This is a genomic window from Vibrio sp. 10N.237.312.B06 (assembly GCF_041464685.1).
GTDB lineage: Bacteria > Pseudomonadota > Gammaproteobacteria > Enterobacterales > Vibrionaceae > Vibrio > Vibrio tasmaniensis_A.
In genome coordinates this window covers 57,672-115,342 of the sequence record NZ_JBFSPI010000003.1, presented here as the reverse complement: position 1 = coordinate 115,342, position 57,671 = coordinate 57,672, and the positions used below count along the sequence as shown (strand labels likewise).

49 protein-coding genes and 3 pseudogenes (2 of these 52 cut by a window edge) are annotated in these 57,671 nt (G+C 44.1%); 21 read left to right on the top strand and 31 right to left on the bottom strand.

Annotated features, from left to right (window positions below; all coding sequences use genetic code 11):
* The 3 genes from AB6C75_RS01635 to AB6C75_RS01625 form a co-directional block, all read left to right on the top strand.
* Window positions 1–342, top strand: partial view of a homocysteine S-methyltransferase family protein gene (locus AB6C75_RS01635; RefSeq protein WP_372106566.1) — the 3' portion only. The gene continues 558 nt to the left of window position 1, outside the view; the window shows 342 of its 900 coding nt (coding positions 559–900); its start codon lies beyond the left edge, outside the window; the stop codon is at window positions 340–342.
* 113 nt (window positions 343–455) lie between these two features.
* Window positions 456–1,466 carry a Gfo/Idh/MocA family protein gene (locus AB6C75_RS01630; RefSeq protein WP_372106564.1) on the top strand — a complete coding sequence of 337 codons (1,011 nt, stop codon included), beginning with the start codon at window positions 456–458 and terminating at the stop codon, window positions 1,464–1,466.
* Window positions 1,467–1,476: 10 nt separating this feature from the next.
* Window positions 1,477–2,985: an SgrR family transcriptional regulator gene (locus AB6C75_RS01625; protein ID WP_372106563.1), complete on the top strand. Its 1,509-nt coding sequence runs from the start codon at window positions 1,477–1,479 to the stop codon at window positions 2,983–2,985.
* Here the strand turns inward: AB6C75_RS01625 and AB6C75_RS01620 are convergent, their stop codons facing one another.
* On the bottom strand, window positions 2,986–4,437 hold the full coding sequence (locus AB6C75_RS01620; protein WP_372106561.1) for a glutathione synthase: 1,452 nt from the start codon (window positions 4,435–4,437) through the stop codon (window positions 2,986–2,988).
* A 136-nt stretch (window positions 4,438–4,573) separates the two neighbouring features.
* Window positions 4,574–5,509, bottom strand: coding sequence for a LysR substrate-binding domain-containing protein (locus AB6C75_RS01615; RefSeq protein WP_102556068.1), 936 nt, complete (start codon window positions 5,507–5,509; stop codon window positions 4,574–4,576).
* A 120-nt stretch (window positions 5,510–5,629) separates the two neighbouring features.
* Between AB6C75_RS01615 and add the strand changes: the two genes are divergently transcribed.
* Together add and AB6C75_RS01605 are read left to right on the top strand one after the other, a co-directional pair.
* Window positions 5,630–6,628 carry an adenosine deaminase gene (add, locus tag AB6C75_RS01610; RefSeq protein WP_269335235.1) on the top strand — a complete coding sequence of 333 codons (999 nt, stop codon included), beginning with the start codon at window positions 5,630–5,632 and terminating at the stop codon, window positions 6,626–6,628.
* Window positions 6,629–6,761: 133 nt separating this feature from the next.
* A complete protein-coding gene (locus AB6C75_RS01605; protein ID WP_372106559.1) occupies window positions 6,762–7,337 on the top strand; it encodes a sugar O-acetyltransferase in 576 nt (191 codons plus the stop codon).
* Window positions 7,338–7,545: 208 nt separating this feature from the next.
* Here AB6C75_RS01605 and AB6C75_RS01600 read toward each other — a convergent pair whose 3' ends face one another.
* The 15 genes from AB6C75_RS01600 to AB6C75_RS01530 all read right to left on the bottom strand — a co-directional run bounded on the left by AB6C75_RS01600 (window position 7,546) and on the right by AB6C75_RS01530 (window position 23,843).
* Window positions 7,546–8,166, bottom strand: coding sequence for an HAD family hydrolase (locus tag AB6C75_RS01600; protein ID WP_372064842.1), 621 nt, complete (start codon window positions 8,164–8,166; stop codon window positions 7,546–7,548).
* Window positions 8,167–8,395: 229 nt separating this feature from the next.
* Window positions 8,396–9,820, bottom strand: a complete 1,425-nt coding sequence (locus AB6C75_RS01595) for an aspartate kinase (protein WP_372106557.1) — start codon at window positions 9,818–9,820, stop codon at window positions 8,396–8,398.
* Between the two features lie 79 nt (window positions 9,821–9,899).
* Window positions 9,900–10,286 carry an ectoine synthase gene (locus AB6C75_RS01590; protein WP_009845969.1) on the bottom strand — a complete coding sequence of 129 codons (387 nt, stop codon included), beginning with the start codon at window positions 10,284–10,286 and terminating at the stop codon, window positions 9,900–9,902.
* Between the two features lie 13 nt (window positions 10,287–10,299).
* Complete coding sequence (gene ectB, locus AB6C75_RS01585) at window positions 10,300–11,565, bottom strand: diaminobutyrate--2-oxoglutarate transaminase (RefSeq protein WP_009845970.1); 1,266 nt, start codon at window positions 11,563–11,565, stop codon at window positions 10,300–10,302.
* 35 nt (window positions 11,566–11,600) lie between these two features.
* Window positions 11,601–12,134, bottom strand: coding sequence for a diaminobutyrate acetyltransferase (gene ectA / locus AB6C75_RS01580; protein WP_009845971.1), 534 nt, complete (start codon window positions 12,132–12,134; stop codon window positions 11,601–11,603).
* A gap of 469 nt (window positions 12,135–12,603) precedes the next feature.
* Window positions 12,604–12,864, bottom strand: coding sequence for a DUF5062 family protein (locus tag AB6C75_RS01575; protein WP_009845972.1), 261 nt, complete (start codon window positions 12,862–12,864; stop codon window positions 12,604–12,606).
* Window positions 12,865–13,094: 230 nt separating this feature from the next.
* On the bottom strand, window positions 13,095–13,751 hold the full coding sequence (locus AB6C75_RS01570) for a Qnr family pentapeptide repeat protein (protein ID WP_012600074.1): 657 nt from the start codon (window positions 13,749–13,751) through the stop codon (window positions 13,095–13,097).
* A 457-nt stretch (window positions 13,752–14,208) separates the two neighbouring features.
* Window positions 14,209–14,691 carry a MarR family winged helix-turn-helix transcriptional regulator gene (locus AB6C75_RS01565; protein WP_009845974.1) on the bottom strand — a complete coding sequence of 161 codons (483 nt, stop codon included), beginning with the start codon at window positions 14,689–14,691 and terminating at the stop codon, window positions 14,209–14,211.
* A gap of 363 nt (window positions 14,692–15,054) precedes the next feature.
* Window positions 15,055–16,242 (bottom strand): choline ABC transporter ATP-binding protein, encoded by a 1,188-nt coding sequence (gene choV, locus AB6C75_RS01560; RefSeq protein WP_372106554.1) that lies wholly within the window; start codon window positions 16,240–16,242, stop codon window positions 15,055–15,057.
* Window positions 16,243–16,270: 28 nt separating this feature from the next.
* Window positions 16,271–17,113, bottom strand: a complete 843-nt coding sequence (choW, locus tag AB6C75_RS01555) for a choline ABC transporter permease subunit (RefSeq protein WP_372106552.1) — start codon at window positions 17,111–17,113, stop codon at window positions 16,271–16,273.
* 107 nt (window positions 17,114–17,220) lie between these two features.
* Window positions 17,221–18,192: a choline ABC transporter substrate-binding protein gene (locus AB6C75_RS01550; RefSeq protein WP_372101790.1), complete on the bottom strand. Its 972-nt coding sequence runs from the start codon at window positions 18,190–18,192 to the stop codon at window positions 17,221–17,223.
* A 157-nt stretch (window positions 18,193–18,349) separates the two neighbouring features.
* A complete protein-coding gene (betA, locus tag AB6C75_RS01545) occupies window positions 18,350–20,062 on the bottom strand; it encodes a choline dehydrogenase (RefSeq protein WP_017102256.1) in 1,713 nt (570 codons plus the stop codon).
* A 72-nt stretch (window positions 20,063–20,134) separates the two neighbouring features.
* Entirely contained in the window at window positions 20,135–21,595 is a 1,461-nt protein-coding gene (betB, locus tag AB6C75_RS01540; protein WP_372106549.1) for a betaine-aldehyde dehydrogenase, read from the bottom strand.
* Between the two features lie 113 nt (window positions 21,596–21,708).
* Window positions 21,709–22,314, bottom strand: a complete 606-nt coding sequence (betI, locus tag AB6C75_RS01535; RefSeq protein ID WP_372106547.1) for a transcriptional regulator BetI — start codon at window positions 22,312–22,314, stop codon at window positions 21,709–21,711.
* 425 nt (window positions 22,315–22,739) lie between these two features.
* Window positions 22,740–23,843, bottom strand: coding sequence for an alpha/beta hydrolase (locus AB6C75_RS01530; RefSeq protein WP_372106545.1), 1,104 nt, complete (start codon window positions 23,841–23,843; stop codon window positions 22,740–22,742).
* A gap of 281 nt (window positions 23,844–24,124) precedes the next feature.
* On the opposite strand from AB6C75_RS01530, the gene AB6C75_RS01525 reads away from it, so the two are divergent.
* The 3 genes from AB6C75_RS01525 (at window position 24,125) to AB6C75_RS01515 (ending at window position 26,605) form a co-directional block, all read left to right on the top strand.
* A complete protein-coding gene (locus tag AB6C75_RS01525; protein WP_372106543.1) occupies window positions 24,125–24,829 on the top strand; it encodes a response regulator in 705 nt (234 codons plus the stop codon).
* A gap of 36 nt (window positions 24,830–24,865) precedes the next feature.
* Window positions 24,866–26,185 carry an ATP-binding protein gene (locus tag AB6C75_RS01520; RefSeq protein WP_372106541.1) on the top strand — a complete coding sequence of 440 codons (1,320 nt, stop codon included), beginning with the start codon at window positions 24,866–24,868 and terminating at the stop codon, window positions 26,183–26,185.
* A 123-nt stretch (window positions 26,186–26,308) separates the two neighbouring features.
* Complete coding sequence (locus AB6C75_RS01515) at window positions 26,309–26,605, top strand: Bor family protein (protein ID WP_017097222.1); 297 nt, start codon at window positions 26,309–26,311, stop codon at window positions 26,603–26,605.
* 224 nt (window positions 26,606–26,829) lie between these two features.
* Here AB6C75_RS01515 and AB6C75_RS01510 read toward each other — a convergent pair whose 3' ends face one another.
* From AB6C75_RS01510 to AB6C75_RS01485, 6 genes and pseudogenes are all read right to left on the bottom strand, one after another.
* Window positions 26,830–29,280: a family 20 glycosylhydrolase gene (locus AB6C75_RS01510; RefSeq protein WP_372106539.1), complete on the bottom strand. Its 2,451-nt coding sequence runs from the start codon at window positions 29,278–29,280 to the stop codon at window positions 26,830–26,832.
* 108 nt (window positions 29,281–29,388) lie between these two features.
* A complete protein-coding gene (locus tag AB6C75_RS01505) occupies window positions 29,389–30,018 on the bottom strand; it encodes a bifunctional 4-hydroxy-2-oxoglutarate aldolase/2-dehydro-3-deoxy-phosphogluconate aldolase (protein WP_017097220.1) in 630 nt (209 codons plus the stop codon).
* A 19-nt stretch (window positions 30,019–30,037) separates the two neighbouring features.
* Window positions 30,038–31,005 (bottom strand): annotated as a pseudogene (locus AB6C75_RS01500) (sugar kinase).
* Between the two features lie 116 nt (window positions 31,006–31,121).
* On the bottom strand, window positions 31,122–32,636 hold the full coding sequence (locus AB6C75_RS01495; protein WP_065607418.1) for a sodium:solute symporter family protein: 1,515 nt from the start codon (window positions 32,634–32,636) through the stop codon (window positions 31,122–31,124).
* 205 nt (window positions 32,637–32,841) lie between these two features.
* Window positions 32,842–33,234, bottom strand: a complete 393-nt coding sequence (locus tag AB6C75_RS01490; RefSeq protein ID WP_004732497.1) for a RidA family protein — start codon at window positions 33,232–33,234, stop codon at window positions 32,842–32,844.
* Between the two features lie 120 nt (window positions 33,235–33,354).
* The gene (locus tag AB6C75_RS01485; protein ID WP_372106536.1) at window positions 33,355–34,788 is read right to left on the bottom strand and encodes an amidohydrolase family protein; all 1,434 of its coding nucleotides are present in this window, start codon (window positions 34,786–34,788) and stop codon (window positions 33,355–33,357) included.
* Between the two features lie 175 nt (window positions 34,789–34,963).
* Between AB6C75_RS01485 and AB6C75_RS01480 the strand changes: the two genes are divergently transcribed.
* Both AB6C75_RS01480 and AB6C75_RS01475 read left to right on the top strand, forming a co-directional pair.
* A complete protein-coding gene (locus AB6C75_RS01480) occupies window positions 34,964–36,238 on the top strand; it encodes an amino acid deaminase (RefSeq protein ID WP_372106534.1) in 1,275 nt (424 codons plus the stop codon).
* 117 nt (window positions 36,239–36,355) lie between these two features.
* Window positions 36,356–37,219: a MurR/RpiR family transcriptional regulator gene (locus tag AB6C75_RS01475; RefSeq protein ID WP_102276996.1), complete on the top strand. Its 864-nt coding sequence runs from the start codon at window positions 36,356–36,358 to the stop codon at window positions 37,217–37,219.
* Here the strand turns inward: AB6C75_RS01475 and AB6C75_RS01470 are convergent.
* Window positions 37,216–37,482 (bottom strand): annotated as a pseudogene (locus AB6C75_RS01470) (isochorismatase family protein); the annotation flags it as partial. The gene AB6C75_RS01475 and the pseudogene AB6C75_RS01470 sit on opposite strands and share 4 nt — an antisense overlap.
* Before the next feature lie 349 nt (window positions 37,483–37,831).
* Here AB6C75_RS01470 and AB6C75_RS01465 point away from each other — a divergent pair.
* The 7 genes and pseudogenes from AB6C75_RS01465 (at window position 37,832) to AB6C75_RS01435 (ending at window position 43,704) form a co-directional block, all read left to right on the top strand.
* Complete coding sequence (locus AB6C75_RS01465; protein ID WP_371701267.1) at window positions 37,832–38,401, top strand: porin family protein; 570 nt, start codon at window positions 37,832–37,834, stop codon at window positions 38,399–38,401.
* 228 nt (window positions 38,402–38,629) lie between these two features.
* Window positions 38,630–39,199: a porin family protein gene (locus AB6C75_RS01460; protein ID WP_372099059.1), complete on the top strand. Its 570-nt coding sequence runs from the start codon at window positions 38,630–38,632 to the stop codon at window positions 39,197–39,199.
* Between the two features lie 233 nt (window positions 39,200–39,432).
* Window positions 39,433–41,055: a phosphoethanolamine transferase gene (locus tag AB6C75_RS01455; protein ID WP_372106531.1), complete on the top strand. Its 1,623-nt coding sequence runs from the start codon at window positions 39,433–39,435 to the stop codon at window positions 41,053–41,055.
* A 325-nt stretch (window positions 41,056–41,380) separates the two neighbouring features.
* A complete protein-coding gene (locus AB6C75_RS01450) occupies window positions 41,381–42,316 on the top strand; it encodes a CorA family divalent cation transporter (RefSeq protein ID WP_372106529.1) in 936 nt (311 codons plus the stop codon).
* Window positions 42,316–42,861, top strand: coding sequence for a mechanosensitive ion channel family protein (locus AB6C75_RS01445; protein WP_009845990.1), 546 nt, complete (start codon window positions 42,316–42,318; stop codon window positions 42,859–42,861). Before AB6C75_RS01450 ends, AB6C75_RS01445 begins: the two co-directional genes overlap by 1 nt.
* Window positions 42,855–42,938, top strand: a pseudogene (locus tag AB6C75_RS01440) (AraC family transcriptional regulator); the annotation flags it as partial. The gene AB6C75_RS01445 and the pseudogene AB6C75_RS01440, both read left to right, overlap by 7 nt.
* Before the next feature lie 133 nt (window positions 42,939–43,071).
* Entirely contained in the window at window positions 43,072–43,704 is a 633-nt protein-coding gene (locus tag AB6C75_RS01435; RefSeq protein ID WP_009845991.1) for a triacylglycerol lipase, read from the top strand.
* Between the two features lie 165 nt (window positions 43,705–43,869).
* On the opposite strand, the gene AB6C75_RS01430 is transcribed toward AB6C75_RS01435, so the two are convergent.
* The gene (locus AB6C75_RS01430) at window positions 43,870–44,844 is read right to left on the bottom strand and encodes an arginine deiminase-related protein (protein WP_009845992.1); all 975 of its coding nucleotides are present in this window, start codon (window positions 44,842–44,844) and stop codon (window positions 43,870–43,872) included.
* A 566-nt stretch (window positions 44,845–45,410) separates the two neighbouring features.
* Here AB6C75_RS01430 and AB6C75_RS01425 point away from each other — a divergent pair.
* Together AB6C75_RS01425 and AB6C75_RS01420 are read left to right on the top strand one after the other, a co-directional pair.
* Window positions 45,411–47,261 carry an ABC transporter ATP-binding protein gene (locus AB6C75_RS01425; RefSeq protein ID WP_372048161.1) on the top strand — a complete coding sequence of 617 codons (1,851 nt, stop codon included), beginning with the start codon at window positions 45,411–45,413 and terminating at the stop codon, window positions 47,259–47,261.
* Window positions 47,262–47,558: 297 nt separating this feature from the next.
* Window positions 47,559–48,263 (top strand): DUF445 family protein, encoded by a 705-nt coding sequence (locus AB6C75_RS01420; protein ID WP_372106526.1) that lies wholly within the window; start codon window positions 47,559–47,561, stop codon window positions 48,261–48,263.
* A 109-nt stretch (window positions 48,264–48,372) separates the two neighbouring features.
* Here AB6C75_RS01420 and AB6C75_RS01415 read toward each other — a convergent pair whose 3' ends face one another.
* Window positions 48,373–48,861: an Lrp/AsnC family transcriptional regulator gene (locus AB6C75_RS01415; protein WP_009845995.1), complete on the bottom strand. Its 489-nt coding sequence runs from the start codon at window positions 48,859–48,861 to the stop codon at window positions 48,373–48,375.
* Window positions 48,862–49,140: 279 nt separating this feature from the next.
* Between AB6C75_RS01415 and AB6C75_RS01410 the strand changes: the two genes are divergently transcribed.
* Window positions 49,141–49,311 carry a hypothetical protein gene (locus AB6C75_RS01410; RefSeq protein WP_009845996.1) on the top strand — a complete coding sequence of 57 codons (171 nt, stop codon included), beginning with the start codon at window positions 49,141–49,143 and terminating at the stop codon, window positions 49,309–49,311.
* A 62-nt stretch (window positions 49,312–49,373) separates the two neighbouring features.
* On the opposite strand, the gene AB6C75_RS01405 is transcribed toward AB6C75_RS01410, so the two are convergent.
* From AB6C75_RS01405 to AB6C75_RS01385, 5 genes are all read right to left on the bottom strand, one after another.
* Window positions 49,374–49,544 carry a hypothetical protein gene (locus tag AB6C75_RS01405; RefSeq protein WP_017097212.1) on the bottom strand — a complete coding sequence of 57 codons (171 nt, stop codon included), beginning with the start codon at window positions 49,542–49,544 and terminating at the stop codon, window positions 49,374–49,376.
* A 440-nt stretch (window positions 49,545–49,984) separates the two neighbouring features.
* Window positions 49,985–51,475, bottom strand: a complete 1,491-nt coding sequence (putP, locus tag AB6C75_RS01400; protein ID WP_029222791.1) for a sodium/proline symporter PutP — start codon at window positions 51,473–51,475, stop codon at window positions 49,985–49,987.
* Between the two features lie 186 nt (window positions 51,476–51,661).
* The gene (locus tag AB6C75_RS01395) at window positions 51,662–52,366 is read right to left on the bottom strand and encodes a 1-pyrroline-5-carboxylate dehydrogenase (protein WP_372106524.1); all 705 of its coding nucleotides are present in this window, start codon (window positions 52,364–52,366) and stop codon (window positions 51,662–51,664) included.
* Window positions 52,367–52,377: 11 nt separating this feature from the next.
* Window positions 52,378–55,533 (bottom strand): bifunctional proline dehydrogenase/L-glutamate gamma-semialdehyde dehydrogenase PutA, encoded by a 3,156-nt coding sequence (gene putA, locus AB6C75_RS01390; RefSeq protein ID WP_372106522.1) that lies wholly within the window; start codon window positions 55,531–55,533, stop codon window positions 52,378–52,380.
* A 181-nt stretch (window positions 55,534–55,714) separates the two neighbouring features.
* Entirely contained in the window at window positions 55,715–56,539 is an 825-nt protein-coding gene (locus AB6C75_RS01385) for an AraC family transcriptional regulator (RefSeq protein WP_012600035.1), read from the bottom strand.
* 498 nt (window positions 56,540–57,037) lie between these two features.
* Here AB6C75_RS01385 and AB6C75_RS01380 point away from each other — a divergent pair, with 498 nt between their 5' ends.
* A protein-coding gene (locus tag AB6C75_RS01380; protein WP_009846003.1) for a PEGA domain-containing protein crosses the window boundary here: on the top strand, window positions 57,038–57,671 show its 5' portion. It continues 476 nt past the right edge of the window; the window shows 634 of its 1,110 coding nt (coding positions 1–634); the start codon lies at window positions 57,038–57,040; the stop codon falls past the right edge of the window.

The following is a 57,671-nucleotide window of genomic DNA, read 5'->3' as shown; positions in this document are numbered from 1 at the left end:
AACGCGATCAAACTTGCCTGCCAATCAAACGCGACTGGCATAATGTTTAACTGCTCCGTGCCTGAAGTGATGGATCAAGCCATTATCGATGCTAAGAAAGTGATTGGTGAGCTAGGTAGTGATTTAGAAATTGGTGTCTACGCCAATAACTTTGCACCGATCAGTAGCGAACATGAAGCTAATGATATGCTTCAAGAGATACGTGAACTGAATGGCCAAGGTTATTTAGTTTACGCAAAACGCTGGCACGCATTGGGTGCGAATATTGTCGGTGGTTGCTGCGGTATTGGGCCAAAACACATTCAAGCTTTAGCCGATTGGAAACGCTCCACACAGAGCTGATCCAGAGCTTCAACTAGAATAAAATAAATAGAGAACAGGTTGAGAAATCTGTTCTCTATTTGTATGTGGCGTCTCTGAGTACACTGAGACAAAACAACGATTTGGAGCAACTGATGAGCGACACGCAACGCAAAATTAAATGGGGCATCGCAGGGCTAGGCAATATCGCCAATCGATTCGCAACCGCTGTCACAGAACACTGTCTGCATGGTGAACTGTATGCCGTTGCCGCCAGAGATCACTCCCGCGCAGCCACGTTCGCCAACAAGTTTGGTTGCGACAAGGCTTATGGCTCTTATGAAGAGATGGCGAATGACCCAAGTGTTGAAGCGGTTTACATCGCTACGGTTCACCCATACCACCAGCCACTCGCCGAACTGTTTCTAAAGAACAATAAGCACGTATTGGTCGAGAAGCCCGCTTTCACCAATCTTGATGATTGGCTGGAGATGAAAGCTCTCGCAAATCAAAATGGTGTGATGTTGCTAGAAGCAATGAAAACCGTGGTGTTTCCCGCGTATCGTGAGATCCAATCGTTCTTGGTCGACAACAACATTCAAATAGATTCAATCGAAGCTAGCTTTGGTAACCATCACGACTATGAGCCCGATTTGTTTATCTTCAATCCGGATTTGTCAGGCGGAGCAACGCTCGATGTTGGGGTCTATGGGCTTTGGTTCTTCTACGATTTATGTCGAACACTGGGTGTGACCCCTTCAAAACCCCAGGTAAAGATGTCGTGTCTGTATGAGGGGGCAAATGTTGATACCGATGCGTGCTTTACCTTCTCTGGTGATATGAACGGTAAGATATCGGCATCAACAGTGCAAAACCTTCCCCGATCAGCACACTTGAGTGGGCCTGATACTAAGATCACCATTCACGAAAAATGGTGGAATCCAGCCTTTATTGAGATTGAACATCAAGGGCAAAAGTCGACCATCAACTGCCGAGTGACGGGGAATGGGTTCGAATTTGAAATCGACCATTTTTCAGGATTGGTGCTTCAAGATAAAACTGAGTCGGATATCCTAAGCTCAGAGATAACCTCTCGAGTTCTCGATACGATGGAAAAAGCACTGATTGACTCTGGCTATCCACATTTAACTCAACCTCGTCGTTAGGAAAAGAAAATTGGGCAACCTTAAGCGCAAGCTTGAACTGTATGAAAAGATATTTCAGGCTTTTGGGCCTGGAGTATCGTATTGTCAGGTCAACCAACTGGCTACACTGCTGCATGTGAGTGAACGTCATGTTCAGACCTTAATAAAAGCGATGACAGCACAAGGTTGGATTGAGTGGCAAGCCAGCTCAGGCCGAAGTAAGAAAGCACAGCTGACGTGTCTGGTTGAGCCCATAGAGGCGTGTTACCAATATGCACAAACCCAAGCTGACGCAGGCAACATAGAACAGGTGTTTGGCACCTTAAGCTTCAACGGCCGCAATGCTGGCGCTGAGTTACAAGCCTTTCTAAGCAGCACCAATCCGTCGGCGCAGAATATCGCGTATATCCCGTTTCACCGAGAGCTCGAGGCTCTTCACCCTCAACGAGTACTTAGACGCACCGAACGCTTCCTAGTGATGCAAGTTTGCCAACGCCTTACCACCGTTCAGCACGGCAAACTCAGCGGCGATTTAGCTTATCATTGGCAGCCTAATCTAGATGCGACACAGTGGCACTTTCAGATTCGTAATGGTGTTCAGTTTCATAACGGAAGAACACTCGAACCTCAAGACATAGCGCGCAACCTTAATTCACTCTGCCAAAGCAAAATATGGCGTCGCTGTTATCAGCATATTGATGAGGTCTCTGCCTCGGCAGGTAATGTGGTTGTCGTGAAATTGAATCAACCTGATTGGCATTTACCGCGCTTACTTTCCAGAGTTGAAGCCTCCGTATTTGATCCCTCATCACCGACTGATAGGCTGATTGGATCTGGCGCGTTCTCATTAGACATCTTCTCAAGCAAGATGTTGAGATTAAGCCGTAATAGCGCGTATTCACACAGCACGCCGATTCTCAATCGAGTCGAGTTGTGGGTCTATCCAGAATGGGCACAGAGCAAAGCCTGCGCTCAAAATCAGGTGTGCGTGAAACTGCCCGAAAAAACCACCAGCGTGAGTGGCGATGACCATACACCTCAACAGGATTTTGGCTCAACCTTCTTTAAGATTCAAAACCCAGCGTTGTTCAAAACAGATCGTGAGTTCACCGTTGAAGACACCTCTGAATGCCAAACCCTTTTCGAGCAGTTGTCAGTGTCTGGCGCCCACAAAACCAGCGTGGAATATGGTCACTACCTAACTACCAAAGACGTCGCGCTGTGCAGCATTATTGATGAGAATGACACCTTCACTTCGTGGTTAAGCTTCTTCAGTCGCTTCCCGTTTAAGGACTTAGCGCTGCCTGCTGAGATGCTAGAGAAAATCGAACAAGGCTTAGCCTCAATAAGAAACCAGCCCAACGTTAAGTTAGCGATGAATAAACTGTTGGAACTCAAGCATTGGTTGAATGACTCTGGGGTTGTGGTTGAGCTCAAGCAAGAGGCGTTCAACTTAGAGGTTTCAGAAAAGATACACGGCGCGCAAGTGAATGGTTTCGGTTGGTGCGAACTCGATCAGTTGTGGATTAACCATTTGTAACTAATCAATCAACACTAACGAATCTAGAATGCCTTTGCCGCTGTGGATTCCACCTTCGTTTTCGCTGGCGGGTTTGCTGCGGATTAAGTAACCCGCGTAACCTTCCAGTTCGGTCACTGGCTTACCTTGGTAGTAAGCGGTAAATAGGCCGACTTCGCTGACTAAATCTGTCACTAGCGTTTGTTGAGTGTCACGCACCGCAATGGTTGGTACGTCACGTTCGTGTGGATACAAGCGCTGCATCAATGCCCATGCGTCGTACTCTTCTGGCTTAAGTTGGCTCAGTTGTTCGCTAATGTCGTCACCAAAGACACAGTGACCACCGCCCTCACCTTGGTTTTTCAGCACCCACTCTTGCTTATCAGTTTGTGTGTTAAACCAATCAATCGACTCACTGGTGATTGGCTTCATGTCTGCTAAAACACTCTTCACCAATTCGGCTTCTTCTAGCGTTAAACCCCAACGTGCGTATTCTGATGCTGGCATCATGGTCAGCAGCATTTGCATGGTTTTACTGGTCGCTAATTGTTGGCTGATGGTCGCGTTCATTGCGACATGGTGTTGCTCCATAAACACGCGCGTTTGGCTTAGTGTATGACAACAAACCGATTCGTTGAGTTCTGGTGCCCAGTAGTCTGAATACTGATAGCCAGCTCTTAGGTAGACCACATCGACAGCGCCGACATCTTGCAATAACAAACGTTGGTTATCACCCGATGAAAGCTGACAGCTCAGTTGTTCAAAAGTGCGACGAACCGTACGTACACCCTGCTTTTGCAGTTCAATTTCGAGTAGGTGTTGGTCGTAAACATTGTCTTCATTCTTTTGTACTACCATCAAGAATGTTGGCTTATCTGAATCATTAAAGTCAGCTCGCACTTTTCTTGCTGAAGTCGCAATACCATAAGCCAACTGCGTTAAGCCTTGGTTTTCAGCAGGAGTTGCAGACTTATCTTCAAGCCAGCTCTGATAAGTCTCAGGCCATTGATTTTGCATGTAATCATGGAACTCTGTGGCCTTTTGCCCAAACGGAGCCATACCTGCAGCAATGCCATTAAACTCGATCACTTTCGCGCCATGTTGGCGATCGTCCATGAAGTCAGTACGCATTAATAACAACGGTTGGCGAGCAGGATTCAAGCGTTCATCCGCACTGCCATGCGCTTGTTGATGCAACTCCATCAAACGGCCAAAAAACGGATCAGCTTTGGCCATATCACTCAGTGATGACTGCAAGAAATCATGATCTTCGGAAACATTGCTGATTAACTTGGTGATAAGCGGTGTTACCTTCAACAAGTGTTCATACACCTCACGCTCCATAGTCATAGGAGCAATGCTGAAAGGGCAATGCCTAGCGGTATTATCTGACTGGCGAAACGCAACACCGTGCATGATCGCCCACTCACACGCGTCTTCAATAATTTGTTGTGGCAACCGTGGAATTGTCATCTCTCATCTTCCAAATAAAAATAGCACCCAGAATAAGACGAAGCTTAATTCCAAAAGACGAAATAAAACTGGATTATTTATCAAACAACTACGTTTGTCTTATTTTTCAATATCTTGAATAAATTATATATCTCAACTATCGAGTCTGCTCGATGATCAGGTCGCGCAACCATTTGTGGCTAGGTTCTGAATCGAAGTATTTATGCCACAACAGGAACAAGCCTCCCGGCACCAAATCAACCGGGACAGGCTTCATCACCAACTCTCCGCTATCAATGTAATCGCGTACCGAGTTGTATGGGTAACACATAAGTAAATCACTCTGCTTACACAGCTTAATGGCACTGGTGATGTCTGAAACATTAGCGGCTTTGTTGATTTCAAGCTGCTTTGAGTTAAGCACTTCCATCAATAACCAGTCACCCGCTCCACCCGTCACCAACTGTATGTGTCGATACTTCAAGAAAGTGTCGAGGTTCCACTCTTCCAGCAAGGCCGGGTGGTCATTTCGCATCAAACACACCGAGTAATCCAAGCACAGTTCCACGTAATCCAACTCGTCAGGGATACACTGGACATGGGTAGAAGCGCGCTCATCTAGCTCAAAGATACCGATACCAAAATCCACCTCACGTTTCAGTAAGCGCTTGAAGCTGTCGCTGCTCCACGTTGAACTGTTGATGGTGATATGAGGCGCATCTGCAAGTGCTGTCGGCATAAAATGCGGGTAAATCGCCGTGTACGCCGTTTCGACAAGGTCTATAGTAAAGGTACGCTCACTGTCTTTGGGGTCGAAGACTTCGGGAACAGTCAGCTTTTCGATCTGCAGTAGAATTTGGTGGATCTTAGGTGCTAACGCTAGTGCTTTGGGTGTTGGGAATAGACCCTTTGATTCACGCTCAAACAGCGGATCATCAAACAAAGCTCTGAGCTTAGTGAGCTGTTTACTTACCGCAGACTGGCTCAAAAAGAGTCGATCAGCCGCTTTGCTCACACTTCGTTCTTCAATCAGAACGTGCAAGCAAAGCAGCAAATTCATATCGCATTTAAGTAAGCTTTTAACATCTACCATGATATTCCCTAAATTCAGGTTAATGATGATTAATTGTCACTTTAAATCATATCATTGTCTTGGTAAATTTAGCGCATGTGAGTTAAAACACTCAAAGAATAATAGAATTAAGGAATACTCATGGATTTTCTAGCACTACCAAAGATTGATTTACACTGCCACCTAGACGGAAGTGTTCGCCCAGATACGATTATTGACCTAGCAAAACAGTACAATATCGAACTACCTGAAGATCGCGACGCGGTTGTTCAATCTCTAACGGTGCCAGAAGATTGCAAAAACCTAGATGAGTATCTGGCTTGTTTCAGCCTGCCACTGCAAGTAATGCAGACTGAAGAAGCGATTGAACGTATCTCTTTCGAGCTTTACGAAGACGCTGCACTAGAAAACGTTAAGTACCTAGAAGTTCGCTTCGCACCAATCCTGCACGTAAATAAAGGTCTGTCTCTTGATACGATCATTGCAAGTGCAGTAAAAGGCATGAAGCGCGCTGAAGAGAAATACGACATCAAAGGCAACTACATCATGTCTGTACTTCGTATGTTCCCTAAAGATTCTATCAAAGACGTAATCGACGCAGGCCAACCCTACCTAGGTAAAGGTGTTGTGGCGTTTGATATCGCAGGCGGTGAAAAGCCAGGCTTCTGTGCTGAATTCCCTGAATACACGCAATACGCTCTTGAAAAAGGCTACCGCATTACCGTGCATGCTGGCGAGCAATGGCATGGTCAAAACGTTTACGATGCAGTGACAATGCTTGACGCTGAACGCATCGGCCACGGTGTTCACATCCAAGGTAACGAAGACGCATACAACATCGTTAAAGAGAAGCAAGTTGCGCTTGAAACTTGCCCAACAAGTAACGTTCAAACTAAATGTATTCACCAATTCAGCGATCACCCAATTGCTGAATTCAAAAAAGATGGCATCGTTGTAACGATCAACACAGACAACCGCACTGTGTCGAACACAACCATGACCAACGAAGTGAAGCGTGTGTGTGAAACATTCGACCTAACACAAGAAGATTACGCTGAAATCTACAAGTACTCAGTCGACAGCGCTTTCGCTTCAGACGAAGTGAAACAGCACCTAATGGGTTTCGTTGAGCAAATCTAATTTAAGCAATCTTGATTGCTAACTACAAAAACAGGAAGAGAAAGGCTGAGGCTTTTCTCTTTTTTTATGCCTGAAAATCGCTAATCTTGCAGTATTCGTCATTTATACCGAGACTCTCGGAAAGCGGGCAAGCATGAGTAATAAAAACGATAAAACTGAACTAGAAAAAATGCTATCTGGACAAGTGTATGATGGTGCAGATCAAGAAATTGATACCATGCGTGCCAATGCTAGAAAGTCGCTAATGGCTTTCAACAACTACCAAGATCCAGACCAGCAACACACATTGCAAGAGCAGCTATTTGGTAAGGTTGGTAGCAGCAGCTTAATCCAGCCCCCTTTTCATTGTGAGTTTGGCAAAACCATCGAGATTGGCGACGATACCTTCATTAATATGAACGTAGTAATGCTAGATGGTGCGAACATCAAGATCGGTAACAATGTTTTAATTGGACCAAGTGCGCAATTCTATACGCCATCACACTCCCTTGATTATCGTAGCCGCCGTAAATGGGAAACCTTCTGTTTACCAATAACAATCGAAGATGATGTGTGGGTTGGCGGAAACTCAGTCATCAACCAAGGCGTGACAATTGGGGCTCGTTCAGTGATTGCTGCGAACTCTGTGGTCAACAGCGATGTACCGCCAGACTGCTTATACGGTGGTACACCAGCGAAGTTGATTCGACACCTGAATACTGAACAATAAAGCTAAATAGAAGAATAAAACGTATCAGTAGAATAAAGCTACTTAGAACAACGAATACAAAAAGAGGCGATGTTCACATGAAACATCACCTCTTTTTAACCGATTCATTTTCTCTTTTATCAATATTTTCTACTTAGCTTTTCTACCTAGACTATCCGCATAGAGAAACCTGACTAAATATAGATAATTTGAGCACTTCGCTACATGATCACGTCAATTCGACGCCAAAAGCACGTAGTGCGTTCTCGCATTGCACAGCATCACTAAACTGGATACCGGCCATACCTACAGCCTTTGCCCCTTCAACGTTAGAGGGCATATCATCAATGAACACCGTATCTGAAGCATCAAGACCATGCTGGGACAGTAGAGCATGATAAATTTCAGCTTGAGGTTTGAGCATGCCCAACTCTGCCGATACCGTTGCACCATCAAACAGTGGCCAAAACTCGTAGGTGGCTTTTAGGTACTCAACAATCTCAACCACGTTATCGGTTAACGCATACACGGCATAGCCTGCTCGTTTTACTTGCTTGATGAGGTCAATAGAACCGTACAGTAAGATCTGCGTTTGCTTTACGTAGTAGAACAGGCGATCGCACTCTAATGAAGATAAATCTAACTCTTGTTGGTAGCGAAGTTTGGCTTCATTTTCGGTTAAGAACCCTTTGTTCAAATCCAACCAAATCGTACTTTGGAAAATTGAACGCGCTTGGGTTTCCAGATCATCAAGTTCCCCGAAAGTCAGGCGAGTAATTTCTAGCGGTGACCAACGTACAATCACATTGCCGACGTCAAATACCACATTTTTTATTTGATGAGTACTCATACCTTGCTCCTGAATTATTCGCGTGAAATAACAACAACACCGACATTAAATGCCGCACCTTAAAGTTCATAACCTTGTTTTACAAAATAAGGACTGAAATCACAATATGTCATCGAGCAGGTACGAAAAAGGCCATCATAAAAATGGCCTTTACACAGAATTTTTTGCAGCCTCAACCCTACAGATCAAACGTTCAGTTAGTCGATGGGATGGGCTAACCGCTCTATATTTAAGCAGCATTCACTGATGATGTGACCTTTTGCTTTTGTTCAAAAAACTCTTCATGTAATGCACAAATGGCCTCTTGATACTTATCGTCGCTCACAACAAATTGTACATTCACGTTTCTCATCGACGAATGTAACGCAATGGGCGTAACACTATTGCTCATCAAAGCCAATACGCCATTCGCTAGCGTTTTATTGGTGTCAATTTGAGAGCCAATCGCCGAAATGATAGCGACCATACGTCCCGAAATAGATGCTTTCGGATATCGCTTCTCTGCCTTATAAAACACCTTATTTAAACTTTCTGAACTGCCGCCTAGATAATACGTAATAGAGTTAGCATTCATCTCTTTTCCGATAAGGTTAACTCTCGCATCCGCGATAATTTCCATTAGTTCATAACTGACGTTATCAGCCTTACCGACCATCCCCTGATCAAATACATGCAATGCATATACTTTCTGCTTTCCGGCAATAATCTCTATCTGATTGGTGTCTGGGCGGTAATCTGAAGAAATCAGTGTACCTTCATGCTCTGGCTCAAAAGTGTTCTTTATTTGTAGTTCGATTCCACTCTCGCGCAACCCTGCTGCGGCATTAGAATGAATAGCTTCCATACCAAGGTTTGCTAACTGATCGGCAACATCATAATTAGTCGCTCCAATTGGTTTAACTGAGCTAACCCCAACGACTTTTGGATCGGCCGAACTAAAGTGATACTCCTTATGAATAATAGCCAGTGATGCCTTGGTCCTAGTCGCGATACGGCTAAACGTCATCTCACTGTAACCACGATCATAAGTATGCATCAAACCTTCTTTACAATAGGCATAACCCGTCACTATAGGTAGCTCTTCAGCCACATTTATGTCTGAAAAAGCGTCTCTGATGGTATCGTCCAAACTCTGAGGAGTCTTGTTATCCCAACCAGAAAGGTCAACAAAGGTTGAATTAATACCAATATTTTTCAATTTAAGAGCCGTATTGTACGCACTATGTGACTCGCCAATTGAAGAGAGAAACTCGCGGATCTGAGGCAAGTAATGCCTCAATGAAAACTGACCGTATTGACACGTTTCAAGGATATTTGTAATACAGTTCTTCGCTTCTGAAATACGCGACCGGATGAACTTATCAGCACGCGCACGATTCATAGGATCTGCAAAAATATGCTCGTTGATCAACAACATACGGCTTTCAATGTAAGATAACGCTTCTTCCCAAGAATCATCACGCATTGCGATCAATTGATAAACACCTGGCTTGCCTGTTTTTTTGCACTCCAAAAGTGCATCTGTCATCCCGCTATAAGCTGACACAACAAAAATTCGATTGTACGGATTTTTCGGGCGGAGAATAATATTGTCGAGCACAGCATCAAATGCTGTCATGGATGTACCGCCGATTTTTTCTACGGTAAATGTCATAAAAGACCTTAGTTATAGAGAAGCAATAAAGACTAGATAAATGGAAATTGGGGTGAGATTTCACCCCAGAAAAAGTCGGTTAATCAACCAGAGGATAAACGCCGTTTTCATCGTGAACTTCAGCGCCAGTAATTGGCGGATTGAATACACACGCCATAACCATTTCTTTGTTTTTATACGCACGTAAATAGTGTTCATCGTGCTTATCAAGGATATAAAGCGTCCCAGGTTTGATGGGATAAGTCTCACCACCAACCACTTCAATTTCGCCTTCACCACTCATGCAATATACTGATTCTAAATGGTTTTGGTAATGAATATGTGTTTCCGTCGCTTCATAAATTGTCGTGATATGAAATGAAAAACCCATGTTGTCATCTTTCAACAACATGCGAGTACTTTCCCAATTATCCGAAACAATACGTCTTTCGCTATTACGACATTCATCAAGTGTTCTAACAATCATTTTACTGTCCCTATTACGATACTTTCTTGAAATACTTAGTTGCTACAATTTCTACTGAATCTTCGAAGATGGTTAAACCTTGCATCAGTTCCGATTCAGATATCGTCAGTGGGCAAAAGAACTTCACTATTTCATCGTTAGGGCCAGCTGTTTCAATGACCATACCGTTTTCAAAACACGTTTTGGCAATTTCGTCAGCCGTGTTTCCATCTTTACATTCAATGCCAATCATCATTCCACGTCCCTTGCGTTGAACGAATAGCTCTGGGAAACGCTTGATATTGCGTTGAATGACATCATCAACCATGCTTGAGCTACGTTGAATATGATTTTCAAAATCATCATTTGACCAATACATTTCTAACGCTTTCGTAGCGGTAACGAACGCATGGTTATTACCACGGAAGGTGCCGTTGTGTTCTCCCGGCTGCCATTTGTCTAATTCAGGCTTTAATAAAACGACGGCCATCGGTAAGCCATAACCACTTATCGACTTAGACAGAGTGACTATATCTGGCTTGATACCTGAAGGTTCAAAGCTAAAGAACGTACCCGTTCGACCACAACCCGCTTGGATATCATCGACAATGACTAAGATATCGTGAGCTTTACAAATTTTACTCAAACGCTGTAACCACTCATTTGAAGCGACATTCAATCCACCTTCACCTTGAACCGTTTCCAATAAGACGGCTGCTGGCTTATCCATACCGGCAGAATTATCAGCTAACATCGTTTCGAACAATTTTAATCCATCAATGCCAGCGTAACCCTCAAATGGCAAACGCGTAACGTTGTTAAGGTTTGAGCCCGCACCTTGTCTATGATGTTGGTTACCCGTAGCAGCCAGTGCACCTGCAGTACAACCATGAAAACCATTGGTAAACGCTACAATGCTACTTCGGCCTTTCACTTTTTTAGCCAATTTAATCGCGGCTTCAACGGCATTAGTTCCTGTTGGGCCTGTAAATTGAACTTTATAATTGAGATCTCTTGGTTCTAGAATTAAGCGAGTAAGCGCTTCTAAAAATTCAGCTTTGGCTTCTGAATGCATATCTAAACCGTGCGTAATCCCATCCATTTCAATGTAATCAAGCAAGGCTTGCTTAAGTATTGGATTGTTGTGACCGTAATTGAGAGATCCTGCTCCAGCAAGAAAATCGATGTAACGATCACCTTGTTTCGTTTCAAGCCAGCAACCTTTTGATTTACTAAAAGTAACTGGAAAACTATTCGAGTATGAACGTACGTTAGATTCCTGCTTTTTAAAAATATCCATGATAATGCCGTTATTTAATTCCTATAAGTGTTTGATTATTTAAGGAGGATTCGATAGAGGTATTCGGTATCGTGCTGCCCGTTAAAGTGAAGATTTTCATCTAAGAAAGTAGTCACTTTCCCGGTGTTACCGTTTTTTTCGTCCAGCTTTTTGAACAATGCCCAAGACGCTTGGTTTGATTCAGTGATAGTCGTTTCTATCGCTTCAATGCTCTTTAGGCCCTCTCGTTTAAGTAAGGTGTTCAGCATCTTGTAGGCTAAAGCATTGCCTCTAAACTTAGGCGCCACCGCCACTTGCCAAATAAAGAGAACATTGGGCTCACTGGGTTTTTGGTAACTAGAAATAAAGCCAGCAAGGTCACCTTCATGCTCCACTAAAATACAAGTTTTACTAAAGTGAGTAGACTGCAAGAAATTGCAATATGAAGAGTTAGTATCTAATGGAGGGCACTCTGAAATTAATTGATAAATGTTGTTGCCATCCGAAACTTCTGGCTCACGAAAATTCCATTTTTCAATCATCTTTTCTACAACCTCTGGATACAATATCCAAGGCGCTGATGTAATCATACCGAGACATTTCCTTTGAACTCTAATTAAATTCCTTTTAATTATGAGCATTTCCCACACACAAAGATCAACACATTAGTGCTAAAAAACAAATTTTAGCGACACAGATCACACTTAAACAAGTATTGTATGTATTAAATAATACTTTGAGTTCTAATGTATTTATTGGGTCGGTATAAAATTGAGTATCTTGAAGGGAATAGACGAAAGGAAATCGTTAGTGCAATTCATAAAATACAGCGTTCAAGTGCCTGAGTAGGAAGGATAGGAATCAGCAAAAATATCGACGACTCCAATACTGAATAAGGTAAACAGTGACGCTCTAAAAAGAGATGGCTTAGGCTCTAATATTGAAACGCAGATACCTAAAACAAAAAAACCTAGCGTGAGATAGCTAGGTTTTTCAAGTAAACATAAATTGGCTATAAATCAAAAGAAACAAATTCGAATCACTTGAGTTAATCGCGAATTACTTCAGGGGATCATTATCAGGCAGAGCCTTGTGTATCCATAATGCTAAACGCTTCTTAATATTCGCGCCATCAAGCTTACTTTCAGGTAAAGGCGTGATCTGATTAACTCCAACAAGAAACAAGTACACAGCCTTAACTTTTATAGGTTGAGATGAGTGTGGCAAATCAAAGCCTTGTAACTTTGCCATTTTAGAACCGACTTCCAGAGCTTTCTTGAGCAATTTATCTTCATTAATGATCTTCGCGGTTTTCGACATATCATCTCCATCATCTTAATCGAATGAACACTGAGTATATCAAACCGAAAGACTCACAAGATTACTTCGCTCTCAGTTTGAGGAGTCGCTTTGATAAATTGCAGGTTACGGACTCCAAATACGGAAAGCCCAAAGTTATTAGCTTTGAGCTTTTCTTCTAACTGCTGTGGTTGATTACACCGAGTGATACGACAACCGAGTTTTACAGCGTGATATGCAGAATTGGAAAATCAATCAGGCATCACAACAATACCCATGGTTTCAAGCAACTGCTCTTGTTGCCAAGCAACAATCTTAATCCCTGTCGTATCCACTTTGCGAGGGTCTAACCCTTCTAATTCCGCATGACACAAGTTAGCCCCTTGCATACTGAATTGCCCCCATACATCTTCGGAGAACACGCCTCGGCTGAGATCAGACTCTTTCAGTGACGCACCGCCAAGGTAAGTCCCTATCCAGCGGTTTTCAAACAACTCACACTTTTCCAAGCAGGCCTGCTCCAAGTTGGCGTATGACAGGTTACAGCCCGTAATATACGCAGAGCAAAAGTACATCCTATTACTTACTTGATTGGCAAAGTTAGCACGAGTAAAATTCGCTCCTTTTAAGTCGCATTCACGCAGCTCAATCCCATAGCAATTCGCATTACTAAAGTTCGCCATCGCCAACTGGCAATTCTGGAAACTTGCGTCTCGTAAATCGGCAATATCAAAGTGGCATCCCTCAATATCGCCTTGTTCAATAAACTTACAGTTAATAAACGTTGCATCACGTAAGTTCGAACGTCTGAAATCACAACGGATAAACGTACAGGCCGTAAATGTAAGCTCTGATAGATCTTGCTGAGCAAAACTGTGCTGATGATAAGTACTGTTATTGGTGTCCATTTAGCCCCCTAAAGAAATCAAGCTAAGACTACCATTGTGATCTTAAGAAAACATCAAATTAAAAACCAACAAAAACAGCAACTTAAAACACCCTAGTTTGGCCATTTTAAGGCACCAAACGAGCCATTTAAGGTTGTTATTTTCGTTTTATGGCATGCGCTTATCTTGAAAAAAGTTTTGTCGCTTAGAGGTGGGGGAGATTAGAAGTGGGGAGATTAGACACAACGAGAAGATCATCATATGTCAGCATAAACTTGATGCCATAGCCTATATAGATACCTTCGCTTAATACTTAGTCTTTCGAAAACCTTAGCTTATATCTATAGGCTAAAACTAAAAGATGATTTTTATTAGTAAAGTCAGAAAAATTGGGAGGCCAAGATCAAAAAATGGCCGCTTGATGCGACCATTTTATAACTCTTTAAACTTTTTCTTAGCTAGACAATTTAAAACTACGTTAGCTCTTGACTACGTTTGCAATGCCTTCAAGCTGTAGAACTGGGGCTGCGTCGATGTCTTCGGCGTTCATCATTGCAGACACACGTTGCATCGAAGAAAGCAGTAGGCTTTGCTCCCATGCTTCTAAATTTTGGAATTTTTTAACGAAGTTATCTTGTAGCGGTGGTGGCGCATTGTTAAGTAGCTCTTGACCTTTTTCAGTCAGATTTGCGTGTACTTTTCGGCGATCTGACGAGCTGCGAACACGTTGTACATAGCCGTTCAATTCCAAGCGATCGATGATCGTCGTTGTCGTCGCTTGACTCACATTAGTTTGATTAGACAATTCTTTGATCGTCACATTACCCATCTCTTGGATTGCGCGCATTAAAATCAATTGAGGGCCCGTCAAACCATACTCTTTACTCAGCTTTTTCGAGTGTAAATCGATAGCGCGAATAATTTGGCGAATAGCGACCAAGATTTCGTCATGTTTATCCAAGATGCAGACCTTTGTACTAATATACTGTGAGTGACTTTACAGTGTCGTGGCGATGAGATTTTCCAAACTGAACAGCTTAGGATCGCTCGAATTACACTGTAAATTGATAATTTACTTCATTGATTTTTCCGCATTGTACTGATGTTAATACTATTCTCAATCTTTTCTATACCACTAAACTTGCGTGGTACGGCACTTTTGCTTAATGAAGGGGGAATCAAAGCTTCAATGAAGGCAAAAATAATGAGTCAGAGAATACAAACTCAAAGAATAATATATTTTAATAATCATAGAGGTAGAGAGGTTTAACCCTCTCTACCCAATAAAAAACCAGCTCCAATAGCTAAGCTGAAAAACGAAATTTTACGCAGCGGCATTCATCTGAAAGTTACCAGTAAGCGCGTTATAAAATTCACTGTTATCCAAAATACCGACCAGTTTATTGTCTTCCACCAGCAAAATCGGGTGATTACTTAGCTGTTTCAGTTTAATCGCATCGCGCATGCCAATCTCTGGGCTTGCCACTACAACGCTCGACGCACTGATTGCCGTTAAATCGTCAGATTCGTTCCACTCAACAAGCGCTAAAGTTGATTCACCTTTTACAGATAAAGTACCTTCACTCTGCTCAATCCATAAGTCTTTAGAGTCACAGATCTTCCAACTTTCATCTTCTTGTTTCAAAGAATCCAAAGGCTGCATCAACGAACGACCTTTCAGTACGTTCAACGGGTTAGTGTGTGCGACAAAATCTTTCACATATTCCGTTTTTGGTGTGAGTACAATCTCTTCAGGTTTGCCATGTTGAATCAATTTACCTGACTCCATGATCGCAATGTTATTACCAATCTTCAGCGCTTCGTCTAAATCATGACTCACGAACAGAATCGTTTTGTTAAGCTTGTTTTGCAATAGAATTAACTCATCTTGTAACTGCGCACGAATCAACGGATCAAGCGCTGAAAACGGTTCATCCATGAGGAGAATATCGGTATCCATCGCAAAGGCACGCGCTAGACCAACACGTTGCTGCATACCGCCAGAAAGCTCATGCGGATACTTGGTTTCCCACTCTGCCAAACCCACCATTTCAAGCTGTTCACGCGCTTTAGCACGACGAACATCTTTGGCTACGCCTTGCATTTCTAGACCAAACGCCACGTTATCTAACACGTTTAACCAAGGCATTAGGGCAAATTTTTGGAACACCATAGAAACGCGGTGAGTACGAAGGTGACGCAGAGTCGCTTCGTCGCACTGTTCACCTAAATCAACCAGCTTGTCTCCATCTTTGATCGCCAATGAGCCACGACTGATCTCATTCAAGCCGTTAACTGCGCGTAGCAAAGATGATTTACCAGAACCAGACAAACCCATCAGCACACAAATCTCGCCTTCCTCAACGGTCAGCGACACATTATCTACGCCAACCACTTGGCCAGTCTCATCAATGATCTCTTGGCGAGTTTTACCTTGATCGAGCAGCTCAAGCGCTTGCTTCGGCTTATCACCAAACACAACATCGAGATTCTTAATGGTAATCGCGTCCATTGTCTTTTTTCCTGAGAGTTAGACATGATTAAGCTTCCTTCTGGTTTGGTGTTTTGCATAAGCGATCAAGAATGATAGCGACTAATACAATCGCCAACCCGGCTTCAAAACCTTGTGAGATGTTCACTGTGTTCAATGCGCGAACAACAGGTTTACCAAGCCCGTCAGCACCGACAAGTGCGGCGATAACCACCATCGAAAGCGACAACATAATACATTGAGTTACACCCGCCATAATGCTTGGTAAGGCAGCCGGTAATTCCACATTCATCAGCAATTTCATGCGGCTTGCACCAAACGCTTTACCCGCTTCAATCAACTCTTCAGGCACTTTGGTGACGCCTAAATAGGTCAAACGAATTGGCGCGGCAATGGCGAAGATAATGGTCGAGATTAAGCCAGGAACGATGCCCAAGCCGAATAAAACCAAAGTCGGAATCAGATACACAAACGTCGGAACCGTCTGCATTAAATCAAGAATGGGTCTAAGCACCGTATACAACCAAGGGCGATGCGCGGCCATAATGCCAACTGGAACGCCAATTAATACGGAAATCGTTGTCGCTGCAAACACGAGGACAAAGGTTTCCAGCATTTCTTGCCAGTAGCCAAGGTTTAAAATAGTCAGCAAAGCTGCAACCACGAAAATCACAAGCGAGGGTTTACGGTGTAAATACCATGCAATCGCCGCAGTCATCACGATTGGTAAAGCCGGTGGCATCCACTTAAATACATCGACTAAAAACATAATGACGGTTTCTAGAAAAATCGAAATAGCGTCAAAGAATCCTGCTGCATTGATTGTTAGCCAATCAACACCCGCTTCCATCCATTGACCAACAGGGATTTTGTTTTCCGTAATAAAATTCACAATATTGCCTTTTATTATGGGTGGGCTACTTCAAACCAATAGACAATTGGTCAGCCCACCTTTTTTATTTATAGAGCTTTGATAAATAGATCGATAGGTAGGTAAAACTAAGCTTTAACTTGTTTTAGGTATTCAGTAACCGCTTGAGTCGCTGATTCACCTTTATGCGTTTTTACGTTGTCTAACCAAGTTTCAACTTGTTGAGGGTTATTGTTCAACCATTGTTGAGCCGCTTTCTCTGGCTTCACTTTTTGGTTAAGAATCTCTTCCATCAACTGGTTTTCCATCTCTAGAGTGAACTCTAGGTTTTGCAGAAGTTGACCGACGTTTGCACACTCAGACACGTAGTTTGAACGAACATTGGTGTAAACATTTGCGCCGCCGTAGTTAGGGCCGAAGAAGTCGTCACCACCTGATAGATATTCCATCTCAACATTGCTGTTCATTGGGTGCGGTGCCCAACCTAGATAAACGATCCACTGGCTACGACGAGCAGCACGAGATACTTGCGATACCATGCCCGCTTCACTTGATTCCACTAGGCTGAAATCTTTCAAGCCAAACGCGTCGGAATCAATCATTGATTGGATTAAGCGGTTGCCATCGTTACCCGGCTCGATGCCGTAGATGCGGTCTTTAAATTTGTCGGCATGTTTTGCTAGGTCGGCGAAGCTTTTTACGCCAGAGTCGTACACATATTTTGGTACAGCTAGCGTGTATTTTGCGCCTTCAAGGTTGGCACGCACTGTCTCAACCGTTCCCGCTTCGCGGTACTTAGCGATGTCGCCTTCCATAGTTGGCATCCAGTTACCTAGGAATACGTCAATATCGCCGTTCGCCATTGAAGAGTAAGTAACCGGTACTGAAAGTAGGTCAGTTTTGGTTTTGTAGCCTAGGCCTTTCAGTAGCTCTGAAGTGACAGCCGTTGTTGCGGTAATGTCTGTCCAACCAACATCAGCGAAGCGTACGTTTTCACATTGTTGTGGTTCAACAGAAGCGTTAGCACCAAATGCAAATGAGCTGATGGCTAGTGCTGTTAACGTTTTTGTCGTCACGTTCTGAATATTTAGAGTCGTCATAATGGTTCCTTTTTATCTTTCCTTTTGCTGCTCGATATCAACACCGATAGAGAGCAATTCTTCTGACTTTTGACTAATTAGTTTTGTTATTTTTTGCTTGTTACTTGTTGTTTTTATTCTTTGCTGCTTTTTCTATTTTTTGTCCAATAACAGAGGCTTATGCTTCTCGTACTGGCTTATTGATTCTTTGTGTTTCTTCCCACTCCGGTGCTATCCATACAGGAACGTTTTGCTCTTTTAGAACGGGCTTGCCCAAAATCAGGTCCGAGGCACGCTCAGCAACCATAATGGTCGGTGCGTTCAAGTTACCGTTTGGAATAACAGGGAAAACAGACGAGTCGACCACGCGCAGATTATCAATACCGCGAACACGACACTCTTCATCAAGTACCGCCATTGGGTCGTTATCTGAACCCATTTTGCAGCCACAAGAAGGGTGATATGCACTTTCAACGTTCTGCTTAACCCATTCGTCAATTGCTTCATCGGAGGTAATGCTTAGACCCGGCTGAATCTCTTCACCACGGTAAACATCCATCGCAGGTTGCGACAAAATCTCACGCGTCAGACGAATACAATCGCGCCAATCTTGGCGATCTTGTTCGGTCGAGATGTAGTTGAAAATGATCTCTGGCTTGGCATGTGGGTCAGCAGAAGTGATCGCTACCGTACCACGACTTTCTGGCTTATTAGGCCCAACATGAACTTGGAAACCGTGACCATCAAAGGCCGCTTGCCCGTCGTAACGCATCGCTGCTGGCAGGAAGTGGTATTGAATGTTTGGCCACTTCAATCCTTTGCGAGAGCGAATAAACGCACACGATTCAAAGTGGTTAGTAGCACCCAAACCTTTGCGAGTCAGAATCCATTCCGCGCCAATCATGCCTTTGCTGACTAAGCCCAACTTGCTGTTGAGCGTGATAGGTTCGTTACAGTGATATTGGAAGTACACTTCTAAGTGATCTTGTAGGTTTTCACCGACGCCGCTCAGTTCGTGTTTCAGCTCAACACCCGCCTTTTCAAGCACCGCTTTCGGGCCGATACCAGAAAGTTGCAGCAGTTGAACCGAGCCAATAGATCCCGCAGAAGAGATCACTTCTTTGTTCGCCACGGCAACTTGGGTATTGCCTGACTTTTCAAACTCGACACCAACCGCTTTCAAGCCTGATTGACCTTCTGAGTCTTGTGCTTCAAGTAAGAAACGACGCGCCACGATGCCTTTTTTCAAGGTAAGGTTTGAACGCTTCAATGCACGACGTAGATAAGCGTTAGAGGTTGAGGCTCTAACACCCTTGTCTACCGTCATATGCATGGTGCCGAAGCCTTCTTGCTGGTAGCCGTTGTAATCTTGTGTTTCTGGGTAACCTGCGTCTTTACCTGCATCAATGAATGCTTGGTAAAGCGGGTTGAGCTCCATATCGTTACCGTTACAAGTGCCGACAGGGCCATTGTCGCCACGATATTCGTCACCACCTTTATTCCATGATTCAGCACGGCGGAAATAAGGCAAGCAAGCTTGGTAATTCCAACCAGCTGCACCCTCTTCTTCCCACTGGTCAAAGTCACAAGCGTGGCCACGAACATAAACCATGCCGTTGATCGATGAGCTGCCACCCAACACCTTGCCGCGTGGACAATGCAGTTCACGTCCATCAAGGCCCGGTTCTTGTTGGGTCTCAAATTGCCAAGCGTACTTTTCAGTATTCATCGGGTAAGAAAGCGCAGTCGGCATTTGGATAAAAATACTCTTATCCGTACCACCCGCTTCCAATAATAAAACGCTATGTTCACCGCTTTCCGTTAGCCTATCCGCTAACACACAGCCGGCCGAACCCGCGCCGACGATAATATAATCGTAGCGTTGTTCCATGTTTTGATTTCCCTGAGATGAGTCAGTAGGGCTCGCTCTGTTAAGCTAACCCATAAAATTGAGTGTTACGCGTTAGGCATAAGGGCTGGCGTAGTCGCCAAGTTCAATAAGAATGCTCTTAGTCTGCGTATAGTGGAGTAGAGTCTCTGGCCCGTTTTCACGGCCAACCCCTGAAAGTTTGTAGCCACCAACAGGCATTTCTGCAGGTGAGTCACCCCATGTATTAACCCAACAAATACCCGCCTGCATTTGATGAATAACACGGTGAGCGCGAGAAAGGTTTTGCGTGAATACGCCAGCAGCAAGGCCGTACTTAGTATCGTTAGCACGACGAATCACATCGTCTTCGTCCGTAAACTTCAACATTGACATTACAGGGCCGAAGATCTCTTGCTGAACGTGAGGCATGTCGTCATGACAATCTGTGAATACCGTAGGAATAACAAAGTTGCCGTTTGCTAAGCCGTTGTCCGTCACTTGATAACCGCCAGTCAGCAGAGTTGCACCCGACTGTTTAGCCAGTTCAATTGCTTCAAGGACTTTTGAAAGGTGTTCTTTAGAAATCAACGCGCCGATCTGAGTCTCCATATCCATCGGGTTACCAATGATCAGCTTCTCAGTGCGTGTTTTAAGTTGGTCGATAAATGCGTCGTAGATATTTTCGTGTACATAAACACGAGTACCGTTAGTACACACTTCACCTTGGGTGTAGAAATTAGCGACCATTGAAGCCGACACCGCATCGTCCAATTTCGCATCATCAAAGATGATCATTGGTGATTTACCGCCGAGCTCCATCGTTACAGACTTGAGTGTTTTAGCACTGTCTGACATTACCGCTTTGCCCGTACCAGTTTCACCTGTGAAAGACACTTTAGCGATGTCGGGGTGAGCCGTGAGCATTTGGCCGACACGGTAATCGCCCTGAACTACGTTAAACACGCCATCAGGAAGACCTGCTTCAGTAAAGATCTCAGCAAGCTTGAGCGCCGTTAGCGGCGTTTCTTCTGAAGGCTTGAAGATCATCGCGTTACCCGCAGCGAGTGCTGGAGCCGATTTCCACATTGCGATTTGGATAGGGTAATTCCACGCGCCAATGCCCGCACAGATACCTAGCGGTTCACGGCGTGTGTAGAAAAATTGAGATTCACTAAGAGGCTGTTGATCGCCTTGCAGCGTAGGTGCTAGCCCTGCGAAATACTCAATAACGTCGGCGCCAGAAGCCACATCGACTTCGATCGCTTCTTGTAATGGCTTGCCCGTATCGACAACCTCAAGGTTCGCAAGGTCATTATTTCGAGCTCTAAGTATCTCTACCGCCTTTAAAAAAATGCGGCTGCGTTCTACGGCTGTCATTGCTGACCATACCGCAAACCCGCGCTTCGCCGATTCAATCGCATTTTCGACGTCAGCTGAAGAAGCTTGGCCAAGCGTTGCGATAGGTTCGCCGTTTGCAGGGTTAATGCTGACGAAAGTTTCGCCTGAGGTAGCGTCAACCGCTTTACCATCGATGTATAACGAGTTCATTTCCATTTGATCTTCTGACTTAATTATTGTTGTTAGACTCTATCGGTCTATGTATTTGTGAATGCATATCGTTGTTGAGAGCGAGCCTTTTGAGCTCACTCACTAGAATTTTTGATGACTCATTGATCGCGCTGACACGAGTAAAACGTAAGCTGCTTGTCTAAGTAGTCATTGATGATTGCACGAGCTTTGTCGGCGTTAATGCCTTCAGGATTGAGCGTCCCTCTCAGCCAGATGCCATCAATTAATGATGCGATGCCGTGTGCGATCAATTCCGCTTGATCAGGTTGAAAAATCGATTTTAATTCAATAAGTAAGTGAGAAATCAAACGCTTTTCATTTACGCGCTGAAGGCGCTTGAGTTGAGCGTCATGCATCGAATAAGACCAGAATGCGAGCCATGTTTTCGACACTTTATTTTCCGCTTGATAGCCTTCGAAATTACCGTTGATGATAGCGTTGATCCTTTGCTGGTGAGCATCAGCAGGGAGCGCTTTTAATTCTGTTGTTACGGTATTCGAAAGTTGGCGCAGTATTTCTCGCATGGTCTCTTCGAGCAGCCCATGCTTTCCACCAAAATAGTGATTAATAATGCCAGTGGAGACTCCCGCTTCTTTGCTGATCAACGCAATACTCGCGGCATGCAAACCCACTCGTTCAATCACCGTCATGGTGGCTTGAACAAGCTGTGGTTTACGTATATCAGGCATCCCAACCTTGGGCATTTCTTAGTCCTTTTATTTTATATTGAACGTTCAGTTAAATATAAAATGACAGAAATTTAGTTAGGGTTCAAATGATTATTTAAAACAATCTTGTAACAACACGCCATTCAAAATCAAATAAGTCATTTTAAAACAATACGTTAAATATCATTTAGACCACTAAATAAAATCATTAAAGATTTGAGGTGTGATGGTTACGGGTCAAAAGTTTTGCTTAGGAAGAGCAAAAAATAAATCAGTAGGAATACGTGTAGACACTTTTTTGGGGGAAGTTGAAAGGTAGTATCAATGAGTCTTAATACTGAAATTTAAGACTAGGAAATCTGCACTCAACAAAGTAACGAATCAAGACATGAACAAAAAAAGGCCGATAATGACAGAGCCATCACCAACCTTTGCGGAGTCGTTATTGTTACTTTCTTTGACTACTCAATACGAGTAATAAAACCGTACTTATCAGAGTCTGCTTTGGTCATCCAGTGTTCACCGGAAGCCGGGGCAGAATCTAAAGTGAAGATATAGAAGTCTATCCCTTTTTCTCCCATCGCCTTTTTAAAATAGGTCGCTTGCTGACGATGACTCTCATTGGTGTATGGGAATTCTTTGGCCGTTTTATTCCCTTCAGCCCAACTATGCACACCCACCTGTTTATTCAGTTCAATGACCTTGGTAGTATCAGCGCGTTGCAATATGCGTGGGTTGCCAGCAGCAAATAGATCCGTACCACCCGAAAAAACCGAACCCGTTGGAGTCACAACCGTCGTCATCTTGTTGTTATTGATCATACGCCCGGTGTACATGTTGATTTCGTCATCAGCACTACCGCCAATATGGTTGGTGAACTTCAACGTCATCTCACTGCCTCGGTATAACTTCACGATATCAAAAAGCTGAGAATAGGTTGATGCGCCTAGAGTGGAAGTAATCCGTTCAACAGCGCCAGTCTCGTTGAGCACATCGCGGTAAAAAGCGTTGAAGGCAAACGATGTGGTAATGGTGACTTTATTACCATTTTTGGATTTACTCAGAATCGTCGAACCTAGGCTCGTCACGTATTGCGACAACTCGTTTTGGTATTCAAGATTAACGGAGACTTTTTTATCCTTCGTCATTGCTTTTATTGACGTAGTATCACTAGAAGTAAAGCGTTGTGCTGCATCACAATCAAATAGATCCAAGCCCTTGCTCTCTGTATAAATACCACAACTATCAAACCCAGCTTCAGGAAAGTACAGATCAACACTTTGACCTAAGCCATCCAAAAGCCTAATCACTTTTTGCTTATCACTAATGTCTTCAGCAAACTGAATTTTTTCATACAAAATACCATCGTAAGAGAGCTTCATAGCCTCTTCTTGGAGCTCTTGCCTCTCTTGATACAATTCACCAAGTTTAGTTGAAGAAAATACGTAGTCAGCCTTCGGTTCCTTTTGCGAAATGGTGGTTGATTGTCCCGTGTTTGAACTTGCATTACAGCCAGCCAAGAGAGCCAAAGGTAACGCTAGCAACGTATTTCGATAGTACTTCATACCATTATTCCCCAAAATTTTGATTGGAGAAATTCTATTAGTTAACAATTAAATTATCTGTCGTGCGAATGTAATAGAATGTAGATTTTTTTGAACGTTGTTTTTTATTTTTCGATTAAATAAGAAATCGGCATTGAACTAGCATGGAAAGTGTTTAATCATTCACATCAGGAATTTCTTCGTGACGCATTTGTGATGAATATGCAACAGTAGGAGCTGCCAAAATTAAACGCACTCACGTAATTTCAAAAAATTAAACGCACAACAAGGCTGATAACGGAATGACAAAACCTAAAATGATCATCGTTGAAGACGATTTAAAACTTCAGCAAATGCTAAAGGATTACTTTGTAGCACAAGACTTTGAGGTCACCGCGTTAGACGATGGCAGTGATGCAGTGCAAACCATCCTTGACGACCAACCTGATATCGTGCTGTTGGATTTAATGCTTCCTGTAACCGATGGGCTTACAATCTGCCGACAGACACGTACACACTTCAAAGGTAGAATCTTAATGCTCACCGCCAGCGATGATGATTTTGATCACGTTGCAGGTTTAGAGACAGGTGCTGATGACTATGTCACCAAGCCAATCAAACCAAGAGTTCTACTGGCAAGGGTCCGCTCGCTATTACGCCGTCAAGAAACCAATACACCTCTGGTTGATGATTCAAGTAGCCTTCAGTTTGGTCAACTTACGCTGAAAAACACCTATAAAAAGTGCGAGCTTTCAGATGTAGTTTTATCACTGACAGACAGTGAATTTGACCTACTTTGGCTGTTAGCATCCAACCCTGATACTCCACTGTCACGTGATTATTTAACTCAAACGCTGCGTGGGATCGAGTACGACGGGATCGACCGAACGATTGACAACAAAGTGGTGCGTTTACGTAAGATACTTGGCGATGACAAAACACCAGCAGAAAAAATTCAGACCATTCGCGGGAAAGGCTACTTATTTGTTTCGACCGCCTGGCATTAACCGCGCTCAGTAAGGGCGCAATGAAAGAGAGCGATTATGCGACGTATCTATTTGGAGTCCCTACTAGGGCTGTTAACTTGCTTTATTGTTGGTCTTCTCGCCTACGAAATTTGTGTCTATCAGCTCAATACCGACTATGAATATATATTGCAAGATTACGAAGCAACGGCCCACCAACAGCTCCTAGAAAACATAGCGAATAATCAGGGCCTCGAAGCCGCTCATCAAGCCATAAATCAGTTTGTTGACACCTCCCGCTATACCCTCGTCACATTCAAATCGAATGATGAAGTACCGACTCCAGTTTCTGAGTTCTTTACTGCTAACCCCAACGTATTTATTTTTCACGACGACTATCGGGAGTTATGGTTTCGCTTAGCTAACAGTAAAAACATCTATCATTACCTGCCCAACGACGACACGCTCGTTCGACAAAAAATAGAGCTCGAAGATGACCTCATTTGGGTATTCTTTATCGCGAGCTTCATCGTATATGGCCTGGGTCATCTGTTGATTATTTTCCGCAGAGTTAAGAAGCTTGAAAATGCCACATTACGCTTCTCTGAAGGCGACCTCTCTTCGCGAGCTGAAACATCAGGCGGCAGTGCAATTGGAACTCTGAATAAATCCTTTAATCTGATGGCCGACCGAATCCATAGCTTAATCGAGAGTAATCGTTCACTTACCAATGCGGTAGCTCATGAACTGCGAACTCCAATATTCAGAATTCAATGGCAGGCTGAAATGCTCAAAGACACGCTACTCAACGAGGGGCAGCAAGATACTATCGAGAGCATTGTTGAAGACACAGAAGAGATGGAAAAAATGGTCGATGAGCTACTATATTACGCAAAACTCGACAGTTGTGATCTAGATAACTTACTACAGCCATTAGAGATAAGAGACTTTCTCGATCACGCAATGAGCCGTTGGAACAAAGAGACTGAGTTTAGTATTGATCTATCACTACCAGAACAACCTCATTTGATATTAGCAGATGATACGCTGCTCAATCGCGCGTTAGATAACCTAGTACGTAACGCGATGAAATTCGCACGCTCACAAATTTCGATAGAAGCAAGCGTGCACCACGATATGCTACAAATCGCCGTGCATGACGACGGTGACGGCGTAGCAAAAGAGCACCGTTCTCGCCTATTCGAACCTTTTTATGTTGGAGATAAAGCGCGTAACAAAGCCAAGAGTGGCCATGGTCTAGGGCTTTCTATCGTCAAGAAGATCTGTGTTCAACACGGTGCAACAGTACAAGTCGCACAAAGCAATACTTTAAAAGGCGCCGTATTCACTATAGCCTTTCCACTGTGTAACGATTCGACTGACAAACCCATACAGTAACGACCAATCATCTCTGGAATAATGCTCAACATCAACCGAAGGAGGCTAGATATCCCCCTTCAAAACCAACAACACTCGTTCACCCTTACTAACGTGAGCTGAATTTTATCTCTGGAGAAACACATGAAAAAATTAATGATCATCGCGGCACTATCGCTAGTAGCAACAGGTTGCGCTCAACAAACTTTCGTAATGGCCCCTCAAGAGAGCGAAGCAACAGCACCAACAACTGAAAAGTCACACCACTTTTTCATTAACGGTCTAGCGCAGAAAAAGCAAATTGATGCAGCTAAAGTATGTAACGGTATCGACAACGTTGCTAAAGTTGAAGTTCAAGAGACATTCGTGAATGGTTTACTAGCAGCCGTGACTTTTGGTATTTATACACCACGAGAAGCACGCGTTTACTGCAAAGCTTAACTCGTCGTTATTTGGCCACGAACCAACTGACGACACCAAAAGTTTGGTCTTGGAAGCTTCTACCTGACATTAACGTTAACGCTACAGAGTAGTGTTAGTGAGTAGTCGCTTATATTGGGCGAGAAATAACACCCAATTGAGAAGCTAAAACTAAAAAGCCGCCCACAGAGGGCGGTTTTGATTCACTTATTGGCGTGTGACTTATTCGCTAATCCGTTAACGACTTACTCAGCTAGCTGCTTCAACAGTAACTCTGTAGGGCGAACAATCGCGATGATCGATTCATCATAGATTTTCGCTGCTTCAGACAATATCGCTTGGTAAGCATTTGCATCTGATGCTCTAACTTTTTCATCCGCTTGTGCTTTAGCAATCAAGGTTAACGCCAAGTCTGCGACTTCCGCGGTTTTCTCTGCGACAATCACAGTCTCTACCGAAGACACATTACCTGCGAAGACAGTCTCAGCAGCGAGTGCAGCCGCTTTTGCTTGTTGATAATGCTGGGCAAGTTGCTCAAGCGCTTGTTGATTACCCGTCGCGACTTCGTTGACCAAATCTTGCATCTCATACACGGCGTAGCTTTCGACTGGCAGTGCATCAACAAAGCGATTTAGACGCTCGTATTGGCTGTATAAAGTGCCCTTAGGTTCAGTCGAATTCCACTTTTCCCAGTTACGTGCATAATATTGTGCTGGCTCAGTGTACTTGGCAAGCACGCGCAGGTCGTGAATATCTTGGCCTTTGGCAATGCGTTTTAACAACATATCAGCATCCGCATGGTGACGCAGCCCAACCGACACTTCAGACCATGTATCCATCGCTTTCATACGCTTGTACATGCTGCGTTCGTCCGTCAATTCCGCATCAGACCAGAAGCGCTCTGCAATCGCATAGCTGCGTGGCCATAGGTAGTTTTCGACCGTGAGGCTGTCTTTGTTCTCTAGCCACATGGTGATCTCGCCGCCCAAGATAAGCTCTTTTTCTTTGTCGGTTAATTCTGCAGGGTAACCACCATTTGGCTCAGGGATCACGCTGCCTTCAACATCGCTGCTCGCAATCACTTCACCTGTGGTTGGCCAACGCACATTACCGACCAATTGGTAACTGCCTTCTGCAAAACCCTTTGGATTCAGGTTTAGGTTGAATTCGGTGTACGACATGAAGTTATCGAAGTGGCCAACAAAGGTTTTACCCGGCACATAATCAAGGATGAAGATCTCTTCGCGAGACTTGCCGTTGTAATCACTGAATGCGCGGAAAGTGCCGTCTTTCGCTTCAATAATAGTCAGTGTTCCCTTACGTGGGCCGCCTTTTGAACGTGGCTTCTGCCATTGGTACGTCACGAACTTTTCGCCACTGTGCAGCTTATCGTCAACCGTGATGCCCGTTGGCATTGGGTCATTGCGATAGTGGTAGTTCGTCGGCTGAGGTTGATCTAGGTAATAACCCGTAGAAAGAATACCTGGGTAGCCCTCTTTCGCCGCACGACCAATGCTATCGTGCCCTTGCCAGCTTTGAATCACGATCGAAGTCGGCAGGTCTTTATGCCAAATCTCATCCCAACCGGTCATCTTCTTACCGCACTCTTCGAGCATCTTCTCAACTTTTACATTGAGGTAAGACTGCAGACCACGCTCGCCATCGATATTGTTTTCTTCAATGAACTGTTGGTGCTTTTCGCTGTTTTTCCACTGTGCATAATTCGGCTCATCGCCACCAATGTGGAAGTACTCATCAGGGAACAGCTCGGTCACTTCATCAAACACATCACCAAGCATCTCATAGACTTCAGGGTTAAGTGGATCCATCAGTGGTTCAAACACGCCCCACCCTCTTTCTTGCTCGTAGTTTTGCCCTTCACCGCCCGACATCAAACGCGGGTAAGCGTGAGCAACCGCAGAAGAGTGACCCGGAAGAGAGACCTCAGGAATCACACGAATACCAAGATTACGCGCGTATTCAACTAAGTAGCGAACTTGGTCTTTGGTGTAGTAATTACCATCAGCGGTTTCAGACCATAAACGCGGCCAAGATTCGGTTTGAATGCGGATACCTTGGTCGTCCCAGAAGTGCCAATGGAATACGTTCATCTTCGCCGACGCCATCGCATCTAACTGACGAATCAGCACATCGAATTCAATGAAGTGACGTGAAGTATCGTAAGAAACACCACGCCAGCGAAAGCGAGGCTCATCGACAATGGTTACGGCAGGAATATGGTAGCCAGTCGCTGTGGTTTCAACGAGCTGTAAAAGGGTTTCGATGCCGTGAATCGTGCCGTATGGGCTTGGAGAGCTCAGCGTGATTTGTTCACCCTGAGTGGTAATCTTGTAGGACTCTACAGAGTCGATATTTTGTATTTCAGACTTTGGTGCTGCGTCGATATCTATGATCAGGTTCGCTTGATCTGCACTATCAACCTGCCAATTTAGAATCGGCACACCTGTCTGACGCTCAAGGCGATCAATAAAGCGTTTCGCCGTGTACTCAACGCGATCAGAATTAAAGCCTTTGATGTAAACTTTAAAATTACCATCTACTTTCACTTGCCCAGCTTGCAGCTCGACCGTTTGTGGGTACGGCATTAAATTTAGATCGGAATTTGGAGCCATTGCTAACGCCATTGGGGACACTACTGAACCTGAAATCAATAGGGATAATATAGTTTTTTTCATTATTAGTTTTCCTATATAAATATGGTTCTGTTTTGTTTATCGGAGGCAATTCACAAAACAGAACCATCAACCACTGCTGTTGTTTATCTTTATTCCAAACGCTTCTCGTTAGTCCACAAGAGCGACTGCTTCACGAACCAATGCCGCGATCTCGTCCCACTGTTCATTCTCGATCATCTTCGGAGATACCATCCAAGTACCGCCACAGCACACCACGCGATCCACGGCTAGGTAGTCATTCACGTTGTGCTTGCCGATACCTCCCGTTGGCATTAAAGACACATCAACGTATGGCGCTAACAGAGATTTCACCATGTTGATGCCGCCAGACGCTTCTGCAGGGAAGAACTTCAAGAAGTTAAGGCCAAGCTCTAGCGCTTGCTCTACTTGGCTTGGGTTATTTACGCCCGGAACGATTGGCATGCCGATTTCTTGGCAGCGTTTTACGGTGTTTGGGTTCAGACCCGGAGCTACGATGAATTCGCTGCCCGACTCTTTCGCAAGGTCGATCTGCGCTGGCGTTAATACTGTGCCAGCACCGATACACATTTCTGGATACGCATCGCGCATCGCACGAATCGCGTCTGCTGCCGCTTCAGTGCGGAATGTGACTTCAGCAACTGGTAGGCCATTTTCTACCAACACTTTTGCCAGTGGAATCGCGTGTTCAACCTTGTTGATTTGGATAACAGGGATAACTTTGAATTGCTTAAGTTTGTTGATCATTTCTTGAGACATAATAATTCCGCTTTTTATTTTATTTTTTAATCAGTTGGCTCATAGCGCTCACGGGATGATTGCGCCAGAGTATTGAATAACGATGGAAGCCAGTTGGTGGCCAAGTTCGGCTGCGTCGGTGGCGCTCTCGCCAGTAAGACGCGCAGCTAAATAACCCGCGGCGAATGAATCGCCCGCCGCGCAGGTGTCGACCACGTTAGAAACACGCGTCGCTGAAACATAATTCTCAACAATGTTGCCCTGTTCAGCTTGAACAATCTTGCATGGCTCGCAGCCACGTTTGATGACGATCTCTTGGCACCCCAAACGAAGGCAGCGTTGTTGAACGCTCTCTGAGTTCCCCCAGACAAGCAGATCGTCGTCTTCGGTAATCAAGGCGATGTCCACCAGCGGCAGTAACTTGGCGTACCAATGTTGAGCTTGTTCGGTGCTCCAAAGTTGCGGGCGATAGTTGTTATCAAAAACCACCTTGCCGCCTTGGTTTGAGAACACGCTAATGGCTTTGAATAAACGCTCGCGAGAGGCGTCATCCAAGATCGCGATACTTATACCGCTGATGTAAACCGCGTCGACTTGCTTCTCTGTTAGAGCGATTTCAAGCTTATTCAGGTTGTCGGCTTGCCTGTTTAAGTTATCGATTTGAAAGTAAGATTTTGCGGCCGCGTCGTTGCGCCAGTAGTGAAAGTGTCGCTCTCCTGTCTCGTCGGTTTCGACCATGTAGAGCCCAGGAAGCTTGTTTGGGATGCGCTCAATGAAATTGGTTTGGATACCTTCGAGCTGCCAGCTATCAATCATATTTTGAGACAGTTCATCGCAACCAAGACCTGTCGCGTAGTGCACAGAGAGGTTTTGATGTTGGGTTAAGCGAGAAAGGTAAAGCGCGGTATTGAGCGTGTCACCGCCGAATTTTTTGGTTAATGGAGAGCCGCTAATTTCGACCATGCACTCGCCAAAAAAAGCAATATTGAAGTTAGAAGATGCAGGCATAGCAGATCCTAAAATAGAGAGATAAATGGGGAAGAAGGCTCTACCGAGAAGCAGAGCCTGAGCTAGCTAAACCACTCCACAGCTTGTTGTACTAACTAGCTGTGGAGCGTTTTAGATTAGCTTGTTTGATTAGCAGGACGTTGAGAAGACGCGTCTTCTTCAAGCACACCTGAGTCTGACAATTCCATTTCCATCAGAGCGCGCTCGTCATCAAGAATTGCTTTCGCCATTTCAGGTGTCACTTGGTTTGCCGGAGTACATAGGCTTACCAGCACACCTGCCGTTAGAGCCACTAGACAAGAAGGAATCACAGGGTTGCCCCAGAAAGCCGTGTAGTCTGCGTTTAGCATGACGACAAATGAAGCCACAGATGCACCCGCTAGCGTAGCAAGAGCACCCTGCCAGTTGTAACGTTTCCAGAATCGACCCAACATACCGCACACAAACATGCCCGACATTACGGTTGAAATCATTTTTGTGATGTAGCCAATGATGTCGTTTGACGTTAGTGCGAACAACAGTGCAAAACCAATCACCACAATCAGTGCCAAGCGAGAGTAGTTTACCATTGACTCTTTGTTTGGTACGCGGCCAGTGAACATCACGTAAACATCACGAAGTAGGATAGAAACACCTGCTATCGCATCTGAACTTGCGCTCGACATGGTTGCAGAAAGACCTGCGATAAGAACAATCATGCCAACGCCAACCGGAAGAACCGTTGCAGCAACATAAGGGAACGAGTAGTTCGCATTATCCAATGTTGGGTCAATAGCATGCGCTGCCATACCAATGATTGCAGGGATGATTGAGAAGAAAAGGTACAACACACCCGATGCAACAAATGAGCGACGAACGGTTGATACGTCTTTACCCGAGTAGATACGTTGACGGAATGAAGGCGTCGCAAGAACACCCACACCAATAACCACAGCCAGAGAAACAGCAGGCAGAAGGCCCAGTTTATCGATTGCTAAAAAGCTCGTAGCAGCAGGGTCCATCGCAGCGTAAAGGTTATCCATGCCGCCGATGTAATCAACTGACATTACCGCCATCAAAATGAAGCCAGCAAAAAGAATGATCGCTTGAATGGTATCGGTCCACACAACCGCTGTGTAACCACCGATCACCACGTAAATAGTGAATGCCGCAGCAATAATGATTTTCGCTAGATTGAGGTCGATGTCTGCAATCCACGCTAAGTACATGCCGCCACCTAGAATGTGGGCGCCTAACCAACCAATTGAAGCGACAAAGATCAGTACACCTACAACGTTTTTCACGATGCGGTTAGCGCCAACATAGTAAGCCAGTTCTTCACTCATGGTCATGAAGTTCAATTTACGAACCGGAGCAAACCAAAGTGCAAGTAATAGGATGCCTATCGCACCGCCAATGCCGTACAGAGCACCTGCCCAGCCATTTGCGTAGCCGAAGCCAACCGCACCCATACTTGAACCCGTACCGACCATCGTCGCTACAGTTGTGCCAAGTACTAAGAACATAGGTAGGCCACGGCCACCTAATAAGAAATCTTCGCCAGATTTTTGATTACGCGAGACAAACCAGCCTAACCAAATTAAAAATAATACGTACACGCCGAAGCCTGTAAGAAAAAGTGTGCTGTTCATTTGACACCTCTCAGTGAAATATTGAATTCATTCCTGAACTTTATTTATGATTCATTCATTTTATATTTCATATAATTACTTTATTGATTTTATCTTTTTTAATTAAAGTAATTTTTATAAATGTAGGGTGAGAGTATTAAAGGATAATAACAGGGATGACTAACCCCTAATACTCTCTAAGTAGGTAATTGTGATTAGGTTATTACTATCCGCGATCGGCGCGGTAGCAAGTCACATCTACTTCAACCTTCACGTCTACAACTAAGTCGCAAACCATGCAGATACGGGCCGGTGGGTTAGCACCGAAAAACTCTTTGAATACCTTATTAAAAGATTGGAAGTAACGAGAATCCGTTAGCACAACCTTTACGTGCATTACGTCTTCTAGGCCGTAGCCCGCTTCAGTCATGATATCGACACAGTTTTGGATCGCTAGGCGAGACTGATCAACAATGCCACCCTCAACCACTTCACCATCTGTCATCGGTGTCTGGCCAGAAACGTATAGGAAACCACCTGCTTCAGTTGCACGTGCAAATGGTAAATGTTGTCCGCCTGTACCTGTACCGCCTTCAACACCGTAACGTTTAATAGTCATTTTTTAACTCCACTTATTTATAGATAATATTGGGTTTATAGATAAAACAGTTTCTATTCCAATATATTTAAATTGATTCGCCGTTTTTATAATTACCTGAATTTAATAAGTAATTAAATTCTATTTTCGGTAAATAAAAACGCCTGAACGATTATTTCTTACTTTTCCTTGCTGGTAAGTTAACTCACCATTTACAAATACACTTTCTATTCCTTCAGCAACTGAAATAGGATTTTCAAATGTTGCTGTGTCTTTAATATTCTTTGGATCAAATAAAACTAAATCGGCAAAGGCACCACAGCGAACTTCGCCTCGGCCCGCTAAGTTGTAACGCTGAGCCGACATTCCGGTCATCTTGTGAATCGCTTCTGGCAACGAGAACAGTTTTTCGTCTCGGCAATAGTGACCTAGCACTTTCGGGAAGGTGCCCCACAATCTTGGGTGTGGATGCGGGTCATTAGGTAAACCGTCTGAACCGACCATGGTCAGTTTGTATTTCAATACGCGCTTTACATCGTTCTCATCCATGCAGTGATAAACCGCGCCCGCTGGTTGAAGCGCTTTTGCTGCGTCCATCAGGGGAAGATTCATTTCATCAGCAATCTGCTTCAGCGTTTTGCCTGCGTGTTCTGGTTTTGCTTCAGACCAAGTGATGAAGATGTCGAAATCGTCGGTCACTTGTTTCAAATCTAATGTCGAAGAGCTCGCTGAGTATGGGTAGCAGTCGCAAGACACATCTTGGTGCTCAGAAACCTTGTCCATCAAATCAAGAACTTCAACAGTTCTGCCCCAGTTGCCCGCACCTGCACATTTAAGGTGAGAGATAACAACAGGCACTTTCGCGTATTGTCCTGTCTCAAACGCCTCTTCCATCGCGCTTAAGATCTCTTCAAATTCAGTACGCATATGCGTGGTATAGATGCCGCCGTGACTAGAAAGCACTTTCGCTAACTGCATCACTTCGTTGGCATTCGCTTGTTTCGCGCTGGCGTAAGCCAAACCCGAGCTCAAACCTAATGCGCCTTGCGCCATCGCCAAATCAAGGTTGGTTTGCATCGCTGCGATTTCGTCTTCGCTTGCAGTTCGTTGCAGGTCGTCCATCACTTGGTTACGCAATGTGGTATGGCCGACTAATGCTGCGACGTTTACCGCCGGTTGAACTTGCTCTACCGCTTGTGCATACGCGGCAAAAGTTGGGTATTTAAAGTCAGCTTGTGCGCCTAAAAGATTCATTGGGTCAGGTGGATCACCAGCCAAAACGGTTGGTGATGCGCTGATACCACAGTTACCAACAATCACGGTTGTGACACCTTGGCTGATCTTAGGCAGGCAGTCTGGGTAACGAATTACATTGGTATCGTCATGTGTGTGTACATCGATAAAACCAGGAGCCAATGCTAAGCCTGCTCCCTCAACCAATTGGCCACAATCTTCATGATCGATTTGACCAATTTCGGCGATTTTTCCATCTCGGATTGCTACATCGGCACAAAACGATTGTTCGCCGGTGCCATCAAACACCTCTACATTTTTAATTATCGTATCGAACAACATTTTCACTCTCTCAATCCACTGTGTTGATGGAGCTATATTAGAAATTCAGCCGATTATTTTCAGTGACAAAACACACATAATATCTTAATTTGTGTGATAGTTTCTACCACAAAAAAGATTGTGGATATACTAAAACATTAAATAACAACAACTTAAATCATGTTAGGAATCAGCAATGAAACATAACCCTGCACATAAAGATGTTATAAAGTATCAAAACGATAGTTTTGTCTTGACTGAAAAAGGCCAAAAAGGGAGAGCGGTATCGCAATCTGAGAACGGTGTTTATCGACTAGTTAATGAAGATGTTTCGCTCCCAGTTGCGGTTATCAAGCAATCCGCCTTAACCAATAACCTAAATTGGATGCAATCATTCGCCGATCATCATCAGGTTAAATTGTCGCCACATGGCAAAACATCAATGACACCTGCTTTTTTCCGCCAACAGCTAGAAAATGGCGCTTGGGGAATTACCGTTGCGACACCTGCACAAGCAGAAATTGCAGCAATGGCAGGTGCAAAACGCATCATCATGGCTAATCAATTGGTGGGCAAAACCAACATGGCGATCGTTGAACAGCTGATCAGTGAGTTTGATGTCGACTTTTACTGTTGTGTGGATTCTTCAGTAAACGTGCAGCAACTTAACCAATATTTCGCCAATACAAAGCAGACGCTAAAGGTACTGATCGAATTTGGTGTACCGGGCGGTCGCTGTGGTTGTCGTTCACCGGAAGAAGTTCTAGAACTGGCTCAATTCATCCAAGATACACCAGCCCTTTCGCTGGCAGGTATTGAGGTGTATGAGGGTGTGATTCACGGTGACAATGCAGAACAAGACATTCGTACCTTCTTAAATCAGGCGCTCACTTCAGTCGAAAGCCTGGCATCAGATGGCCTAATTGCAGGGCAACCTATCATCACTGGCGCAGGCTCAGCTTGGTATGACGTGGTTGCAGAATGTTTGGCGAACCTAACCGATTACTTGGCGATCATCCGCCCGGGCTGCTATGCCATTCACGACACAGGCATTTACCTAGACGCACAAAGCAAGGTGTTGCAACGCGCTCAAGTAAACCAAGGTTACGCGTGCGAATTGGGAGGTGATTTAGAATCGGCACTTGAGGTATGGGCGTATGTAATCTCTCGTCCGGAGCCAACCAAACTGGTGATCGGGCTAGGTAAGCGTGATGTGGCCTTCGATGCAGGCTTACCGATTGCCGAGCGCGGCTATCGCAATGGCGAAGCAATCTCAGTGAAAGGCTTAACCTCTACTGCGGTGATGGATCAACATACCTTTGTTGAAACCGATGGTTCTTCTGAGATTGAAGTGGGCGACATGATTGCTTTCTCGACCTCACACCCGTGTTTAACCTTCGACAAATGGCGCTACATTGCCATCAGCGATGATGATCATCAGGTAAGACACTGGGTAGAAACCTGTTTCTAGGTCGATTTTTCAATAAGCTAGAATCAACGAAACAATAAGATATACTAACGGGGCTAAGCTTTAGCGACCAATGACTAGGTATTAGCAAATAGCCCCATCAACAAAGGATCAGGATTCTTGAGTTTAGAAGTAGATATCATTTCACAGATAACAGAGCGTTTTCCTGCTCTTCGTGATGCAGAAAAGAAAGTCGCCAAGCTGATCATGGATGACATTGATTTTGCTGCTAATGCCAGCATCACAGAGCTAGCCGAAGGTGCTCAAGTGAGTGAAGCCACCATCACACGTTTTGCTAAAGCGATCGGTTGCAGCAACGTACGTGATATGAAGATTAAGTTGGCTCAGACGCTAACCGTTGGCCAGCGCTTTATCCTCGAACCTGTTGACCAAACGGGTTATCAAGGTATCTACGAATCAATCAAGCAGAGCCTAGATATCAACCGAACTCTGTTCAAAGAGCAAGACGTTGAAACTGCAGTGAACTGGCTACATAACGCCAGACAGATCATTGCTATCGGCATGGGTGGCGGTTCGACCATTGCTTCTCAAGAGCTGCAACATCGACTGTTTCGTTTAGGCTACCCAGTGGTGTCGTACAACGACGGCTTGATGTCACGTATGGTAGCCGCCACGGCAGATGCCAATGATGTGATGGTGATGATTTCAGCGACAGGTTTTACACCAGTGATCACCGAAACCGCCGAATTAGCCAAGCAGTACGGACTTAAGATCATCGCGATTACCCCACAAGACACACCGCTGGCAAAAATTGCGGATATCTTGTTGCCAATCAAACATATGGAAACCGACTTCATCTACAAACCATCGGCTTCTCGCTACGCTATGTTGGCGTTAGTGGATGTGCTTTCGATGGGCATGGCGGTCAATCACAAGAACCGTTCGCGCGATAAACTGCGTCGCTTAAAGGTAGCGCTCGATTCTTATCGAGGCGGTGGCGATAGACAGCCTCTCGGTGACTAACGAATCAAGGATAGAATGAGCTTAAATTCACGCGCGCGGCAGTCCTTTACCAGTTCGTATAAGCTCATTTCCAATCCTGTGATTTCGATACCAGCATCCATTAGTCGACAGATTGCCAGATTCTTGTTGAGCGCCGTTCGCGAGCTAACACAGTCGCCAACTACCTGAACCTTGTACCCAAGTTCCAACAACCCCATTGCGGTTTGATAAACACAAATATGAGCCTCAATACCACATACTAACCAAGTCTCTACATCCTTGTCATGATTAGAATCAGCGTACTGCTTTGCTTTCAACAAACACCGCAACAAATACTACAATAGAACAAATACAATGTTTGTTATGTTTTATTTTTCAATTAGTTAGGTAAACCCGCTCTCACTTCAACCTTAAAAAACATCGTTTTATTTAGCAAATTTAACCTTTTGTCAATATGTGAATTTTATTTATAAAGAATATAACCAACAAATATGACCTTACCTCTTGATAAATCAAGGGCTACAGATAGTCACTTTATCAATGAAAAAATAGGTTTCATTTGTGAGGGTTTTATAAATCATTCGTCAGCGATACCGTGATTTACATCACAGGATGAGTAAACAAGGTATTATCATGAAAAAATCAGTATTAGCACTCGGCTTAATCGGTTTAGTTTCACTTCCAACTTTTGCAGCAAGCACAGATGGTGGCGCGTATGTAGGTGGTGGACTTAGTGTCTATCAAGATTCCGATACAGATGGTCACGGTAATTTAGATTCAGATGGTATGGGTTATAACCTATACGGTGGTTACCAATTCAACCGTATTGTTGGCGTAGAGCTTGGCTACAACGATTATGCAGATTACAAAAATGGCGCAGAAAAACTCTCGCCAACCTCTATTTCTGCATCAGCGAATATCGGTTATACGTTTGACAACACTATTCGTCCATTCGTGTTGGCTGGTCTAAGCTCTGTTGACCTACACGCGAACCAAGCGGCAAACTATGGGGACGACAGCGGTACTGGCTTCCACTTTGGCGTCGGTGTTGAATACACGCCGATTGAACACTTAACACTTCGCCTTATTTCACAAGCTGACGCGGTGAGTGTTGATGACTATTCCTATCAAGGTTCTCTCAAAAACGATGACCACACACTAGCATTCAACAGTGTTAGCTTCGGTGGTTCATACAACTTCTAATGTGCTCCTCACGGCCACGTTGTAAGTAAATAACTCAAATACACTTTGCTACTCTGCCCTATGATAAGGCAGCACAGTAAAGTGAATTTTTGTATCTATGTAACGATTCAACTTACAAAGCCATACAGTAATAGGTACAAAACTACGGAATAATGCTCACGAACGGTCGAAAGGTCGCAAAACAAAAGTTATTGATACTGGCATGACATTAAAGAGTGAGTAACGAAGATGAATAAGATAACAAAATCAGCATTAGCACTGGGTTTAATCAGCGCAGTTTCTCTTCCCGCTTTAGCAGCAGGTACTGACGGCGGTGCTTACATTGGTGGCGGTCTTGGCGTATCCCAAGATTCTGATACTGATGGTCAAGGTAATTTAGATTCAGATGGCATGGGCTACAACCTATACGGCGGCTACCAATTCAACCGTATCGTAGGTGTTGAACTTGGCTACAACGATTACGCAGACTACAAAAAGGGGGCTGCAAAACTGTCTCCGACGTCTATTTCGTTGTCAGCAAATCTTGGTTACACATTCGACAACACAATCCGCCCATTCGTATTGGCTGGTTTAAGCTCTGTTGACCTAAACGCAAACAAGAGCGCTGGTTACAATGATGATAGCGGTACAGGTTTCCACTTTGGTCTAGGTGTTGAATACACGCCAATCGAACATCTAACACTACGTCTAATTTCACAAGCAGACGCAGTGAGTGTTGAAAACGACTACGGCTTTAAGAAAGAAGACAAAACACTAGCATTCAGCAGCCTTAGCTTCGGTGGTTCTTACAACTTCTAATGTGATTGAACCACATAGAATAAGCTGAATTTACTAATTCGCTTTGCTGTTCCACCTTGTCATGAAGGTCACTCAGTAAAGTGAATTTTTTGTATCTTCACAACCTATCGCGTCATGTCACTTTTGCCAGTTTATCGCTCACCGTTACTTATTTGAGCTTTATGCGTTGATATTAGAGCTTTCTTGGTAGCGAGACTAAAATAAAGAGATAAGATACGCAGGAAAAAAGACCTATGAATCTACCAAGCTTAAACATGTCGATAAACAAGCTGCCCTTTGTGTTGGCTGTGTATTATCTGCTTATCATCAACATCCCTCTCTCCCTAGAACTGTTTAGTATTGTTCAGGCATCAAAGTCTGAAAGTATCGCGTTTCTTATATCCATCCCGATCTTCTTCCTTGCTGCTTTTAATTTCATCTTCCAAGTCTTTAATTGGCCGATATTCTCCAAACCGTTTTTCATCTTATTACTGATCACCTCAACCTTAGTCAGCTACAGCATGTTCAATTACGGCATATTCGTCGACTACGGGATGATAGAGAATGTGTTTGAGACCAATAGTGGTGAAGCAGCAAGCTATGTAAGTACCCACTCCATCTTATGGTTACTTGCCATGGGCGGTATTCCATCGATCATCCTGTTGTTCACCAAACTTGAAAAAGAATCTTGGAAAGATTTCTTTGTCTGGAAATCGATTGGGCTGCTCTCCTCCTTGATCGTCATTGCCATTATTGCCGGGCTTTTCTACAAAGATTACGTATCGATTGGTCGTAATCATTCGCACATCAAAAAGATGATCATCCCGACCGAGTATGTGTCATCAACGGTTAAATATATCAATAACACCTACATAAAACAGCCCATCCCTTATCAAGAGTTAGGGTTAGATGCGAAGCAAACAGCACAAGCCAAAGCGGCAACCAAACCAACATTATTAGTGTTTGTTCTTGGTGAAACCGCACGCGTGTACAACTACCAATATCATGGCTATGAGAGAGAAACCAACGCTCATACCAAGCCTTACAACCCGATATTTTTCTCTGATGTTCAGTCGTGCGGAACAGCCACCGCGGTTTCTGTGCCATGTATGTTCTCGAACATGAATCGCAGCAACTACGATCGCGACAAAGCCTACAACCAAGATAACGTGGTCGACATTATGAACCGCGCGGGCATTCACTCTATCTGGCGAGAGCATGATGGGGGAGACAAGACGGTCGCACACCGAATCAAAGAGATGACGCTCGTCGCAAAGGACAGCGATCCATTCTGTAATAACGACGTATGCTACGACACAGCTATGCTAGAGAACTTCGAACAAGATACTCAAGAACTCAAGCAAGATAGCATCATTTTCTATCATATTTCGGGGTCTCACGGGCCTACTTACTTTGAACGTTACCCCGACGAACATAAGAAGTTTACGCCAGACTGCGCTCGCGCTGATATTGAAAACTGCACCAAAGAGCAAGTGGTTAACACCTACGACAACACCATCTTGTACACAGATTTCTTTCTCTCACAGGCTATTCAAAAGCTAGAGAAACTCACTGATAAGTACAACGTGGCGCTGATGTACATTTCCGATCATGGTGAATCTTTAGGGGAAAACGGCGTCTACCTACATGGCATGCCTTATTCATTGGCACCGAAAGAGCAAACCCATGTGCCTATGATCGTGTGGATGTCTGATGGTTTTGCCGAGCAGAAAGGGATAAACCAAACCTGCTTGAGAAAGGCAGGCAAAGAACAGAGCTTCTCCCAAGACAATCTGTTTGACTCACTGCTTGGTCTAATGGACGTACAAACTAAAGAATATCGAGAGAACCAAGATATTTTTGCTTCTTGTCGCTAGTGCTTTTGCTTATGTAAACCATCGGAAAACTCAAGTTGCCTGAGCAAGCTCTCCTCAACTTCCCCTAAAAAGAAAAGACCTCGGTCTTTTTTTTTTTCGTCGCTAACATGGAGCCAGAGTGCTAATTTATAACGACGAAACAATGAGCTACATTTAATAGACACAATAATGGAAGAGTCCGTCGTGCTCCAAAGACCAACCTGTCTTATTAGACTTAATCTCACTCACATCGCTCATTGAGCTTACCAAGATTAAGCTCAGTTCAATACGGCACCTGAATGGCGCCTAATATCAATGTTTACGTCATATCATTAAGGACAAATGAATGGACGCTTTCATAATTTCAAGCTGGCAATTTTCTGAGGGTGTGGCACATGAACACACCACCAGCCCAGCCTCATTCGAGCAATCAACTTGGTATCACTGCCAAAGAGATGCTGACGGTTTGAGAGAATGGCTCCACAGTAATACGGTTCCAAATGCCATCATCGATTCATTACTCACCGATGACACCCGCCCTCGGTTCGAACAGTTTGGCCACGACTGTTTTTTGATGATTCTGCGAGGCATTAATCTAAACGAAGGTGCTAACCCTGACGACATGCTTAGCCTACGCATCTTATGGTACAAAGGCACTTTAATATCGACACGTAAAGTTCCTTCAAAAGCGGTCAGTAATCTGATATCTGATCTCATTCAAAACCAAGGCCCTACATCATTACCTGATGTGTTGTTGGGCATGATCCGTGGAATCAACCACAGTATTTCAACCTTCCTAGCACCCGTCGAACTATTAATTGACGAGTTAGAATCTAAATCCAATATCGACATAAGATCCATTAACGCTCTACATTCAAGGCTACTCAGACTAAGGCGTTATTTGAAGCCACAGAAATACGTTTTTGAAGATTTAATGAGTGACCTACCTGCACCATTGAGTAAGCACAACAGTCATATAAAGAACAGCCTTGATACCATCCTGAGAATTAACGAGTCTGTTGAGTTTTACATCGAACAAATTAATGTATTTTTAGCGAGCCTAAGTCAGCAACAAGCTGAAAAAATGAATAGAAATACGTACCTATTTTCTATCATTGCAGGTATTTTCCTCCCTGCTGGGTTTTTCACCGGTTTACTAGGTGTCAATATCGCGGGGATACCCGGAACAGATAACCCAATAGCATTCCCACTATTTTGCGTTGGGCTGCTCGTAGTCATAGCGGCAGAGGTCATTATTTTGAAAAAATTGAGGTTTATTTAATGGTTGAGTTTTTGCAATCCAATATGTGGCTTAGACAAGTAGTTTTAGGTTTACTTCTTATCACTGTGTATTGGGTGATCAAACGCTTAGGTAAGAACTGGATAGAAACATTAGCGGAAAATAAGCGTGTCGAATTGAAGCGAAAGCAGTTCGTGATTAAGTGTTTCAATATTGTTCTGTTTCTACTCTTCATCGCTGTGTTTACGATTGTTCTTAACTTGGGTTTTGGTGATATTTCGCTGTTCTTATCATCCATATTTGCGGTGCTGGGTGTCGCTTTATTCGCGCAATGGTCCATTCTAAGTAACCTCACAGCCAGCGTACTAATATTTTTTGTCTTCCCTTATCGCATTGGCGACAGAGTAAGAGTCGCGGAGAAAGACGAAGACATCAGCGGTGTGATCATCGATATCACCATGTTCCACGTTATTCTTCGACACAGTTCGGGTAACATTATCACCTACCCCAACAACCTGATTTTACAAAAAGGCGTGATAAAGGTTTTGGTTGAACCTGAAGCAAAAAGTGAAGCTTCAATAAGGTAACAGGCCTAACACCGAATACCTATGCCAAACAAGGTGGGTTAACGATTGATGTGTATGGAGGAGTGAGATCAGAGTAACCCACTCTTTGTCTATAACGCACATTCTTTCTATAGCGAAGGCTCTGTCTGTTGTGTCCCATTAGCCGCAAGTTTTATTGAGTTTAGATTTGCGACTAAATATACTGGGGGCATCATCAGACGGAGGACAAAAATGAATAATAAAAACAAACATATAGTTTTAATTCATGGTCTATATATGCCTGCGTTGATCATGCAATATCTGGATAGAAACTTCAAAAAACGCGGCTTTACAACGCACAAGTTTGCCTACAACTCGCTGCGTTTCCCTTCTGCAGCCAAACGTCTCAATCGTTTCGTGAATGCTCGTTTTAATGAGTATGATGAGGTCTATTTTTTCGGTCACTCACTGGGTGGCTTGCTGATTCGTCATTACTTTAAATTCTACCAACCACACTTCGCCGACACCTGCATTATTACAGCAGGCACTCCGCACAATGGGGCAACCATCGCCAAAACACTGTCTAATCATGGGCTTGGATTTATATTTGGTTCGAGCAAAATGATTTTAAGCGATGGCTTGGGTGACTACGATATTGATGTGCCGATTGGCGTAATTACGGGTACCTACGACGCCGGAGTAGGACGGATTGTTCTGGGAAGAAACCCAGGGGATGGTACGGTCACTCTCGAAGACGCCAACCTGAGAGGAGCCACTGATACTTACGCCCTCAAACTCAACCACACTGCGCTTGTCTACTCCAAGGAAGTCGTAACACTGTCGGCTCAGTTCATTGAACACAGAGCTTTTAAGGACGCTTCATAGCTTTGTTCAGTAGCTGTTTTTCGTTAACTTTTGTACGTTGACTCCTGTATCGAGCTCTTGTTCTCTTATTTGTGATAGATAAAAACAAAAATACCACTCTGCGATAAGAGTGGTATTCGAAGATCCATTACTGGAAATGAGCGCTTGCTATACTTTCTATACTTGCTACAGACGATTCACTCGGGTTGGTAAGAACACCTCGCCCAACATGCATCGCACCGAACCACCGCCGATGTCTTCGATCGTTTTCACGTTAAATGGTAGTAGCTTACCGTGTGTCGAAAGCTGAGCTAACTGAGCTGGAGAAAACGCATCGTAAGCCGATTGAGACATCGCGATCACCTTGTCGCCATTCACAGTTTCAAGCTGAAGGATGTTGCCACAAAAACGATTCATCTGATCGATTGAGATAGAGATAACTTGCTTGTCTTTGGCAAGAGACTTCACAACAAAGCGGCGCTCAAACTCTGGGATCACTTCATCACAGATCACGCAGAAGTTATCACCAATCGCCATCATCACATTGGTATGGTAAATCGGTTGACCAGACGGTAATGCCGTTTGGAACGAGACCACGCGAGAGTAGCCAATGCGCTTCGCGTAATCTTCCAATACTTCGCGATCACAACGTTGTGAAAGCGCAGCATAAATGGTCTTGTTGATATGGTCGATCACCATCACGCCTGTGCTCTCTAGATAAGAACCTTGAGCAACGTACGACTCCATAGACTCACTGTGATTAACAATGCGACCAGACGCTTCCAACGCTTCAATAAGTGCATTCGGCTTAACTTCATTTTGACGGTTTTCACACGCCATAGGGAAAGTGAATAGGCTTCCATCACTACAAGTACTGAACCAGTTGTTTGGGAACACTGCGTCAGGGGTTTCAACACCCAGTTCCGGATAATCAAACTCTACAACTTGCACACCTTCTTTACGTAGCGAAACCACCATAGCCTTAAACTCGGCCATCGTTTCTAACTTTACCTCAGCTTCAGTCAGATCGACTCTGTGCTGAAACTCGTTATCACGGGCTGTTTCTTCGTTAAATTTAAATTCTTTTGGCGGCACCATAACAACGCAATTTGCGTTTTGAACATTAGTAATATGCAGTGATTTTTTGTGTAGGTTTAACATTTTAACCGTCCCTATCTTTTATTTACCTCAGAATTGTAAACAACTTGTTACGACAAAATTCACTGAAAATCACAATGATTTGAATATTTATCCCAAGTAATTACTGCGAATTTTAGATTAGTCGGTAATTTTTACTGCAAGATAACAGCACATCAGAAAGAACCAACTGTATGCATATTCGTTAAAGAATTTACTGGATAAATATTCTCATTTCATTTTTCAACTCCACACGAGTTTTGATTACAATTTAATCCATTTAACGTTAGGATTATCACCGTTGCATAACCATCAATTACGTTTGAAATAAGCTTAACTTTTCCTGTCTAATTCAATCTAAAATTAGCTTCATGAAAGACACTCTTTGGAAGTGTTCTGTGTCGCTTAAACCAAGTACTTACATAAGAACTAAACAAAAATCTATCGAATGGCTTAATACTTATAAGAACGCGTTGGCACTTATATAATTTCAAACTAAAACTGAAAAATTCAAATCAAGACTATAAAAACAAAGCTGCACATCACGATGCTCTAGCATCAAAGATGCAGTAGCTTATAAAGGGAAAACTATGTACAAGAAATTTGAAGGCTTTACTGAAGCCTTTCCAAAGGGAGAGCCGATACAACCTCCTACTGGAATACTGGCATTCTGCCGCCATTACACACGAGGTTTTGAAAAGCCGTTGATCTTGCTCGGATTGATGAGCATGACCATCGCGATCATCGAAGTTGCGCTGTTCGGTTACATGGGTCAACTGGTTGACTGGCTATCAACCAGCAACCCGGACACTTTCTTAGCAGACAACGAGTCGACACTGATGGGGCTCGGCGTTCTGCTGTTGGTCGTGATGCCAATCTTGATCAGTGTTTACTCACTACTGCTTCACCAAACTTTGCTGGGCAACTACCCAATGTCGATTCGTTGGTTAGCGCACCGCTACCTTTTGAAGCAAAGCCTGTCCTTTTATCAAGATGACTTCGCCGGACGTGTCGCGACCAAAGTGATGCAAACCTCGCTCGCGGTACGTGAAACCGTGACCAAAATGGTTGATGTGTTTGTTTACGTGACGGTTTACTTTACAGCGATGCTGTTCATGCTCGCGGAATCGGATTGGCGCTTAATGGCTCCAATGTTGATTTGGTTGTTCATTTACGTTGGCATTCAACTGCACTTCGTACCAAAGCTGAAAGACGTGTCTTCAGAACAAGCGGATGCACGCTCACTGATGACAGGACGCATTGTTGATAGCTACACCAACATCGCTACGGTCAAACTTTTCTCTCATAGTAAAAGAGAAACCGAGTACGCTGAAGAAGGGATGGAAGGCTTCCTAGACACAGTCCATCGCCAAATGCGCTTGGTTACTGGCTTCAACATCTGCGTTGAATTCGCGAACTACTTGTTGGTGTTCAGCATTGCGGGTATCTCTATCTACCTATGGTTAGACAACGCGATCACCGTGGGTGCGATTGCGATTGCGGTCAGCTTAGCTCTGCGTATTAACGGCATGTCGAAATGGATCATGTGGGAAATCGGTGGTCTGTTTGAGAACCTTGGTACCGTGATTGACGGCATTAAAACTCTGTCTAAGCCTATCGCTATCGAAGACAAGAAAGACGCAAAGCCTTTGGACGTTCCACAAGGCGGTATCAACTTCGACAACGTGAGCTTTAACTACGGTGAGAATAAGGGTGTGATTAACAACCTTAACCTCAACATTAAACCGGGGGAAAAAGTCGGCTTGGTTGGCCGTTCAGGGGCAGGTAAATCGACATTAGTTAACTTGCTACTGCGTTTCCACGACGTAGAAAGCGGTCGTATCCTGATTGATGACCAAGTGATCTCAGATGTCACGCAAGATTCACTGCGCAGTAACATCGGCATGGTGACTCAAGATACCTCACTGCTGCACCGTTCGATCAAAGACAACATTCTTTACGGTCGTCCTGAGGCAACAGATGAAGAAGTGTATGCCGCAACCAAACAGGCACATGCTCATGAGTTTATCGAAACGCTAACCGACCCGTTTGGCAACGTTGGTTACGATGCTCAAGTGGGTGAACGTGGCGTCAAGCTTTCTGGTGGTCAGCGTCAACGTGTCGCTATCTCACGTGTACTTCTGAAGAATGCTCCGCTGTTGGTTCTAGATGAAGCAACATCAGCTCTCGATTCAGAGGTTGAAGCTGCGATACAAGAGAGCTTGATTGAACTAATGGAAGGCAAAACGGTTATCGCGATTGCACACCGTTTATCGACGATTGCAGCAATGGACCGTTTGATCGTACTCGACCAAGGTAATATCGTTGAAGAAGGCACGCACCAAGAGCTGATTCACCAAAATGGTATCTATGCTCAATTGTGGAATCACCAGACTGGTGGCTTTATTGGTGATGATCTTGAACAGACAACGAGCGCTTAATTTATATTCCATTTTAAAAGTGCGGCGTAATTCACACCAAAATGTTAATTGGCGGTAAATTACACATGGCAGAATGTTATGTCGTAATCATATAATGACATTAACAGCAATGACGCTTCGCTTGCGCGTTCTGGAATAAGGCTAGACTTCGGGGGGAGGCTAGCCTTTTTTATGCCTGTTGATCTTCGTCCCTTTCTCATCTGTTTTCCTTTGTCCCATAAACTTCATCGATCCTTTTGTTTTTTTCTTGGCGTTTTTTTCTTAAAATGCGCGCAGTATTCTTTCTAGAGATCAACCATGAACAAAAGTGTCTTAACTAACGTTATTGCGTTAGCACTGCTTGCTGGCGGCTATGCGACAGCAAACCAATACTTGCTTTATGCAGGCCTATTCGCCTTTTCTGGTGCTATCACCAACTGGCTTGCGATTCACATGTTGTTCGAAAAAGTACCCGGCTTATACGGTTCTGGTGTTATTCCAGCACGCTTTGAAGAGTTCAAGGCTGCAATCAAGCAACTAATGATGGAACAGTTCTTTACTGAAAGTAACATCGACCGCTTCCTTAGCTGTGAGATGACCGGAAAATCGCTCAATCTAGAGCCCGTAATTAAAAAGATCGACTTTAACCCAGCATTCGATTCACTGGTTCATGTTATCGAAAACTCACAGTTTGGTGGCATGTTGGCGATGGTTGGTGGCACAGAAGCACTACAGCCAATGAAGGCGCCATTTGTTGAGAAGATGCAAGAGTCTGTGATTGAAATCAGCAAGAGTGATTCGGTAAAAAATGCCATCAAGGATGAACTTGAATCACCTGCGATGATGGATGAAATCAAAGAGAACATTGAAGCGATCATCGATCAGCGCTTGAATGAACTGACACCAAAACTGGTTAAAGAGATGGTTCAGACCATGATCAAGAAACACCTTGGTTGGTTGGTCGTTTGGGGTGGGGTATTCGGCGGTGTGATTGGTTTAATCTCTGCCGCAATTACGCTGTAAGGCGGAGAAGTTTATCCGATTGCTCTTTATCTGACGTTCAACAAAAATGGAAGCTTATTGGCTTCCATTTTTTATATCTAAATAACCTTGGTAAGGCGAAAGCAGGTCACTATTTTATGGTGGCCAACAACTCAGGGTTAACACCAAAGCCCTTCTTGTGTTCTTCAATCACCACTTCGCTGCGTGTCTGAATCACACCTGGCAGGGTACCCAATTTCGTTGCCATAAACGCTTGGTACGCCTTCATGTCTTTTACTCGAACCTTGATCATGGTGTCAAAATCCCCCGACAGCGAATAGCACTCTTCGACTTCAGGCATCGTTTCAACCGCTTGGGCAAATTTATCAAAAATTGAAAAACTGGTTTGATCGAGGCGAATATGGATAAACACTTGGACATCGAGCCCCAACTTTTCTGAACAAAGCTCAGCATGATAACCAGTGATGTAGCCCACTTTTTCCAATCGCTTCAACCTATCAGAGCAAGGTGAAGTTGTTAGGTTGACCTGTTTCGCTAGTTCAACAACGGGCAAACGGCCTTTCATATGCAGAATTCTTAGTATCTCTTTATCGATACGATCGAGTTGATGCTGAGACATAATATTCCTTAAACATTCTAGATTGCGCTCAGTATATTCCATACTAAGAGCAATCGAAGAAAACCTTGCTCACACATTTAGAAAACTAAATAGACCATTCCTATTCACGTTAAATATAAAACCGAACGGAGCGATAACAACCCTTATAAATCAAACTCCAGTTATTAACAAATTATTATAGAAATGACCCGATTAACAAATAAGTTGAGCCAGAAACGAAAGAAAGGATATAGGCCAAAGTGAATAATAGAATTCTCAAAGAGAAAGGATGACTCTATTATGAAAACGCAAGAACTCGCATATAAACCTTACGGAATCGGTTCATGGACACACGTAACGGTATCAAAAGATGTTGCCCAAGCACTCGCAAGTGAATACTCAAACTATGGCTGGGAAGTTAAGATTGATGGTAATGTCGTCGAGGCAGAACCTTCACTAAAAGCGGCATAAAAAACGAAAAAACCTCCATCAGGGAGGTTTTTAAATCTAAGTTAGTAAGCACTTACTACAATCTAAGCCAGACCAACTTGGGGAACTGCAGTTCCTGTTTCACAACGACAGTTACACGTTCGACAGAAGTGTTGAGTTTCCATGTCGTAGTACAGGTTTCCACTAAATAGCTTTGACGTCCATTGCATCATACGGCCAGAGGTTGTCTCAGGCTCAGATTCACAACGTTTCATTATAGACTTATGTAGTGTTGTTTTTTTACATCCTTTGCAATAGAGATCAGGCATACCTTTGTCCTATAGGTCTTTAGTGGTTACTGATAATTGACACATGATGTCCAATTCAGTGTAATAATTCACCGAGCTAATAACAAAAGTGAGCGCCAAGTTCAAAAAATAGCCATTTTATCGGTTATTTTTTGACATCAAGCGCTATGAAAAGCCTTTATCTTCTATTTATTTCCCTTCTATCATTTGGTTTCGATTTACATTGTAAACCTCATAACAGCCGTGCTTCTTCTGTATCCTACTGGTTTTTTATAAGACAAAGGTAGTGCCCACATAAAAAAATAGAGCCACCGAAGTGACTCTATTACTTTTATTTTTCAATTTCTTTTTACAATTGCTTTTTAGCTAATGTTCTTTGCTAATTCACATATGTTTTACAATGTAAATTAGTCTAGCTCAACTAAGTTCTTCTTGAACTCAGCGTGTTGCTTTTTCACTTCGTCTTCTGGCTCACCAGTCATTAGACTCACAATAACGATAGAAAGCGTCGATAGGATGATTCCCGGTACGATTTCGTAAACATCGAACCAACCGCCCGTGAACTGCTTCCAAAGTACAATCGTAACACCACCAACCACGATACCCGCTAGAGCGCCGTTACGGTTCATACGAGACCAGTATAGGCTTAATACGATTGCTGGGCCGAATGCAGCACCAAAACCAGCCCATGCGTAAGATACAAGGCCAAGTACTGAGCTGTCTGGTGTCATCGCCAGAACAAGAGCAACAAGAGAAATTAGAATAACCGCGAAACGGCCGACACGAACAATCTCTTCTGACGTTGCGTCTTTCTTCAAAACTTGCTTATACAGGTCTTCTGCCATTGCAGATGAAGAAACAAGAAGTTGTGAATCCGCAGTACTCATGATTGCCGCTAGAATGGCAGCAAGTAGGATGCCGGCGATTACTGGGTGGAACATCGCGTTCACAAGAAGCATGAAGATCTTCTCGCCATCGTCTAGCTTAGGTGCGCCAGAGTTCGTCACATAGATTAGACCAACAAGACCCACAAGCATTGCACCAATCATAGACAGTGCAGTCCAGATAACGGCAATGCGGCGCGCTGTTGTCAGGTCTTTATTACTACGTGTTGCTTTGAAACGTGCAAGGATGTGTGGTTGACCGAAGTAACCCAAACCCCATGCCGCTAGTGAGATGATCGCAATAGCAGACAGTGGTTCACCCTTCGCATCATTCCATAGCGTTAGCAGCTCTGGGTTGATGTTGTGTAGGTCGCTAGAAAGCTGACCTAGGCCACCGTTCATTGCCGCGATTGGTACAATCAATAGCGCTGCAGACATGAGTAGACCTTGAACCAAGTCAGTCCAAGATACCGCTAGGAAACCACCAAACAGAGTGTACGAAACTACACAGACTGTACCGATAATTACCGCTGTTGTGTAATCAAGGCCGAATACCGTTTCAAACAATTTACCACCTGCTACCAAGCCTGAACTTGTGTAGAAAAGGAAGAATAAAAGGATAAAGAAAGCAGAAATTGTTTGGATCAGCTTAGAATTATCATTGAAACGACGAGATAGGAACTCAGGCAGCGTCAGTGATTCAGTCGTAATGCTGTAAGTACGTAGACGTTTTGCACTGATTAACCAGTTTGCCCAAGTACCAACAAGTAGACCACCAGCAAGCCAAAATGCTTCAAAGCCAGCAGCGTAAGCGTAACCTGGCAGGCCAAGTAGCAACCAACCACTCATGTCTGATGCGCCAGCAGAAAGTGCAGCAGGCCATGGGCCTAACGAACGACCACCTAGGAAGTAGTCTGTTGAGTTAGATGTACGTTTGTAAGCAATAACACCGATCGCTAGCATCATAATTAGATACGCAATGAACGTCGTCGTTATTGCAAAACTGTTTTCTATCATTTGATAGTCCTCATTTTGTAGAAAGCCTTCCATGCCTAATTCAATGCAAGACACTCACCGTAAGGCAAGCGAGTGCATTGAGTTAGGTATTGAGGCTCCAAGGCACTATGAATTAAATCCAAAGATGGAGAAAACCCAACAATGGAAAAAACCAAAAATACTTAGAGCCAATTTTACTGAAGGTTAGTGAGCTTCGCTTCCAAGTTCGAGCAAGGTCGCGTTACCGCCCACGGCTGTTATATTTATAGTTCGCGTACGCTCGGTAATGAAGCGCAGCGATAGGTGTGGATCATTAGCAACATTCATTGTCGCCAGATCCGTTTCAGCTACTAAACCGACGATTGCACCGTCACGCTTAGCAAGCTGTAAATTGATAGCTTGTGCCGTTTGCGAGTTACCTACGTAACCCACGCTACGTACATCGCAAGACAACAACTGTTGAGCAGCGTCATACGAGGCAACTTGCACCAAGTTAGTTGGCAAGTTCGCCGACTTAGCTGCGTCTGCAACTAAGGTATTGAACTGCACATCATCACTGCACAATTGGACGCTGTTACCTGCCAATAGCGCGGCAGTAATCAAAGCCATTGCAGTTTGCAGCGCTGGCACTTTCACTTCGCAATCATCAACAATCACCAAAGCCACACCGCGACCTGCGGCATATAGCTCATTGGTTTCGCCCGTAGGACCTGCCATTAGGTGATGTTCAGAAAGCAGTGCAGACGCTTGCTCTAGATGATAAGTCGCCACCATCGCCAAAGGCGCAGATTGACTTTCGATCTCTGATTTAAGCGCAAGTACCTGAGCACTCTTGTAATCAAAATAGGTAAGATTCCATTGTTCCCACGCTAGCAAAGCATCAGAAAAACCTGTCACTTGATGAACCATGATAATGCTCCTTATGCCTTGTCTTGTGATTGAGAGAAATGAACATCAGTAAAGCGGTATAGGTAGTGAGGACCACCCGCTTTAGGGCCAGTACCTGACAAACCTTGACCACCAAATGGTTGAACACCAACAACGGCGCCCACTTGATCACGGTTAATGTAGCAGTTACCCACACGAACGTGTTTTTCGATCCAACGGTAAGTTGTCTCGTTACGGCTGTGGATACCCATGGTTAAGCCAAAGCCCGTTTGGTTGATTTGGTCTACCACTTGCGCTAGCTCACTCGCTTTGAAGCGAACAATGTGTAGCACTGGGCCAAACTGTTCTTCTTTCAAGCAGCTGATGTCATCAATTTCAAAAGCACTTGGTGGAACAAAATCACCATGTTCACAATCACTACCTAGAGAAAGTTGAGCCACCTTCTTCTGGGTATTGGTCATGTTTTCTAAGTGCGCCATTAGCTTCTGTTTCGCGTTTTGGTCGATAACAGGGCCAACATCGGTTTTATGAAGGTGTGGAATGCCAACACTCAGCTCGTCCATTGCACCGTGAATCAATCCAACCACGCGGTCTGCTATGTCTTCTTGGATGTAAAGCACACGTAGTGCAGAACAGCGCTGACCTGCTGAAGCGAATGCTGAACGAATCACATCACGAACTACCTGTTCAGGCAGTGCAGTACTGTCGACGATCATCGCATTCTGGCCGCCTGTCTCCGCAATAAACGGAACTGGCTTAGCATTACGAGTGGCTAATGACACATTGATACGCTGTGCCGTTGGTGTAGAACCAGTAAAGGCAACGCCCGCAATCGCATCATGACTGGTGAGCGCACTGCCGATCTCAGCACCGCGACCCGGTAGTAGCTGAATCGTGCCAGCAGGGAAGCCCGCTTCATTCATCAGTTCAACCGCACGAGCAGCAATCAAGCTTGTTTGCTCGGCAGGCTTAGCCACAACCGTATTACCCGCCACTAGTGCTGCAGTAATTTGGCCAAGGAAGATAGCTAGAGGGAAGTTCCAAGGGCTGATACAAACGAACACACCACGACCTTGTCGAGAAGCGATTCGTGTTTGGCCATCAAAACCTTTTAGTTCGAAACCTTGTAGATTGTCAGCTTGTTTTGCGTAGTAACGACAGAAATCGACTGCTTCACGTACTTCATCAACACTATCGTGAATTGTCTTACCCGCTTCTTGATGACAAATCGCCACCAGCTCAGCGAGGTTGTCTTCCATCAAGTCAGCCAACTTATCAAGCGCTGCCGCTTTGGTTTCAACTGAAGTTGCGTTCCAATCAGCAAATGCTGCATCTGCGCCAGTGATCGCTGCGGAAACATGATCAAGGTTAGCAAAAGCCACCTGACCCACATTAATACGACGATCGTAAGGTGCCGTCACTTGCTCAACGTTCTGATCAGCCTTGATCATGCTTTCGGCAAGAGATTCCCCGTTGATCACAGGGCCCGCAGTCCATTGGTTGTTTAAGAAGCCTTTTACTTGCTCTTCAAACTGATGCGCTTCGCTTTCAATATCAATGTTCACACCGTAAGAGTTTTTACGCTCAGGGAATACCGCTGGAGGCAGAGGAATCTTAGTGTTGTGCAGCGTATCGAACGCCAGAAGCATATCGACAGGGTGTTGCGTCAGCTCATCCACAAGGCAACGCGCATCAACTAAACGGTGTACAAACGAGCTGTTTGCGCCGTTTTCTAGCAAGCGACGTACTAAGTATGGGAGTAGATCTTTATGGCTACCAACCGGTGCGTAGATACGTACCGACTGTTGGTAAGCTTCCATCGCATGGTTGTACAGAGAATCACCCATGCCGTGTAAGCGTTGGAATTCAAAGTCTTTATGGTCGGTCATGACAGCAATAGCAGAAACTGTATGAGCATTGTGGCTCGCAAACTGCGGGAAGATATTGCCGCGAACACTTGGGCTCAATAGGTAACGCGCACAAGCAAGGTAAGCTACGTCTGTCGCTTCTTTACGTGTGTAAACTGGGTAATCAGTAAAGCCAGCTTGTTGCGACCATTTGATTTCGCTGTCCCAGTAAGCACCTTTAACTAAGCGAAGCGGGATCAAATCACCCTGCTCTTTCGCTAGGCGGTTTAGCCATACTAGAACCGGTAGTGCACGCTTTGAGTAAGCTTGAATAACCAGACCAAATTTACCCCAACCTTTTACAAGGTCAGTGCGGTACAGTTTTTCGAATAATTTAAGAGAAAGCTCTAGGCGATCCGCTTCTTCCGCATCAATCGTAATCGCAACGTCTAGCTCTACTGCGCGGCGCAATAGCTGCTCTAACGTGTCGCAAAGTTCCGTCAATACGCGGTCTTCATTCGCCACTTCATAACGTGGGTGAAGCGCAGAAAGCTTGATAGATACCGATGGCGCAGGGCTCGATTTTGAAGAGACCTTCGATTCTGGAGAAACATAGTTGTCTCGACCTACGGCTTCAATCGCCATTAGGTAATCTTTGAAGTATTTGTTTGCGTCTGCAGTGGTCAGTGCCGCTTCACCTAGCATGTCGTATGAGTAGGTAAAACCTTTATCACGCATAGACTTACCGTTCTTCTGCGCTTCAGCAATGCTGCGGCCAAGAACAAATTGGTGACCCATCACCTTCATTGCTTGGTGCATCGCTTTGCGAATTACCGGCTCAGAAAGCTTGTTCACTAAACGGTTAACCGCTTGACCTGCACTCTGCTCTTTAGATGAAAGTCCAACCACCTTGCCTGTTAGCATTAATCCCCAAGTGGATGCGTTAACAAATACTGAGTCTGAATTCTTTAGGTGAGATTTCCAATCCGCAACGCTTAGTTTGTCACGAATCAGAGCATCAGCGGTTGCTGAATCAGGAATACGCATCAAGGCTTCCGCCAGACACATTAGCAAGATGCCCTCTTGAGTATCTAAGCTGTATTCAAGCAACAATGCATCGATCATCTGGATAGAAGTCTTATCCGCACGGATAGCTTCGATCAATGATGTCGTTTTGTCTGTGATCTGCTGCTTTTCTGACTCAGAAGGGGTAGCTAGCGGCAGAAGTTGCTCTAGCCATTGGGTTTCATCCACCATATATAATGGTGAGATAAGCGACCATAGATCAGCAAGCGACTGCTCGTTGAATTCTGGCTTTAACACATCAGTAGCTGTAAACATGCGTTTTCCTTAATCTCACACCCGGAATTAGCCCGGGATCTCTACAATGGCTGCAGTGTATTTAGAGTATATAAGGATTACTTGTCAAAAACTCCGAGTTTTTTGCTAAAAACTCGCTTTATTAACAAAACAAACACAAGGTCACATATGAAACTTTAAAATAACATGCCGTTTTGTTTCACTATTTAACAGAAATTTTCTTTTTGTATTGAGATGGTGACATGCCTTGAAGGCGTGAAAAGGTGTGAGTAAAGGAAGATTGACCGGAGAAACCAGCCAGTTCAGCGACCTGACCAAGGCTGAGGTTACCTTGTTCGATTAAACGACGAGATCGGTCGATACGCTTGCCTAACACGTACTGATGCGGGGTAATGCCCATTTGATCTTTGAATAGCATGTGGAACTGGCTTTCACCCAGAAACACACTGCCTGCAAGCTGCGCGACGGAGATCTTATTTGCTAAATGCTGTTCTATGTAGCGATCCAACGCTTCAAGATCAAAGCGTGAATCTTTGATTGAGGTTTCAAATGCCGAGATGTGTCTTTGCATCAGCGCGATCACCGTATCATTACAGGCTCGGCTTAGTAGAAGATCATTAGGGCTGGCCTGCATTTCTTGCACCAACATATGGATAAGCTTTTGAATTTGCGCGTCTAATTGGAAGTAGACGTTCGATGATTCTAACTGATTGATCTTCTCTAGCATCAGAGGGTCATCATCCGTTGGCACTGGCATATTGAGTACTAGGATGTCCGACTGGCCAACCACACCACCGAAAGCATGATCAGAGCTCGCCGTTACCACACAACCTTGACCTGGGCCGACAAGATTACCTTTACCGCTCACTTCAAATTCAGCCTGACCTTTTAAACCAATCACCACCTGCGAATAATGATGATCGTGACAGTCCATATGCGAAGGCAAAGTTATGATTTCCGCTGGTCGGGGGCCTGTAAGCCCTAGCGGAGACAAGTCTAGGTTTGGAAAGGGTAAAGGTTTTGGCATGACAGCAAAGTACTTAGGTCGACATGATAAGAATAATACTCTGAAATCTGCAGAAGATGAATTTGTAAATGATCATGAGAGTTGTTTTCTCTTCTTCAAAGAAAGATCATTATTGATAACCACGTGATCATGCCTCCGGAAGTATGATCAAGTGAGCCCAAACTACGGGCTTTGTAAAGTCAACCTTCCAATCTTTAGGCCACTCTTGCTTGTTCCAAGAGCAAATAAATCTGAACACCAAAAGTCAAAGCAAGTCACAAATGGAAACCAAATGACTACACCATAACGACAATATTTTCTTATATAGCTCAATTATTTCGGTGTAAATATGTAAAAAGTGTATCCGAAGTACCGAAACTTAGCTTTTGAGTAGATTGGAGGGCAATAAAACGGTATAAAGACGGGTACTGTGTTAATTGCTAATAACTAGTGACTGACAACTAGGAAGTAGACACTTTATTAACGAGCCAATTTTAAATATACAAGTTGCAGGGACCTATGACTAACTTTCGAATTTCAGCGCTTTTACTTGCGCTATCCCCACTTTGGGTATCTGCATCGTTATCAGCTGAAGAACTGAATCAAGTCGATCCCGTTTCAGCTATCGATGCAAAGCTAACAGAGAAAAACTCAGATATTGAGCGTATTTCAGCGACCAAAGTATCGGCAACTGAGACCTTAAAACAACTTCAAAACCAGAACAGTAAGTTGTTACGTGAAGGTGAAGAGTTAAAGGCAAAACGTAACCGAGCTAAATCTGTACTCGACAAACAATACAGTCGCTTACTTGACGATCCAGAAACGGATCTGGTTTCTTTTCAGAAAGGATACCAAGATGCTTGGGCTGCGGTTAAAGAGAATCAATCGTCTCAGCTAGATAATCAGCAAGCGATGAATGAGAACGAAATTTACCTTTCTCAAATTAAGCAAAAGCAAGCTCGTTTGAATAATGAGCTGGCTAACTTGAAAGAATCAAAAGTTGAAGCTCGCGTTAAACGTATTGCAACAGAACTTCGTGAAAGTGCCGTTCTTGAAACGAGCTACACCACCACATGTTCATCAACAATGACACTGGGTGAGTGTATTGCTCAAGGTAAACACCTGACGAAGCAGAAAGCAGTACAAAACTTCA

Coding starts and splice junctions, on each gene's coding strand:
- AB6C75_RS01630 (WP_372106564.1), top strand. CDS start 456: ATGAGCGACACGCAACGCAAAATTAAATGGGGCATCGCAGGGCTAGGC.
- AB6C75_RS01620 (WP_372106561.1), bottom strand. CDS start 4,437: ATGACAATTCCACGGTTGCCACAACAAATTATTGAAGACGCGTGTGAG.
- AB6C75_RS01615 (WP_102556068.1), bottom strand. CDS start 5,509: ATGGTAGATGTTAAAAGCTTACTTAAATGCGATATGAATTTGCTGCTT.
- add (WP_269335235.1), top strand. CDS start 5,630: ATGGATTTTCTAGCACTACCAAAGATTGATTTACACTGCCACCTAGAC.
- AB6C75_RS01605 (WP_372106559.1), top strand. CDS start 6,762: ATGAGTAATAAAAACGATAAAACTGAACTAGAAAAAATGCTATCTGGA.
- AB6C75_RS01600 (WP_372064842.1), bottom strand. CDS start 8,166: ATGAGTACTCATCAAATAAAAAATGTGGTATTTGACGTCGGCAATGTG.
- AB6C75_RS01595 (WP_372106557.1), bottom strand. CDS start 9,820: ATGACATTTACCGTAGAAAAAATCGGCGGTACATCCATGACAGCATTT.
- AB6C75_RS01590 (WP_009845969.1), bottom strand. CDS start 10,286: ATGATTGTTAGAACACTTGATGAATGTCGTAATAGCGAAAGACGTATT.
- ectB (WP_009845970.1), bottom strand. CDS start 11,565: ATGGATATTTTTAAAAAGCAGGAATCTAACGTACGTTCATACTCGAAT.
- ectA (WP_009845971.1), bottom strand. CDS start 12,134: ATGATTACATCAGCGCCTTGGATATTGTATCCAGAGGTTGTAGAAAAG.
- AB6C75_RS01575 (WP_009845972.1), bottom strand. CDS start 12,864: ATGTCGAAAACCGCGAAGATCATTAATGAAGATAAATTGCTCAAGAAA.
- AB6C75_RS01570 (WP_012600074.1), bottom strand. CDS start 13,751: ATGGACACCAATAACAGTACTTATCATCAGCACAGTTTTGCTCAGCAA.
- choV (WP_372106554.1), bottom strand. CDS start 16,242: ATGGACGCGATTACCATTAAGAATCTCGATGTTGTGTTTGGTGATAAG.
- AB6C75_RS01550 (WP_372101790.1), bottom strand. CDS start 18,192: ATGACGACTCTAAATATTCAGAACGTGACGACAAAAACGTTAACAGCA.
- betA (WP_017102256.1), bottom strand. CDS start 20,062: ATGGAACAACGCTACGATTATATTATCGTCGGCGCGGGTTCGGCCGGC.
- betB (WP_372106549.1), bottom strand. CDS start 21,595: ATGGAAATGAACTCGTTATACATCGATGGTAAAGCGGTTGACGCTACC.
- betI (WP_372106547.1), bottom strand. CDS start 22,314: ATGCCCAAGGTTGGGATGCCTGATATACGTAAACCACAGCTTGTTCAA.
- AB6C75_RS01530 (WP_372106545.1), bottom strand. CDS start 23,843: ATGAAGTACTATCGAAATACGTTGCTAGCGTTACCTTTGGCTCTCTTG.
- AB6C75_RS01525 (WP_372106543.1), top strand. CDS start 24,125: ATGACAAAACCTAAAATGATCATCGTTGAAGACGATTTAAAACTTCAG.
- AB6C75_RS01520 (WP_372106541.1), top strand. CDS start 24,866: ATGCGACGTATCTATTTGGAGTCCCTACTAGGGCTGTTAACTTGCTTT.
- AB6C75_RS01515 (WP_017097222.1), top strand. CDS start 26,309: ATGAAAAAATTAATGATCATCGCGGCACTATCGCTAGTAGCAACAGGT.
- AB6C75_RS01510 (WP_372106539.1), bottom strand. CDS start 29,280: ATGAAAAAAACTATATTATCCCTATTGATTTCAGGTTCAGTAGTGTCC.
- AB6C75_RS01505 (WP_017097220.1), bottom strand. CDS start 30,018: ATGTCTCAAGAAATGATCAACAAACTTAAGCAATTCAAAGTTATCCCT.
- AB6C75_RS01495 (WP_065607418.1), bottom strand. CDS start 32,636: ATGAACAGCACACTTTTTCTTACAGGCTTCGGCGTGTACGTATTATTT.
- AB6C75_RS01490 (WP_004732497.1), bottom strand. CDS start 33,234: ATGACTATTAAACGTTACGGTGTTGAAGGCGGTACAGGTACAGGCGGA.
- AB6C75_RS01485 (WP_372106536.1), bottom strand. CDS start 34,788: ATGTTGTTCGATACGATAATTAAAAATGTAGAGGTGTTTGATGGCACC.
- AB6C75_RS01480 (WP_372106534.1), top strand. CDS start 34,964: ATGAAACATAACCCTGCACATAAAGATGTTATAAAGTATCAAAACGAT.
- AB6C75_RS01465 (WP_371701267.1), top strand. CDS start 37,832: ATGAAAAAATCAGTATTAGCACTCGGCTTAATCGGTTTAGTTTCACTT.
- AB6C75_RS01460 (WP_372099059.1), top strand. CDS start 38,630: ATGAATAAGATAACAAAATCAGCATTAGCACTGGGTTTAATCAGCGCA.
- AB6C75_RS01455 (WP_372106531.1), top strand. CDS start 39,433: ATGAATCTACCAAGCTTAAACATGTCGATAAACAAGCTGCCCTTTGTG.
- AB6C75_RS01450 (WP_372106529.1), top strand. CDS start 41,381: ATGGACGCTTTCATAATTTCAAGCTGGCAATTTTCTGAGGGTGTGGCA.
- AB6C75_RS01445 (WP_009845990.1), top strand. CDS start 42,316: ATGGTTGAGTTTTTGCAATCCAATATGTGGCTTAGACAAGTAGTTTTA.
- AB6C75_RS01435 (WP_009845991.1), top strand. CDS start 43,072: ATGAATAATAAAAACAAACATATAGTTTTAATTCATGGTCTATATATG.
- AB6C75_RS01430 (WP_009845992.1), bottom strand. CDS start 44,844: ATGTTAAACCTACACAAAAAATCACTGCATATTACTAATGTTCAAAAC.
- AB6C75_RS01425 (WP_372048161.1), top strand. CDS start 45,411: ATGTACAAGAAATTTGAAGGCTTTACTGAAGCCTTTCCAAAGGGAGAG.
- AB6C75_RS01420 (WP_372106526.1), top strand. CDS start 47,559: ATGAACAAAAGTGTCTTAACTAACGTTATTGCGTTAGCACTGCTTGCT.
- AB6C75_RS01415 (WP_009845995.1), bottom strand. CDS start 48,861: ATGTCTCAGCATCAACTCGATCGTATCGATAAAGAGATACTAAGAATT.
- AB6C75_RS01410 (WP_009845996.1), top strand. CDS start 49,141: ATGAAAACGCAAGAACTCGCATATAAACCTTACGGAATCGGTTCATGG.
- AB6C75_RS01405 (WP_017097212.1), bottom strand. CDS start 49,544: ATGAAACGTTGTGAATCTGAGCCTGAGACAACCTCTGGCCGTATGATG.
- AB6C75_RS01395 (WP_372106524.1), bottom strand. CDS start 52,366: ATGGTTCATCAAGTGACAGGTTTTTCTGATGCTTTGCTAGCGTGGGAA.
- putA (WP_372106522.1), bottom strand. CDS start 55,533: ATGTTTACAGCTACTGATGTGTTAAAGCCAGAATTCAACGAGCAGTCG.
- AB6C75_RS01385 (WP_012600035.1), bottom strand. CDS start 56,539: ATGCCAAAACCTTTACCCTTTCCAAACCTAGACTTGTCTCCGCTAGGG.